Genomic DNA, 56,796 nt, shown 5'->3' on the forward strand with positions numbered 1-56,796 from the left:
AATGGTGGCCGGCTTCAAATCGGAATGCCTGGCCGGATAACCTCGGAATCTGCAGTCTCGACCAGCCCTGCTGCCTTCACGGCGGCCACCAGCGTGGTGTGATCGGCCGAGTTCATCGCGTTCTGGACGATGTTCTTGTCGGCAAACATGGCGGCGCCGCCGACCATGGGATTGTTCGCCGCCAGCGCGGCCCCGGCAGTTGCCAGCGCGAAACAGCCTGCGACGAGCACTTTGGTAAAGGTCTTCATCTGACTTCCTCCCAGAAATGTCAGCCCGGTGATCGGGGGACGGAAGAAGTCACGAAGGCGGGCATGGGAAAGTTTCAGCCACCCGTGATTTTTTGGTGCGCGGCCGGAATTTCTGCAGGGTTCAGATGTCGAGCAGATCGCCTACGGCAACAACCGGCCCCGTCGGCTGACCGGTGGGCGAACCACCCGGCGGCTCCAGGCTGATCGCCATATGCGCAGCACTGGTCATCAGCGCCCGGTTCCGGCCGGTGACTTCCACCCTCGTGGACACGCCTGCCGGGATCACGCCTAGCGAAACCGGGGCTTCCGCACCGCGCGCGATCCACAACTGGAAGTCGCGCCCCTCGACCGGCTCACCCGCCATATGCGCAAGGCTGACGCTGCCGGTGGCGGAATCGTAAAGCACAAGATACGTAACGCCGCTTCCCTCGGCCGTCAGCGAGGCGGCGAGGCGGTCCGTGGGTGGCGCCGTGCGGATCAGGGGTAGCGCCGAAGCGAGGAGGAAGGCGACCGTCGCTGCCCCGGCCAGACCGCGCCATAAACCAAGACTGCCCCACAAACCCGGTTTAGCCGGGAGGGTGCCGAACAGCCGCACATCCAGCGCGCGTTTGACCGCAGGCGAAAGGTCCACAGGGACAAAGCCCTCGGATATGGGGGACAGTCGCTCCTCCCACTCCGCGACGAGCCGGGCGAAGGCCGCATCGGTTTCAACCCGGCGCGCAAGCATGTCCTGCTCGGCAGCCGGCAGCACCCTCAGCACGAATTCCGCGGCAAGGATATCGTCGCCGCCTTCGGAGAGATCATGATCCGGTCCGGTGTCGCTCATCTTTGCAGACACTCCTTCAGCTGCATCAGGCTGCGCCTGAGCCAGGTCCGCATCGTGTTCAGCGGCACATCGTGGTGGGCCGCCAGCTCGGCGTAGCTGCGCCCCTCCAGATAGGCCGCACACACAGCTTCGGCACGGCCCGCCTCAAGCTCGTCAAGGCAACCATCAAGCTGTCGGCGCTGCCCGGAGGCAACCGCCCGAGCTTCCGGCCCGGGCGCAGGGTCGCTGATTTCGAGTGCGCCGTCTTCAAGATCGGAGGCCGCCTCGCGCCGCTTCCGTAGCCGATCAATGGCCTGGTTCCGGGCGACGGCGATCAGCCATGTCATCGGGCTTTGCCCGGTTACGGCAAACCTGTCCGCCTTCAGCCATATCTTGATGAACACCTCCTGCAAGACTTCTTCGGCCTCTGCCCTGTCCTTCAACACACGCAGGCAGGTGCCGAAAAGTTTCGCAGACGTGGCGCCATAGAGGCCATCGAACGCCAGCCGGTCTCGGAGCGCTACCCTGAGGATCAGTTCCCCGATCTCACTGCGGGTGCTGTCAGAAGTCATCCGTGCTCCAACCTATGCGCTGACCCAGAATGCGATGCAGCCGTGGCCCACGCAAGGGACTGGAACACGCGGAACCGAAATCCCGACCCGAGCGGTGCCGAAGCTCGGTTCCCGCACCGGCTACGGAAATGTATCTTCCTGCCGTTCGGATGATCCGTGGCTGAATTTCCCATGGAGCGCTTTGGTGAACTCGCCTCCATCGACGGTGCGGTGCAGCTTCTCGCGATGAAAGCATACCGCTTGGCGACCGAAATAACAGATGATCGGACAAGCGTTTCCGCCGAACTGGAACGCTGCCCTTTCGGGGTGCCGATGCCGCTTGGACCATGCTCATGGCCGGAACTGCGGGAGGACGGGCGCGGAGAATCACCGCTGATTATCAGGGCCGCATCTGGTCACGCGGCAATCCTGCCTTTTCCTGCGTCATGACCCGCGATGCGTATCTGCGGGGAGCGGCCCGAGCTGTTTTGACCTGCTCTGAACGCTCGTCCCGCAGATTGCTCCACCGTCGTCCTCCACCCTCGCGGATCAGGCCGTCCTGACCGGCTCGGCGAAGACATCCATAGCCTGACCCGTCTCCAGGAAGGACTTCAAGCTCGACAGGACGATGGGCCAGCCCTTGCTGATGCCGTTCAGCATGCCGCTGCCGGGGATCAGACCATCATGCGTGACGGTCAGCCGCACCATGTCGTCATATGGCTGCAGCTCGAAGGTCACGCGGCTGTAGGCGGCCGGATCCTCTGCCTGCGAGGCATTCGCCCAGGTGATCACCAGGCGCCTGGGAGGCGCGTGCTCCACCACCTCGCCCACCAGGTCAACCGTTCGTCCGGCATCCGTACGGACATGTTGCCAGCGGGCGCCGGGCGTCCAGTCGGAGATGTTCTCATGCCCCCAGTAGACCCGCGCCATCTCGGGCCGGGTGATCGCCTCGAACACCGTCTCGGGTGTCGCGCGGATGTAGGTGACATATTGGAATGTCGCGTTTTGGCCGGTCATGTCAGTCTCCTTCGAGTTCATGTTTCAGGTCATGAAGCAGCCGCAGCCGCTCATGTTCGAACTTGCGGACCCAGCGTTCGTAGATGTCGTGCAGAGGCACGGGGTTGAGGAAATGCAGCTTCTCCCGCCCCCGCCGAACCGTGCCGATTAGGTTGGCGGCCTCGAGGATTTCCAGATGCTGCGTTGCCGATTGGCGGGTCATGTCCAGCCCCTCGCAGAGCTGGCCAAGGCTTTGGCCGTTCTTCTCATACAGTAGATCGAGCAGCTTCCTGCGGCTCGGATCGGCCAGCGCCTTGAAGACCCTGTCGGCATCCATCCGGTTCCCTCGCTCAGTTCGCTCTTTGGCGGGCTGCTGAAAAGTTCTGAAGTCTCATGCCTATGCTCTGGAAATCGAGACCTGCCCCGGAATGTTTCGAATGTGCAGCTTCCGGCTGAGATTCCGTCAGATCGCGAACGATTTCCGCTCCCGTGCAGACTCGAAAGCCCTTTTGGCAGTCTGTTGGTCGAGCTCTCGCCCGCACTCTTGTTCCGGGGTCGCGCTTTTCCCGCGACGGCTAACTTCATCATGAAGCCTGCCGCCCCTCGTCACCCGCCCTGATGCTCCCTGCAGGAGCAACCTCGGCAACTGTCAGCAATCGTGACCGCGCTGGGTCGCACCTTGTCGCATGGTCAGCACATGGGAGACAGCGTCAGCCGTGGGTGGCATCAGTCCGGTCGGATGATCGCTTTCCCCGACCATGCAGGAACATATATGCAGGTATTTACCTGCATGTCAACTGAAAATGGAAGGAAGTGCAGCCGGAAACCGTTCTACTGGAGGAAGCGCTGCCGCGGCACGATACGGCAATTCCACAAGCATTGCCGCAGACACCGCACGCCTCGCCTGTCCGGCGCAATGGATGTTCGTTCCCCGCGCGGCCATCGCCGGATTCTTTCCCCCCGCAAAGCCATACCGTGGCAAGCCCCACCCTGACCCCGCAGGGGCGCGCCATGGCAGGCCGACCAAATTGCGATGACACGCACCACGAACCCATGATCTTGGCGCTGTCGCGGGCCGGAGCACCTGCGGGCTGGTGGAGGCGCGGCGCGGGCGGAGTTTCACCCATATCGCATGCGCCATAACCTGGCGCCTGTCGCGGCTCCATCCCGGACTGGAGTGTTGAGCCGGGATTTCATGTGGCACGGCACGGTCAGCATGGCATTGGACCAGGCCCGTCCATCCGGCGGCTGAACGACGGGCTGTGGTCGCTGTCCGGTGATCGCGACCATAGCCGCACTCTCCGTCGCCTTCGCGCGCAAGATGGAGTCGCCGTCGCAGGGCATGTGCTACTAGCCGCAGGGCAACCCGTCCACGGTCATCGCCCGGAAGGAACCCCGGGGCGATGGTCAGACATTCCATGGCCCCGTCAACAGGATGCATGATCGCTTTGAGCGCCTGTGACCCGCTTTCGGGGCGCGTCGCGACGCTCAGGACCGGCGACCCGCTTTCCGGTGACGGCCGACCTGGGCAGAAGGCCAGTCAAACCGAGCATCACGTGCTTTGCCGCCGGCTAAGCCACTTGGCAGGCTGCTGAAAAAGTCGGGCATCACCGCGCATGCGTCGCCGGTAAATCGGTCCGCTCCTGAGCCGGAACTTGCGCGTCCGGGCCCAGCAATGCGGGGAAAACCTCTGCCTCAGCGCGACCCCCGGACTGCCCCGTTCAGCAACCCGCTAGGGAAACGCAAGGCCCGCGAGCCAGCCTTGCGCATGTAGAAGCCCGATGATCTCCGCCAGCGGGATGAACCCGAGGAAGACCAGCGCATCGGCGAAGTTGACCCGTAGTTGCGCGGGGCGGAAGGTCACCTCGGGCGGGGTGCGAAAGAGGCGCGGATCGGGAAGCAGGCGTGGCGTGACGCGGGAATAGTCGTCATAGGCTGTGCCGAAGATGCCGCGGAGATTGCACTCCTCCTGCCGTGCCGTGGCGAGCAGCACGGCGAAGGTGACGCCCCCGATCAGGATCGCCAGCGTGACGCTCTGCAACAGCAGGCCCAGGCCGGTCGCCCCGATGGTGGAGGCGAGGTAGAGCGGGTGGCGGCAGATCGAATAGGGCCCGTCCTGCATGACGCCGAGGTTCTTTCGCCCGCCGATGTAGAGGATGGCCCAGAACCGGCCCAAAACGGCGGCGAAGACGAGAAACACCCCCGCGATCCGCAGCAGCGACGCCATCGCGGGCATATCCGTCCAAGCGGAGCGGATGAACAGGATCGGCACCAGCAGGAGCACGAACAGCGCCCGCAACAGGGGGATGCGCAGCCGCTGGAGGAGGGAACCGGCATGACGGTCGGACAGGGTGGTCATCGGGTCAGCTCGCATAGCCCAGCCATCCTTCAAGCGTCTCCCAGCTGCGGTCCATCGCCCAGGCCGCGGTGAAGGGCAGCGAGACATGGCCGTAGCGGAACGAGATCTGGCGCTCCGCCTGCTTCTCCCCCTGCCCCCGCATGGCGAGGTAGAGCGCGGCGGCCAGCCCGGTGCGGTCGGCGCCGGACCGGCAGTGGATCAGCACCGGCTTCGGCATCCGGTCCAGCAGGGCGACCAGTGCCTCGGCCTTGGTCTGCGACAGGTCCTGCGACGCAGACATGGCGAAATCCGCATGGGAAAGGCCGAGAGTCCGCGCGGCGGCGATCTCCTCGCGATACCAGTCCGCATCGGGATTGGCGCCGCGCAGGTTGACCACGCTGCGGATGCCCTCCTCAGCCTTCCAGCGGGCAAGGTCATCGGCATCCGGCTGAGCGGAGCGATAGGCCTCACCGGCAATGATCGGGTGGAAATTATGCTGATGCTGCAGGGCAGCGGCATAGCCGCCCGGCAGGACCAGCGTGAGAAACAGCGCCGCGAGGGCATGGCGTGGTCGGGGGAACATCGCTTCTCCGAATGGATGGTCCCCGCCATGAGCATCAGAAAACTTACGGCAACCTGACGATGCCGGGCCGCTCCACCTGACGCTTCCGTGATCGACCGCGGCGGAGCAGGCGCCATTGCTGGCAGGCTGCCGAAAAGGCTTTTGGGCTGCGTCGGAGCAGTATCCTTCGCTCTCTGATGAAATCCGGCCGGAATCTGTGTATTCGGGGCGCTCCCGGGTCGATTTCCCGATTTCCGGAGGATAGGCGTCAGGGCTTTTCGGCAGCCTGACAGGGGTTCGCCCGTGTCATGATGGTCGTGCTGGGAAGCGGGGAGCCTGCCGAGGGGGCTGGCGAAAACGATGTTCCCCTTTCCCCGCAGACGGAAACCCGCGGGATCCCGGCGCGGTTGATCGACCCGCCCTCCCCTTCCTGCTCAGCGCGGCAGAATGGCGCGTGCCTCGAAACCCTCCATTCGCCCCGGCACGGGAGAGGCAAGCTCCAGCCGCCCGCCCGCCTGCCGCAGGATCTGGTCCGCGATATGCAAGCCAAGGCCGAAGCCCGCCCCACCACCGCGCCGGAACCGGGTGGTGAGCGTCATGAGCGCCTCTGCCGGAATCACCGCGCAGGCATTGCGGATGCGCAGCTGGCCATCCTCCGACAGATTGGCCTCCACCCCGCCGCCACTGCCGTGCTGGAGCGCATTGTCAATGAGGTTGCCCGCCACGATGGCCAGCGCATCGGCATCCATTCGCACCGGCACCGGCCCACCCGGCAGGGTCAGGCGAACCTCCTCCGGCGCAATGAGAGAGAGGATGCGCGCGGCATCCACAGGCTCCGCCGCCGCTCCGATCCCGGCATCGGCGCGTGCCAGCTGGAGAAGCCGCGTCACCAGTCGCGACATCCGCTTCAATGCCGTTTCCACCGCCGCGATTCGGGCGGCGGCGGCAGGATCGGCATTCTCCTGGCGTAAACGCTGGACCTGGGCCAGCGCCACCGCGACCGGGTTGCGCAACTCATGCGCGGCATTGGTGGCAAAGGCGCGCTCCCCTTCCAGCGCCTGATCGAGCCGGGCGATGAACCCGTTCAACGTGGCGACGATGGCCGTCAGTTCCGCCGGGGCGCCCGCTGGGTCGATCGGGTCGAGGCTGCGGCTGTCGCGCGCCGCGATGGCATGGCGCAGCGTCTCCAGCGGGCGGAGGCCCACCCGCGCCGCCCAGCCCGCGAGCAGAAATCCCGCCGGCAGCACCGCCAGCATCGGCAGCAGGAAGCTTGTGAGGCTCTCGCGATAGGCTTCCCGTCTTTCGGCCAGCGGGTCGGCGAACTGCATGGCGAAACCGCGAGGGCTGACGGGCGTGGTATAGACCACATGAGTGGCTGTCCGCTCGATCCGGCCCGGCGCCATCGGGGGCAAGGCCTCCGCGCCGGGGGAGGCGATGAGCACCCCGCCCTGCGCATCGAGCAGCCGGTAGAGCAGCGCCTCCTCCGGTCCGGGTCCGGGGGGGGCGACACCATAGCCGGGCGCCTCCGTCATCCCCGCCTCCCACGCCCTGCTCAGCACCGGAAGAAAGGCGGTGGCGGAGACCTGAAGCTGCTGGTCGTAAAGCTCGTCGCGCTCGCCGTGAAGGATCGCGGCCATGGCCAATACCGCCAGCAGCCAGACCCCCGCCAGCGCGAGACTGACCAGCACCGCCAGCCGGCGTGCGAGGCTCATCCCCGCCCCATCCGGTAGCCGAAGCCGCGCACGGTTTCGATAGCCCCGCGGCCGAGCTTGGCGCGCAGGCGGCTCACATGCGCCTCGATGGCGTTGCTCTCCACCTCCTCGCCGAAGGCGTAGAGCGCGTCCTCAAGCTGCGCCCGGCTGACCACCGTGTCCGGCCTGCGGCTCAACCGTTCGAGGACCGCCCATTCACGCGCCGTCAGATGCACCGGCTGGCCGTCGAGCCGCACCGCCCGCCGTTCCGGCAGCAGGCAGAGCGCGCCGAAGCGCCGCTCCGGCTCCGCCCGGCCCTCGGCCCTGCGACGGATCGCGGCGACCCGGGCCAGCATTTCATCGAGATCATAGGGCTTCACCAGATAGTCGTCGGCACCCGCCTCCAGCCCCGCGATGCGCTCCACGATCCGGTCCCGCGCAGTGCCGACCAGCACCGGCGTGCGATGCCCCGCGCGGCGATGCCGCCGGAGCAGATCGAGCCCGTCGCCATCAGGCAGGTGCAGATCGAGGATGACAAGATCGTAATCCGTCACGCCGAGCGCGGTTTCCGCCGCGCCGAGGTCATCGGCCCAGTCCACCGCATGGCCCTGCGCGCGCAGGTGGTCCACGACCGCCCCCGCCAGATCCCGCTCATCCTCAACCACCAAAAGCCGCATGGTGCGAAGTGTAGCCGGTTCGACGGGACGCGGCAAACGGCTCTCCGCTTCGGAAGAGAGAGGGAATGGCGCCCGAAGGGATCGCCGCCCCAACCTTGCTGCGGGCCAGCCATGTCCGGGGCGCCGCTGGTCTGTCTTTCTACCGGACGGGATAGGGCGAACCGGTATCACTCGGCGACAGTGCGAAGCCGCGCCGGACTAGCGAACGTTCCGTCAGGCTTTCGCGAAGAAGGTGCGGAGATCGCCGGTTCCTTCAAGCAATGCGGACAAACAATGCGGATCAGCCCATGCGGAAGCGGACAACAAGATCACGAACTCGCACACGACGAACCTGCGTCCGGTTGTCAGTCCGGCGCTGACAGCCTGCTGTCCGGCGATCAGTGCCCCCGCTCCCGCCAGCGCAGGAGGCGGGCCTCGGCAAGGCTAACGAGGGTAGAGGATACGTAGCCGATGGCCCCGAGAATGATCACCCCCGCAAAGAGATCCGGGGAGCGGTAGAGCCGGGCCGAGACCATGATGTAATGCCCCAGCCCCTCCAGCCCGCCGATCATCTCGCAAACCACGGAGAGGATCAGCGCCCCGGTCACGCTGATCCGCATCCCCGCCAGGATGTCGGGCAGCGCCGAGGGCAGCACGATCTTGCGGATCGTCTCCATGCGGGAGAGGTTCAGCACGCGCGCCACCTCGTAGAGCCGTGGCTCCACCGTCGCGAAGCCGTGGATCGTGGACAGCAGCATCGGCCAGATCGTCCCGAAGGCGATCACGAAGGTCGCCATGGAATTCGACAGACCCAGGAAGGCGATGGCAAGCGGGATGACAGCGGAGGCGGGGAGCGGACGCAGGAATTCCAGCGTCGGCATGGTGGCGGCGCGTGCCGCGCGCGACATGCCGATGGCGGAGCCGAGCACCACGCCAAGGATCGACGCCACCAGCCAGCCGAAAAACATGTGCTGGAGCGTACCCATCGTCTGCCGCACCAGCGTACCGTTCTGGAACCCCTTGACCAGCGAGGCCCAGGCCCGCTCCGGCCCCGGCAGGAACAGCGGCGAGATGATGCCGGAGGCCGAGACGAGATACCAGATCCAGACCACGCCCGCGGCCACCGCAAAGCTCAGGATCCGGTCGCCGAACCGATGCGGCAGCGTCATCATCCCCTCGCCTCCACCAGCGCGGCGCGGCCGAACAGGTTCCGCTGCGCGAGGAGCAGCAGCCCGTTGAGAGCAAGCCCCACGAAGCCGATCCACAGGAAATAGGCCAGCATCAGTTCCGGCCGCAGCGCCTGCCGCGCGGTCATGATCCCGTAGCCCAGCCCCTGCGGATTGACCGCGATCTCGATAGTGATAGAGATGACGAGCGCAAGGCTCGCCGCCAGCCGGAAGGCCACGAAAAGCCGCGGCAGGATGGCGGGGAGGATGATCTTGCCGATGGTCGCGCTGCGCGAGAGGCGGAGCGCGCGCGCCACCTCCCGCAGGCGCGGCTCCACCCCGCGCACCGCCGCCCGCGTCAGGATCAGCATCAGGAAGAAGCAGGACTTCCCGACGATGGCGAATTCCATCCCGTAGCCAAAGCCGAAGATCATGAGCGCGATCGGCAGGAGGGCCACCGACGGGATCGGACGGATCGCCTCGATCGTCACCTCCATCGCCCGGTCGAGCCGGGGCACGACGGCGAAGAGGATCCCCGCCAGCAGGCCCAGCGTGCCACCCACGAACAGCCCACCAAAGGCGCCCGCCAGGGTCTCTCCGGTCGCCCGCAGGATGGAGCCGTCGCCGAGCGCGCCCAGCAGGGCCGCGGCCACCGCGCTCGGCGGGGCTAATGTGTCGCTGACGATGCCGCCGCTGCGGAGCCAGAACTCCAGCCCCGCCAGCGCGGCGACGGGCAGGATCGCGCCGGTCCAGCCCGCTCTCATGCCTCCGACTCGCGGATGAAATCGAACAGTTCCCGCCGCAGCCTCAGGAACTCCGGCTCCTCCCGCGTCTCCAACTGGCTGCGCGGACGCGCCAGCCGCACCGGCACGTCGATGCCCACCCGCCCCGGATGCGGCAGGAGGCCGATGACCCGGTCGCCCAGATAGATCGCCTCCTCCAGATCATGCGTCACGAAGACCACGGTGGTGCCGGTGCGGGAGACGAGGTCCAGCACCTCGTCCTGCAAGCCCTGCCGTGTCATCGCATCCAGCGCACCGAAGGGTTCGTCCATCAGCAGCACGGAGGGATTCTGTGCCAGACAGCGGGCAATCTGCAAGCGCTGCTGCATCCCTCCCGACATTTCGGAGGGAAATTTCTTCTCCTGCCCCGCAAGGCCGACGAGAACCAGCAATTCCTCGATCCGCGCCGCCCGGCCCGCCCGCGGCGTACCCGCGGCCTCCAGCGCCAGCGATACGTTGCCCGCCGCCGTCCGCCACGGCAGCAGCGCCCGCCCGTAATCCTGAAAGACGATGGCGACATCGGCGCGCGGGCCGCGCATCGGCGCGCCATCCAGCTGGACCTCTCCCCTTGTCGGGGTATAGAGCCCGCCCGCCAGCCGCAGGGCGGTGGTCTTGCCGCAACCGGATGCGCCGATGATGCACAGGAACTGTCCCGCCGGGACGGTGAAGGAGATATTCCGCAGGATTTCCTTTGCGCCAAAGGCGAGGGAGGCCCTGTCGAAGGCGAGTTTGACCTCTGCGCTCACTTTGCACCCATTGTTGTCAACCGCCCTCGTCGGGGTAGACGTAGCACAGCGTGGTTTCGAGATGGCGCACCAGAAGCGGCGCGGCGAAGGCATGATCGCGGGCGATCGCCGCCTGCGCCAGGGTGTCATGCACCGAGACGAAATGATCGGGATCGGTGAGCCGGCGCAGCATCAGTCGACGGTAGCGGTAAGCCTGATCGTAGAGCGCCGAGGCGCTCTCCATCAGCCGGGGCGACCCGCAGGCGGATAGCAGCGCCATATGGAACGCCTTGTGCAGCACGTCATAGTCCGGCGTGCCTTCCAGCGCCTCCATGCCCGCCCGGCGCACCAGCGCCTTCAACCGGTGCAGCGCGGAGAGGATCCCTGCCTCCCACGCGTCGTCCCCGCGCTCCATCGCAAGGCGCAGCCCCTCCACCTCCACGAGCGCGCGCAGGCGGGTGAGATCGGCCAGATCCGCGCGGCTGATCTCGCTGACGCGAAAGCCGCGCCGGCCAATGGCCACCACCAGCCCCTGCGAGACCAGCCGCGACAGGCCCTCCCTCACCGGGGTGGTGCCGACGCCGAACTGCCGGGCGATCTCCACCACGCCCAGCCTTTCGCCCGGCTGCAGGCTGCCCGACAGGATACCCGCCCGCAGGCGGAGAGCTGCGCGCTCCGCCAGGGTCTGTTCAGGGGCCGGGTCGATGTCCTGCAAGGCTTCAACTCAGGGCGCGATGGCCGTTGCGGGGTCAACATTGCCCTGCAGCAACCCCTGCGCTTTCATCAGGTCGAGCCACCAACCCAAATCCTCCGCCGTGAGAGTGGCGTCGTATTTGGATGGCGCGGTGGCCCGGACCAGATCGGGCGCCTGCTCGGTGAATTTGGCCACCGAAGCCACCACCGCATCGCTGTCCGTCGCGGCGAGGGCCGCAGCTTCCTCGATGGCGGCGCGGAATTTTTTCACAGCCTCCGGGTTCTTCTCCGCCCAGTCGCGGGTGGAGGCATAGAAGATGATCGGCGCCGAGCCGCCCAGTTCGGCGATGAAGCGCGGCCCCTCATGCCCGTAGCCCGCCGACAGGATGCGCTGCACCGTTGGCCCTCCGGTGAGCACCGCATCCACCGCCCCGTTGCGCAGAACATCCGGCATCGAAGGAAAGGTGGTTTCCACCATGTTCACATCGGCCGGATCCACGCCGTTTTTCATCAGGTAACGGTTGAACAGGATGTGGATATAGGCGCCGAAGCCCGGCACGCCAACCTTCTTGCCGACGAAATCCTGCGCCTTTTCGATCACCACGCCTTCCCGCACGATGGCGAGGGTTCCGTTGTTCGTGGCCTCGTGCATCCGGCTGGCCCCGGCGATGGCGACGAGATCAAGTCCCCCATCCACCGCCTGCAGGAAGACCGATGACGTCGGCCCGCCAATCTCCAGCGATCCCGAAAGCAGCGCCGGCGGAATGTTGGAGTTGAGCCCGATCCGCGTCATCTCCACGTCGAGCCCGTGTTTTTCGAAAATGCCCTTGTCCACGGCGATCATTGCGGTGCCGCAATCGGCTGAGGCGGTGCAGCCCACATGGATCTTCTCTGCCAGAGCGCCCGTTGCCAGCACCGCGGCCAGACCTGTCGCAAGGACAAGCGAGTAACGCTGTTTCATATCCCCTCCCCCAAGGACATGCGGAGGCAACCCTCCCGTTGACTCCACCGCATTTTATCGACAATCCTGATAATTGTGCATCATGTCAAGGCGGATGCAGCAAGGGGGGATCGTAATGAAGCTTGCCACTTACCGGGCGGAGGACCGCGCGCGGATCGGTGTCGTCGATACGCAGGCGGGGACCATCCTCGACCTTGCCGCGGCGGCGGAAGGGGAGAGGGAGCAGGCGATGTTCGCATCCATGCTCACCCTTATCGACGCGGGCGATGCGGGGCTGGACGCGGCGCGGGAGCGCGTGGCGGCACGGGGAACCGACCCGTCGGTGATACTGCCGCTGGAGGGGGCCGCGCTGCTGGCACCGCTCCCGGAGCCGCGGCAGATGCGCGACGGCATGTCCTTTCCCGTTCACATCGCGCAATCCGGGTCCGGCAAGGGTCGGGCACTGGCCGAGGCCCGCAGGGCGGGCGACGAAGCGGAGGTCGCGCGGATCATGGACCGCGTGCTGCCGGAGCTGCCCGAGATCTACAGCCGGATGCCGATCTTCTATTTTACCAACCGCCTTGCCGTGACAGGGCCTGAGACAACCGTTGTCTGGCCGCGCTACAGCCGGGTGATGGATTACGAGCTGGAATTCGGCATCGTGACGGGGCGCAAGGGGCGGAACATCCGGGCACAGGACGCGCGCGAGCATATCTTCGGCTACACGATCTTCAACGATTTCTCCGCCCGCGATCAGCAGATGCAGGAGATGCAGGGCCGTCTTGGCCCGTCGAAGGGCAAGAGCTTCGAGAATTCCAACGCGCTCGGCCCTTGGATCGTGACGCGCGACGAGATCGCCGACCCCTATGCGCTGCGCATGACCGCCCGGATCAACGGGCGCACCGTCTGCGACAGCGTGAGCAAGGGGATGCTGTTCAGCTTCGAGGAAATCCTCGCCCATGTGAGCCAGGACGAATGGGTGCATCCCGGCGAATTCCTCGGCTCCGGCACGGTGGGTAACGGCTGCGGTCTGGAAAACGGCTGGTTCCTCTCCGACGGCGACGTGATCGAACTGGAGGTGGAGGGGATCGGCGTGCTGCGCAACCGCATCGCTGTGCAACAGGAGGAACGCGCATGAGCACGATCATCGACCTTTCGGTGCCGATCGCCAATGACATCCCCGCCGATCCGCCCGGCAACGACCCGCGCGTGGAGTATATCGACCACCGGGCGAGCCTGCCCTCCATCCTCGGCCATTTCCCCGGCCTGACGGCGGACCAGCTGCCCGATGGCGAGGGCTGGGCCGTGGAACGTGTCACGCTTTCCACCCACAACGGCACGCATCTCGACGCGCCCTGGCACTACCACCCCACCCAGGACCGTGGAAAGCCGTCGCTGCGCATCGACGACATCCCGCTCGACTGGTGTTTCCGGCCGGGGGTGAAGCTCGACTTCCGCCATCTGCCCGACGGCCATGTCGTCACCGCCGCGGAGGTGGAGGCGGAGCTGGCCCGCATCGGCCATGACGTGCAGCCTTTCGACATCGTGGTGATCAACACCGCGGCGGGGGCGAAATTCGGCGCGCCGGACTATGTCAGCAGCGGATGCGGCATGGGGTATGAGGCGACGATGTATCTGCTCGACCGCGGCGTCCGGGTCACGGGGACGGACGGATGGAGCTGGGACGCGCCCTTCGTCCACACCGCCCGGAAATTCGCCCGGACGGGGGATGCCTCGCTCATCTGGGAAGGGCACAAGGCGGGGCGGCACACCGGATATTGCCACATCGAAAAGCTCCACAACCTCGAAGCCCTGCCGCCGACCGGTTTCACCATAAGCTGCTTTCCGGTGAAGATCGAGAAAGCCTCTGCCGGGTGGTGCCGCGCGGTGGCGATCATGGACCGCTGATCGCAGGCGCGCCCGCCGCGCCGGAAGTCAATTCCCCGCGCGCGGCGGGCGCCATCACCGGTTTTGGGGCCATGAAGCCGCGCAACGCAGGGGGTCGGCAGGATCCCCGGGTCGTGACTGATCGCCCTAGCACCGTTCCCGAGGCGGGAAGTTGGCACGATCTTCTCAGCCCTTCAGAGGCTGCCGTTCCACTCAGCAGCATCTTGGCCGCCGGTATTCAACGCCTGCGAGGTTGGCATCGGGTTTCGGAAAGGCACCTCCGGTGCGCTATTCGCCTCTCCGGCGGGAATGGAAACCCGGCCGAAGGAAGGCGTCCGCTCCTGCCGCGCAACGCACCGATGTCCTGCAACGAAACGCTTGAGGTCTGCCACTCACTGCTGATCGGTTCGCGCAGGGCCGGGACGCCGCTCCCCCGGAATTCGCTCCAACACCCCCGTCGCTCATAGGCTTGCGCCATGCCCGTTCCCTCTCGCACGGCCCTTATCCTCCGGCGGCATACCCCAAGCGGCGCGAGATCTCCGGCAATGAGGGCGCCGGTTATCCCGACAGGCGCCTTCCCCCGATGCCCTGTAGTCTTCCACCCAAGTCGCCTCACACCGCCCAAGTGCGCATTCGCTGCGATAGCCAGAGGACGGACAAACGCAGAATATCGAGCACGGCCACCCTGCTTTCTATGTCCAAGATTACCTGCCGATGACCACCAGCGGCGCGGCACCTAACAGGCTGCTGAAAAAGTCCTGAAGTGTCATGCCTATGTGCCGGAAATCGGAAAATCGGCCCGGAAACGCCCGTATAGATTCCCGACTGGAATTGGTCAGATGGCGAACGATTTCCACTCCGACACAGGCCAAAGAGCCTTTCAGCGGCCTGCTAATCGAGCGCTTGGTGCGGTGATGGCAGCCGATTGAGCTGCCGGAGGGCTGTCAGGGGAAGCAAGGATCCTTTGTGTCGCGCTTGCCGATACTCCTTCAAGCTGCTCGCGCCCGAGACAAACTGGCGCGGTGACCGTCACGCCTCCAGCGTTCGGCCCTCACTGCGCGCGCGATACGCGGGATGGCCATCCATCACGGGCGACGCCCCGGACGGGGATTTACACCCGCCGAGCGGCCAGAATGACCGTGTTTCCGCTCACGACGAATGAAAGCGGAAGCACTCTCCGCCAAACGCGAGCGGGTGGCAGATGCGATCGACTGTCGCCGGACCATCCACCGCTTGCAAAGAGGGCGGAAAGGGATGAAGAATGACCCTGTCGGCGGCACCGGGAGGCCCATGGGGAGGCCCAGGCGCTTCACTGGTCCTGCGGCGGGAGTGTGTGGAGATTTGGTTTGGAAAGACCCCCTCTGCCGACATGGACCGTCCGCGCGCCGCGATGGAGCGGAAGCCCTCCGGGACCATGGCCGAGGGACCTCGTGCGGTGGTGATCCTGCTGGCGGAGACACCATGACCGATACCCGGTCCCATCCGCCCGAAGGCGACCTGCTACAATCCGGCCTATCGGATAAGCGCATCCCCGTGATCCTGCTGACCGGGTTTCTGGGCGCGGGCAAGACGACATTTCTCAACCGCATTCTGTCGGCCCGGACGGGGCGGCGTTTCGCGGTGATCGTCAATGAAATCGGAGAGATCGGCATCGACGGGGATTTGATCGTTCACGGCGATGAAGAACTGCGGCAGCTGGCCAATGGCTGCATCTGCTGCACCGTGCGGGGCGATCTGCGCGATACGGGGGGCGAGCTGGCCGCGCTGCAGCCGCCTCCCGACGCGATCCTGGTTGAGAGCACCGGGCTGGCCGATCCGGGGCCGGTGGCGCAGAGCTTCATGATCGACCCGGCGCTCGTGCGGCTGGCGCGGCTCGACAGGATCGTGACCCTTGCCGATGCGGTCCACCTGACGCGCCAGATCGTCCGCAGCCCGGAGGCGTCGCGTCAGATCGCCTTTGCCGATGCGATCCTGCTGACCCGCGCCGACCAGTGCGGCAGCGGGACGCGGGCCGATGCCATCGCAGCCATCGCGGCGATCAACCTGGAAGCGCCCTTGCGCGTGGCGCAAGGAAATGCGGAGGATCTGGATATCGTGCTGGCGCCGCTGCATCGGCTGAGCGCGCACCGGGCCCCGCAGACGCCGCATGTTCACGGCCCGGAGTGCGGGCATGATTGCGGCGGGGATCATCACCATCACCGGTCGGATGTCTCGACGCTGGCCCTGCGCGGCGGGGAGCTCGACCACCGCAGGTTCCTGACGTGGATTCAGGCGATGACTGCGACCGACAGCGAACGGCTCTGGCGCATCAAGGGCATCCTGGCCTTTGCCGGCGACCCGCACCGCTATCAGCTTCAAGGGGTGCATATGCTGCTCGACGGCGCTTCGGGCACGGCATGGGACCACGATGCGCCGCGCGAAAGTCGGCTGGTCGTGATAGGCAGAGACCTTGACGCGGGCCGTTTGCGGCTTGGCTGGGAAAGCTGTGCCGCAGAGTTCCAGTTGCTGGACACCACAAGAATTCCGCTCAGCGAAGAGGAGAGCATTCGCCATGGCACATGATCTGGGGCGAAAATACCGCGCGCAGAAATTCACCAATGGTTGCGTCTGCCCGGAGGATGATGCCAGCGGTCTGGCCCTGTCACGGCGCGAGGTGCTGATGGCCGGAACGGCGGCGGCGGCCGCACCGATGGTGCTGGCATCGCTGACAGGAGAGGCGGCGGCGCAACAGGCCCCCGTCCCGGCCACAAAAGTGACGCCGGAACTGGCGGACAGGATCAAGACGGCGATCGACGGCGACGGACCACGTCTTGTCGGCATCTTCAAGGACATCCACCAGAACCCGGAACTGGGCTTCATGGAGATGCGCACCGCGAAGATCGTCGCGGATGAGCTTGGCACGCTCGGCTATGAGGTCACGACCGGGATCGGCGTCACCGGCGTCACCGGGATCCTGCGGAACGGCGATGGTCCGGTAGTGATGTACCGCGCCGACATGGACGCCAATGCGGTCGAGGAAAACTCCGGTTTCGATTATGCCTCGAAGGTGCGGGTGAAGCGCGAGGACGGGGTCGAGGTGCCGGTGGCCCACATGTGCGGCCATGATGCGCATGTGACCTGGATGCTGGGCGCGGCAAAGGCGATGGTGGAGGCGAAAGACACCTGGCGCGGCACGCTGATCTTCGTCGGCCAGCCCGCCGAGGAGCCGATCATGGGGGTGCAGGCGATGGTCGATGACGGGCTTTATTCCAGGCACAACATGCCCAAACCCGACTATCTGCTGGCGCTCCATACCGCGCCGGTGCCGACGGGTGTCGCGGGCGCGCGGGGCGGGCCGGTCATGGCGGGCACCGATCAGATCGACGTGACATTCTTCGGCATCGGCGGCCATGGCTCGACCCCGCAACTGGCCAAGGATCCGGTGGTCATGGCGGCGATGGCGGTCGCCGAATACCAGATCATCATCTCGCGCGTGGTGCCGCCGCTGGAAACCGCCGTGCTGACGGTAGGCTCGATCCAGGCGGGGACGGACAACAACGTCATCCCGGAATCGGCGCTGCTGAAGCTGAACCTGCGTTTCTTTTCCGAGGATACGCGCAACCTGATGATCCGCGGGATCAAGTCGATCAACGAAGGGTTGGCGCGCACCTATGGCATGTCGGACGACAAGATGCCGACCATGGTGATGAAGGGCTATTCGCCGCAGCTGGTGAACGACGATGCACTGGCAGACCGGATGCTGCCGACGCTTAAGGCACTTCTGGGGGACAAGGCCGTGGTGTCGGAATTCCCGCCCGCGACGGGGTCCGAGGATGCCCATCTGCTGCGCGGCCCCCATACCGAAGTGCCGGTGTCCTTCACGGCGGTGGGCGTCGCCGATCCGGCGCTCTTTGCAGAAGCCATCGCGCAGGGAAAGCAGGTGCCCTTCGCGGCCCATAACCCGGAATTCAAGGTCGATCTGAACGCGATCCCGCTGGGGGCAAAGATCGGCGCACTGAAGATCCTGACCCTGATGGCGGTTTGAAAGCGGAGGTATTCCACTCCGGGGCTGCGTAGCAGGCTGCTGAAAAAGGCTTTTTGGCCTGTGTTGGAGCGGAAATCGTTCCTCATCTGACGAAATACAGCCGGAAATCCATATACTTCCGGGCGTTTCCGGGCTGATTTTCCGATTTCCGACAGATAGGCATGACACTTCAGGGCTTTTTCAGCAGCCTGCCAGGGGAGCGGCATGGCACCTCACCCGGTTTCGGCAGGGCGCTGGTCGGGGAGAGCATTCCGCCAGCCCGGCCCTTTGTCCCGACCGGAAGGAGCCTGCTGATCGGCGCATCGGCAACGGGTGCGGCGGCAATTGCGCCATCGCTCCGCCGCCCGGTGAGGTAAGCCGCGGCGCTGCCCGGACCGATGTCGATGGCGCGGAGCCGGGGGGAGAGTGCGGCTGACTGGCGAGAGAAGGTCCTCCCGAAGATTGCACACCAGGCCGTCGGCCAGCAGCACCCGCATCGGCGGGCCTGTTCCCATCAGGGACAGTGCGACAAGGAGGATCGGCGCGATCAATGGAGGCGGCGAGATACCCGCACTTCACCACGCCAATAAGGAGCGGCACCCGTAAAGCAGCGTCATCAGATCCAAGGGCTGAAAGTCTGGCACATGGCCGGACAGGCCCTCCACCATGGGCATAGCATACCCGTCCCAGTGCGCTTGCGACGGGTTCCCGAAGTAACGGTTTCGCCACGCGGGCAGTCACATGCGGTTCGGGCAGCGGCCGACCCTACTTGCGAACCCTTGCTCCCACTCGGTCACCAAGGCACCGGGGTTCGGCATGGCGGCCCGTTGTGTCGGCATGGCAACGGGCCAGTTGCAGCCGGACTGGCACTACGGGCCTTGCGCCCGAGGCAAGACCTGTGGTGCCATGCGGATACGTTCCGGGGGCAAAGTCCTGCGGCGCTGAACCGAACCGCCAATTCCGCCGTTCCTAGAAAGAGGCGTCACGGGGGCGCCGATCCGTCATGAAGGGAACCGACATGTCGAAACTCGCATTGTTTTCGGTCGCGGCTGTGATCGGCTGCCTTGGGGCCGCAAATGCTCAGGTTGTGGTGTCATCCAAGATCGACACCGAAGGAGGTGTGCTGGGGCAGATCATTCTACAGGTGCTGGATCATGCCGGCATCCCTACGCAAGACCGCATCCAGCTCGGCGCGACGCCCATTGTGCGTGAGGCGATCATCGCCGGAGAGATCGATATCTATCCCGAATATACCGGGAACGGCGCGTTCTTCTTCAACCTCGCCGACAAACCGATCTGGCAGGATGCCGCCGCTGCCTATGAAACGGTGCGGAAGCTGGACCTGGAAGCCAATGACATCGTCTGGTTGACGCCCGCACCCGCCAACAACACCTGGGGCGTTGCGCTGCGCACCGATGTGACAGAGCCAGCAGGCATCGCCACCCTGTCAGACTTCGGTGCATGGGTATCGGGGGGCGGTGCGGTCAAGCTTGCCGCTTCGGCTGAATTCGTCAACTCGGCCCCGGCACTGCCCGCATTTCAGACCAGCTATGGCTTCAGGCTTGGGCAGGATCAGCTCATCGTTCTCTCGGGCGGCGATACGGCGGCCACCATTCAGGCGGCAGCCAACCAGACCAGCGGTGCCAATGCCGCGATGGTCTATGGCACCGATGGCGCCATCGCCTTTTCGGGCCTTACGGTGCTTGAGGATGACAAGAATGTTCAGCCGGTCTATCAGCCGTCACCCAATATACGGGCCAGCGTCCTTGCCGAATATCCGCAGATCGCCGACCTCCTGAAACCGGCGTTTGCCGGGCTGGATCTGAAGACGCTGCAGCACCTGAACGGGCAGGTGCAGGTCGAGGGCATCCCGGCCGCCGATGTCGCGCGCACCTATCTGACGGATGCCGGACTACTCGACTGATGTCGCGGATGGACCGGCTGACTGTCGTGCTGGCCGTGCCGCTGCTGGCGGCGCTGGTTCTGCCCGCGCTCAGCTTCCGCGCCAATCGGATCGCCGCGCAGGAAGGGCAAACTCTGGTTGAGCTGTTCGGGCCGCTATGGGCCGCTGGGATCGCGGCGATGACGCTGCTGCTGGCGGTCATATTGCTGCTGGAGCGGCGGCCCTGGCTTCGGGGACTGCTGCTGGCTCTTGCGCTGGCCGGGCTCTTCGTTCTGCTGGGCCATGCCGCCTCTGGTCTGTTGAGCCAGGCGCCACCTTCCGCGCGCGCCTCACCCGGGCTGGGCTTCTGGCTGGCGTTCGGCGCACTGGTCCTGCTGATGGTCGATACCGTCTCGCGCGCGCGTATAACCAATGGGACAAAGGCGCTGCTGCTGATCGGCACCGTTGCCGCGATTGCAGTTCTGCTGCACTCGGGAGTGCTTGCCGATCTGTCGATTGCAGCGGAGTATCGTGGCAGGGCGGGCGCGTTCCACAGGGCACTCATCGATCACCTGACGCTGGCGTTCGGGTCTTTCCTTGCCGCGCTTGTCGCGGGTGTGCCGACGGGCATGCTCATCCAGCGGCGGCCCGCCCTTCGGGACGCCGTGATGAACCTCTTGACGATGATCCAGACCATCCCCTCCATCGCGCTCTTTGGAATGCTCATCCTGCCTTTGGCCTGGATCGCGGCAAACCTGCCCGGTGCTGCCGGATTGGGGATCCGGGGGATCGGGATGGCACCCGCGCTGATCGCGCTGTTTCTGTATGCGCTGCTGCCCATCGTCGCCAACACCGTCGCTGGTCTGGACGGGGTTCCCCGCGCTGTCACGGAAGCCGCGACGGGCATGGGCATGACCCGGGCCGAACGCCGCCGCCTTGTGGACATACCCCTGGCATTGCCAGTGATCCTGGCCGGGGCGCGGATCGTGCTGGTTCAGAACATCGGCCTCGCAACGGTCGGCGCGCTGATCGGTTCGGGAGGTTTCGGGACTTTCATATTTCAGGGCATCGGCCAGACGGCGACGGACCTGATCCTTTTGGGCGTGCTGCCCACGGTGGCGCTGGCCTTTCTGACATCCGCAATCATGGATCTGATGATCGCCTTTTTCCGGGTGCAGTCCCGATGATCGTGATCGACGCCCTCACCAAGGCCTATGACGGCCACAACGTGGTGACCGAGGTAACCGCCAGCTTTGCCTCCGACACGATCACGGCGATTGTCGGAACCTCCGGCTCGGGCAAGACGACGCTGTTGCGGATGATCAACCGGCTGATCGAACCTACGTCGGGCACCGTTCGGATCAACGGCACGGATGTGCAGGATCTGCCGGCCGTGGAGCTGCGGCGGAGCATCGGCTACGTCATTCAGGGCAACGGCCTGTTCCCGCATTGGACCGCGGCCCGCAATATCGCTACTGTCCCCGCGCTGCTCGGCTGGCCGGAGGCCAGGATCACCGCGCGGGTCGCGGAGCTGCTGGAGCTGCTGCAACTCGACCCACGGGAGATCGGCCCCCGCTATCCGCACCAGCTTTCGGGCGGGCAGGCTCAGCGGATCGGCGTGGCGCGGGCGCTTGCCGCGCGCCCGCATGTGCTGCTCATGGATGAGCCTTTCGGCGCGCTCGATCCGGTGATCCGCCGTCAGGCACAGCGCGACCTCGCGGAGATTCAGCGCAGGCTGGGCACCACGATCGTCCTCGTCACGCATGACATGAACGAGGCTCTTCGTCTGGGAGACTCCATCGCGGTGATGCACAATGGCCGTTTCGAGCAATGCGCCCCGCCGGGAGAAATCGTCCGCAATCCCGCCACGCCCTTCGTGGCCGAGCTTGTCGGCGACGAGGGCCGCGCCCTGCAAATGCTGGCGCTCAGCCCCGTCGGGCCGCATGTCCAGCCCGCCGGGGAAGCGGTGGAGGGAAATCCGGTCCTCGATACCGCCTCGCTTTCCGATGCGCTCTCGGAAATGATCTGGACCGGACGCGACCGTCTCATGGTGGTGAGCGCGGAGGGTCGGCGCCTTGGCATCATCGAGCGGGCCGATATTCTGGCGGCCGGCAGACAGGCCCCGGGATGACAGCGCTGCGCTGGCTTCTGCCGCTCGGGATCGTTGCCGTTCTCCTCCTGGCCCCAACCCTGTTGGAGCCGGTGTTGCGCCCGCTCGTCCCGCCCGGCGCGCCGGTCATTTACGACCGTGCGACCTTGTCCAGCCTGACGGGATGGCACCTGCTCATGGTGGGCATGGCGATTGTCCCCTCCGCCATTATCGGTGTGGTGCTGGCGGTTCTGGTCTCGCGGCCTTCGGGGGCGGAATTCCTGCCGCTGTCGCGCACCCTCGCAAATCTTGGTCAGACCTTTCCGCCGGTCGCGGTTTTGGCGCTGTCGGTGCCGCTCCTCGGGTTCGGCAGCTGGCCCACGGTCCTTGCGCTGTTTCTCTACGGGTTGCTCCCGATCTTCGAGAACGCCCTGGCCGGGCTGCGCGGTATTCCCGAAGACGTGGAACTCTCTGCCAAAGCGGTCGGCATGACTGCGGCACAGACAATTCGCCGGGTGGAACTCCCGCTTGCCCTGCCGCTGATCTTGGAGGGCATCCGCATCTCCACCGTCATCGCTCTTTCGACCGCCACCATCGGATCGACCGTCGCAGCGCGCAGTCTGGGGGAAGTGATCATCGCGGGGCTGACCTCGAACAACCTTGCCTTCGTGGTGCAGGGCGGAGTGCTGACAAGCTGCCTTGCCATCCTGATCTACGACGTCTTCGGGCTGCTGATCGCGGCATCAAGGCGTCAGCGAGGGAGCTGAAGCGGAGGCTGCTCATCGGGGACGAGTTCGAAATCCGCCCCCTGCACCGCTCCCAGGCCGCAGCCTGCCATCACCCGAAAATGTCGCTTCCGCGCCAAGTGCCCGCGGGGCAGAGCATCTGACGAATGTCCCTGCTCTGCCCCGTTCCTCTCACGCGAGGAGATTGCGGGCGATGATGTTCCGCTGGATTTCCGAGGAGCCCTCATAGATCCGCATGATGCGCGCGTCGCGGGCATAACGCTCCAGCGGCATGTGCCGCGAATAGCCGTATCCACCATGGATCTGCAGCGCCTTGTCGGTCACGCGACCAGCCATTTCGGATGCATGCAGCTTGGCGCGCGCCGCCTCGGCCGAGAAGCGCTGGCCTTGCGCCCGCAGCTGTGCGGCCCGCAGGCCGAGAAGGCGCGATGCGTCCAGGTCAACCGCCATGTCGGCCAGCATCCATTGCAGGCCCTGGAAGCGGGCGATCGGCGCACCGTCGATCTCCCGCTGCTTGGCCCAGGAAACGGCTGCCTCCACGGCCGCGCGGGCGATACCGGTGCAGGTGGCGGTGACCTCGATACGCCCGTTGTCCAGCACCTTCATGGCCGTGCGGAAACCGCTGCCTTCCTCGCCCAGCCGGTTCTCCTCCGGCACGAGACAGCCATCGAACGAGACCTCGAAGACATGGCCGCCGCGCAGCCCCATGGTCGGCTCTGCCGGGCCGACCGACAGCCCGGGTATGCTGCGCTCGACGACAAAGGCGGAGATGCCGCGTGCGCCCGCAGCCTGATCGGTGATCGCATAGACCACGATGAAATCGGCATGCCCGGCATTCGAGATGAAATGCTTCGTGCCGTTGAGGCGATAGGCGCTCCCCTCCCGGGTGGCCCGGGTCGTCATGTCGGTGGGGTTCGAGCCGGCTTTCGGCTCGGTCAGGCCGAAGGCACCCAGCTTCGTACCGGCCGCCGCATCCACAAGGAAACGTGCCCGCTGCTCCTCACTGCCTCCGATCAGGATAGAATCGGTCGCGAGATAGTGAGCGGTCAGCATCGAGGTCGTCGAGGCGCAGGCCGAGGCCAGAGCCTCCACCGCCAGATAAAGCGCCACCGGGGAGGCCCCGGCACCGCCGTGCCGCTCGGGCAGGTTCAACCCGGTCAGCCCGATTTCCGCAAGGGCGGGAAGATGCTCGCCCGCAAAGCGCTGCTGCTCGTCGATCCCTTGCGCGGCCGGCGCGAGCCGCTCGCGTGCGAAGCGCTCGACCATCGCGCCGAGAGCCATGTCGTCATCGGTACAAAAGGCGTCCATTTCGTCCTCAAAGCCTCTACGAGTGCCGAGATTGACTCATTAAGGTAATTAATAAAAATACTGGTTTCTCATTGCCTGTATAGGACTGGATTATGCGCTTCACCTTCAGCCAGCTCGCCTACTTCGTCGCGACGGCAGAGACGGGCAGCACCTCGCGTGCGTCCGAGAAGCTGCGCATCTCTCAGCCGGCGATCTCGGTCGCGATCAAGCAGCTTGAGGAGACCTTCGGCCAGAAGCTCTTTGTCCGGCGTCATGCGCGCGGCGTGGACCTGACCCCGTTCGGCCAGCGGAAACTGGCCGAGGTCCGGCAGTTGCTCGCCCATGCCCATGCCGTCGAGGATGCTGGCGGCGACACGCTCTCCGGCGATCTGGAGATCGGCGTGTTCTCGACGATGGCGCCGGTCTATGCGCCGGGGATCCTGCGAGCCTTTGCCGAAGCGCATCCCAACGTGCATGTTCGGATGCGGGAATTGCATCTCGACCGGCTCAACCGCGATCTGGAGGATGGCCTCATCGAACTCGCCCTTCTCTACGACCTCGATATCGCAGGCGAGCTGACACGTGTGCCGCTGGTCTCGCTGCGTCCCTATGCGCTCCTTCCGGTTGGCCACAAGCTGGCGCAGGCGGAAACGGTATCGCTGAAGGATCTCGCTCGTGAGCCCTTCGTGCTGATCGACCTGCCGCACAGCCGCGATTATTTCCTGTCGCTCTTCCGCGTCGCCGACACGATGCCCGAGAACCTGCTGCGCTGCGTGTCTTTCGAGACCCTGCGCGGCATGGTGGCAAACGGGCTCGGCGTCAGCATTCTCGTCACGCGCCCCTATGGCGACCACTCCTACGATGGCCAGCCGCTGGTCTGCAGGCCGATTGAGGAGAAGCTGCCTCCGCAGCGCCTGATCATAGGAACCTCACCCCGCATGCCGGCGACGCCAGCGGCAAAGGCCTTCCACGCTGTCGCGCAACGCTATTTCGAAATGTTCGTCTCCGAGGACGGTACCATCGTTTCGGTATAGTCCACCCTTATGCAGCCTATGAAAATTCAATAGTTTCGCGGGGCATGCACTCCTCTTATCCCTGTCGGTCGATACTCACCGGTTCCGTCCGCCGTGGAAGGAGCTGAATCGTGAACGCGTGTCAGCGGCGGACCTGTTTCCGACCCTGATCAGGATCGAGCCAATGAATAAGTTACCGCTGCCCCTGTCCGGCGTCCGCATCCTCGATTTCTCGCGCATGCTGGCCGGTCCTTTCTGCACGGCGATCCTTGCCGATGCCGGAGCCGACGTGATCAAGGTCGAAGGACCGGAGGGGGATGATGCCCGCCACTTCGCCCCGAAAGTCGGCGGGGAGAGCGCCTATTTCATGCTCATCAACCGCAACAAGCGGTCCCTGACCCTCGACCTCAAGAGCGAGGATGATCGACGCGTCGCCCATGAACTTGCGCGGAACAGCGACATCGTGGTCGAAAACTTCCGCCCCGGCGTAACCCGGCGGCTGGGGATCGACTACGAGACGCTGAGCGGCCTCAATCCGCGTCTGGTCTATGCGAGCATTTCCGGTTTCGGCCAGGAAGGCCCGCTGGCGCACCGTGCCGCCTACGACATTATCGCCCAGGCCATGAGCGGCATGATGAGCGTCAATGGCTCCGCAGGAGCCGAGCCAACGCGTGTCGGCGAGTCGCTTGGGGATCTGGTCGCGGGCTTGCAGGCCGTGTGGTCCATCCTTGCAGCCCTGCACGGACGCGACCGCGATAGCCGTGGACAGCACCTCGACATCGCGATGATGGATTCCATGTTCTCGCTGATGATCACTGCCCTGTCGCAATATCTCTTTGCCGGGACGGTGCCGGGCCGGATCGGCAATGCCCATCCGATCAGCGCTCCGCTCGACACCTTCGCCGCGGAGGATGGACACCTTATCATCGCAGTCGCCAACGACAATCTCTTCGGCCGGCTTGCTGCGACGATCGGGCAGCCGGGTCTTGCTCAAGACAGCCGTTTCGCGACAGACGGCGCAAGAAAGGCGAACGAGGCAGAACTCAAGGCCATCATCGAAAGCTGGACCCGTGAACGGTCCGTCGAAAGCGCCGTCGCGATTCTGGAGGCGGCAACCGTTCCGGCATCCCCGATACTGTCGATCGATCAAGTCGTTGCGAGTGACCATGCGAAAGCGCGGGGGCTGGTGACCACCGCTGAGCATGTCACGGTGGGAAGCATCCCCGTTGTCACCCAGCCGGTCCGGTTCCTCGGCTCCGTCGCGCCCGTGGTCAGAGCGGCTCCGGCTCTCGGCCAGCACAACGCCGAGATCCTCAAGGAATTGGGACGGTCGATCATCGCCGACAGGGTTGAAACTCTGGCAATCGCGAAGCGGTGAAGACCCGGCCAGTTTCCGGTTGACCGCTCCCGCCTTCAGGCGGCTTCCAGGAACTTTGATCCAGCCCCGGCAGGACCATGCCGGCAGCCCATGAAAGACGATATCGGGGGCCGCACGGCGGATTGGAATCGCTGGTCAGAGCGTGCCAACCCCGGTGGGAAACGGCCGTCACGGCACATGCGGCAGCGCCACGGCTGTCGCCGATACTGAGCCGGTTGCGCCAAGACCGCCAGACGGCATCACGGCTGCGAACATCTTGTCAGCTGCGCCCGCGGCACGCCTGGGTCGCTGCAACACCTACGGCACGGTCGCAGGTGGGCAGGACCGGCTCCCCTTCGTGGCCCGGGAATAATCGCGCGGAGAACTTCGGTTTCATTCGGTAACGCCGGGCGGCAGCGTTCACCGTTGCCCCCGGGCGTCTTCGCCAGAGCCTGCCTTCACAGCCCACCCTGCCGATGCTCGCCTGCGAACATCTCTACCCGAGCCTCCGTGGCGAGACATCCCCATCTTGAAACGGGTATCCGCGCCGACCCACCGGGCGAGCAACGTGTGGCCGCCGCATCATATGACGCCGGGAGACCGGACCTCTCGTCAGATCGGCCGTGCTGGACGGTGGGATGGGGAGCGCGCATATCTCTGATGGCGTGGATGGCACAGGAGCTTCTTGCTCCGCCGTTGACCACGCCGCCCATGGCGGCAGGCTCCGCCCTCTCCTGCCGGAACAGGTTTGGAAACCGATCGACGGCCCCGGAGCGGCCCCGGCTAAACCGGAAATCCGCCCGAGGTTCGGGAGAGCAGGCCGAAACCCCGGGCAGAAGCCCCGACATGCAGTCTGCGGGAAACCGCCGTCCGTCAGGCGAGGATCATCGCGTCACGGTCGAGATAGGTATCAAGAAAACGCGTCATCCGCTCCTGACGGGGCTTGGCGAAGACCTCCTGCGGCGATCCGTCCAGGATCACACGCCCGCGATCCAGAAAGATCACCTTGCTGGCGACCGACGCCACGAAGCCGATCTCATGCGAGACGACGATCATGGACATGCCGTCCTGCGCAAGCTTCCGCATCACGTTCAGCACCTCCCCAGTCAGTTCGGGATCGAGGGACGAGGTCGGCTCATCGAACAGCAACAGCTTCGGTTCGAGCGCGAGCGCCCGCGCGATGGCGACGCGTTGCTGTTGCCCGCCCGAAAGTTGCGCCGGATAATAGGAGGCGCGATCGCAAAGGCCCACCGCGTCGAGCTTGGCCCGCGCGATATCCTCGGCGAGGGGCCGTGAAACTCCGCGCACGGTCTTGAGCGCCTCGGAGACATTTCCGAGCGCCGTCATATGCGGCCAGAGGTTGAACTGCTGAAACACGATGCCGACGTGGCTGCGGAGCGCGCGAAGCTGCGCCGCGGGCAAGGGCAGAGATTTGCCGTTCCGGCCCTGCTGCCGCGTCGGGTGACCGACGATCGTGATCTCACCCTCGCTGGGTTCCTCCAGCGTCGCGATGCAACGGAGCAGCGTGCTCTTGCCGGACCCGGAGGGACCGATCAGGCATGTCACCTCGCCCGAGGGAGCGTTGAAACTGATCTGGTCGAGAACGGGCGTGTCGGCAAACCGCTTCGACAGGCCCCTCACTGTCACTGCCGGAGCCGTCATGCCGCGAACCGGAAGTTCGAGAGACGAGCCTCGGCCAGACGGCCCAGACGGCCGCATATCTCCACGAGCAGCCAGTAGCAGATCGACAGGAGGAACAGAGATTCGACGAAGGCATAGGTTTCCGCCCCGATCTCTCCGGCGATCGCCGCGAGTTCAGGTACCCCGATGATTGAGAGCACTGCTGTCTCCTTGATGAGGCCGATTGCAATGTTGACGCCTGCGGGCAGGACCAGAACGAGCATCTCGGGAACGATGATGCGGCGCAGAACCTGCAACCGCGTGAAACCTGCGGATTCGGCTGCCTCGATATGCCCGCGCGGAACGGCCCGGAAGCCCGTGCGGAACACTTCGCTCATGTAGCATCCACCGAAAATCGTGAGCGCGATGAAGCCCGCCGGAAGAGGATCCAGGGTGATCCCCAGCGAGGGGCCGCCGAAGTAAAGCAGGAAGAGCTGGATCAGGAAGGGCGTTCCCCGGATCATCTCGACAAAAAGCCGCAGGACGGTGTTGACGACCGGCCCGCCGAGAAGCCGGCCCGTCGCTATCGCCAGCCCCACCACGAGCGAGGCGGCGAGCGCCGCGATCCACAGGCCGAGCGTGACCAGAGCCGCCGACCCCAGAGCGGGCAGCTTGTCGGCCATGAGAGCGATGTCAAAACTCATGTGCCCGGCAACCTGAAGAGACGCTCCGCCCTTGCACCGGCGGTGGTCAGTACGATGTTCATCGCGATGTATATCGCGCCTGCCATCAGGAAGAGCGGCAACGGCTCCAGCGTGGATGCAGAAAGGTCGCGGGTCATCTTGGTAAGCTCCATCACTCCGACCACGGAAACCAGCGCAGAAGCGTGCAGGATGGCGACAGCCTCGTTCACGATGGCCGGTATCGTCAGGCGGAGCGCCACGGGTGCCACAATCCGGCGGAACCGCTGAAAGGACGTCATCCCGACCATCTGGGCCGCTTCGACCAGCCCATTCGGCACCGACAGGAAGCCGCCCTTCAGGTTCTCCGCCTGATAGGCCGCGCTGCAGAGCGTCAACGCCATGATCGCTGCGACATTGCTCGACACGTTGAGGCCGAGGACCGGCAACAGGTGATAGACGAGCAGCAACTGGACAAGTAGCGGGACACCGCGAAAGAAGCTGACATAGAGGCGGGCGGCCCCGGCAACCCACGTCCGCCGGCTGAACCCTGCCGTGCAGATGACAAGGCCGAGCGCCAATCCGGCGCTGATCGAAATCGCGCTGATCCAGGCGGTCGTGACCGCCGCCTCAAGAAGAAGCGAAAAGAGTTTCCAGCTCATCGGGAGGCGGCCCGCCAAGCGGTGCGTCCTGCGACCTGGCCTTTCACTTTCGCGGCTGGCTGGGCCGGCCCGGTCATAGCGCCGGGTCCGTCACACGATCGGGCGTCTCGAAGACGACGCCGAACCATTTCGTCTGCATGGCGGCCAGCCGACCATCGGCCTTCATCCTGTCGATCACTTCGTTGACCGCATCGAGAAGGCTGGCGGAGTCAGCGTCCTTCCTGAACATATAGCCGAAATAGGCCTTCTCGCCGAAGGGAGGCATCACGACCGCAAAGGTGTCCGGGCGCCGTTTCGCAGCAAACGTGCCGCTTGGCAGAGATTGCGCGATTGCAGCGATGCGGCCGGCCGCGAGGTCGCTCGACGCTTCGTTCACCCCGACATATTCGCGTACGGTCGGCTGCGGGTTAAGGGTTTCGGCGAAGGCCTTCATCTGGGCGAGCTGCGACGAAGACCTGGCGCCCCCTATGGCTTTTCCGGCGATATCCTCGGGCTTCTGGATCGAGTCGTCGTTTGCCCGCTTGACCAGCGTCACCGTGCCATCGGCAATGGGCGCAGAGTAGGCGTAACGCTCCATCCGGGCCTTGGTGATGACCGCAGGGCCCGCCACCATATCGAACTTCTTCGTCTCGAGACCCGGCAGGACACCGGCCCACGGCAGGGCGATCCAGCCGATCTTGACCCCGAGCTCCTTGCCGACCTCGTTGAACAGATCGACGTTGAAGCCGACGTGATCGCCCGCGTCAACATAGTCGAACGGGGCGAATTCCGTCTCCGTCCCGATCTTGAGTTCGCCCGCCTTCTTCACGTCGGCAAGGACATCCGCGCCAACGGGCTGGGTAGCCGCAAGCAATCCGGCCAGGGTAAAAACAAATGACAGTCTGCTTTTCATCGCGTCCTCGCTTTGGGGGTGATCAGGGGCACTTGGCAGTCGGAATTGCAGGGGCTGGGGCGGCCGCGACATGGCGGCTGTCGGGAACGGTGAGACCGAGGTGATCGCGCAGGGTGCGCCCCTCGTATTCGTGCCGGAACAGGCCCCGGCGCTGCAACTCCGGCACGACCAGTTCGGTGAAATCCTGCAACGACGCGGGCAAGGTCGGCAGCATCAGCATGAAGCCGTCGGCCGCGCCGCCAATGAACCACTCCTCCATGAAGTCGGCGATCTGCCGGGGCGTACCCTTGATGCCGTTTCCGGTCTGCTTTTCGGCATAGAGCCGGATCAGCTCCCCGAGCGTGTGACCCTCCGAGACGAAGTCGATCAGACTGTCGAACAGCGCTTTTGAACCCTTCGGCGCCATGGGAAGCTTTTCGCGAGGCAGCGGCTGGTCCAGCGGAAGATCGGACAGGTCGGCTTCCAGGAACTCGCCCAGAGCCTGCAGGCCGACCTTCGGGTTCATGCGGTCGAGAATGTAGTCGATCTTGGCCTGAGCCTCGGCTTCCGTACGGCCCACATTGACCATGAGACCCGGCATCACCTTGAGTGAATCGCGCGGACGCCCGTATTTTTCCATCCGGCCCTTGAGGTTCTCATAGAAAGAGCGGCCTTTCTCGAAGGTCGCGCTGAGCGTGAACACCACCTCCGCAGTCTGCGCCGCAAGCTCAAGCCCGGCCTCCGAGCCGCCGGCCTGGGCGATGACGGGGCGGCCCTGCGGCGACCGCGCGATATTCAGCGGGCCCCGGACCTGGAAATGCTTGCCCTCATGATCGAGCGGATGGACCTTGGCGGGGTCCAGATAGATGCCGGCTTCGCGATCAAGCACAAGCGCGTCCGGCTCCCATCCATCCCAGAGGCCGAAGGCGACATCGACATATTCGCGGGCGCGTTCGTAGCGGAGCGCATGCAGATCGAGGCCATTGCGATTGAAGTTGTAGGCGGTCTCCTCATGGTCCGAGGTGACAACGTTCCAGCAGGCCCGGCCCCCCGACAGGTGATCGAGGGAGGCGAACATCCGCGCCACGTTGAACGGCTCGGTGTAGCTCGTGGAGACCGTCGCGGCGAGACCGATCCGGTCGGTCGTCACGGCCAGCGCCGACAACAGCGTCAGGGGTTCGAGCCGGTTCATCTTGTTCGGCAGGCGCTTCAGCGCTTCCGGGTGGCCGACTGCTGCTGCCGCCGAATCGGCCAGGAAGATGAAATCGAACTTCGCCTTCTCGGAAATGCTGGCTATCTTGTGCATATGGGCGAAACTGTTGGCGCCGTTGATATCTGAGCCCGGGTGCAGCCAGCTGGATTGGTTGTGGCCGAAGGTGTAGATAAACGTGCCGAGCTTCATCTGGTCGCGGCGTTTCATGCTTGCCTCGTCAGGTTGATATTGGCTGCCGGTTTCGAATTCGGCGTGATTGCGGACGTTGACCTGTGCCCTTGCCATTCCGGGGCTTCGCCACAGGGATCAGTCATGAGCATCCGAAACGGGGCTGCCGCGTGCCAGCTTCCGCGAGAGATTGCTGCCCCGCGCGGGAAATGGGCAATGCGACAGTTGGAAATCGGGATGTTCACGGTTCAGCTCCTTCCAGCGCGGATGAACCGCGGAGTATCAATTGGAAGTGTTAGGAGTAGCGTGGCATCAGCGAAACTAATGAATTTTTCATAAGCTGCATAATGGGGCGCTATACCGAAACGATAATGCTCCGCTTGGAACGAAGTATTTAGAAAATAATCCCCACACCAGAGTATCTTAACAAAAAGAGGGTGTCGCGCTGCCTGGGCGGCCCCATCCAGCTCGAATCCTGTTGCGTCGGCATTGGTTCGGCACCGACGCCAATTTCGGATGATTGACACTTCCGCGCGGTTCGGCATCCCAATCATGTAACCCACTGATGGTGATTGATTTATTGCCGCCGCCGCGCGTCCGGTATCTTTCGTCCGAATGCTCATGGCCTTTTTCACAATGATCCCCGCACCTGTGATGAATTGAGCAGCAGAACACACATTCGGCCCGTCCTCGCCGGAATCCGCCAGTTGAGTGTCGTGAATGTGCGGCCCCCGGCTGACCCGGCGTCGATGGTGTTGGCTTCGAGTGTCCCCGCGTCGAGTGTCTGGCACGCCGCCTCCAGCGTCGCCCTCGCTTCGGGGAGAATTTATCCCTTCTGCCGTGATTGACCGCAGCAGAGAGTTTCTGTTCCCGACGGATCTTTGGAATGGCGAGAAGAGCGGGATCATTTAGTATAGTTTGACGATGGACTAATAGAACGGAACAACCATGCTGATCTCGGCCTTTCCAACCCCGGTTTCGCCCGGCGCGCCCGGAGACCACGCGGACCGCGCCGCCGCGCTTGGCAAAGCCTTCGCCCCATGGGCCGCGGAGGATGATCTTGAGGGCGCCTTCCCCACCCGTCAGTTCCGGCGCCTCGCGGAGGAGCGGCTGCTCGGCCTGACCGCGCCCACCGCCTTCGGAGGCACCGGGGCGGGACTTGCACAGGCCGTAACGGTCATCCGCGAGATCGGCCGAGGCGATCCCTCCGCCGCCCTGATCCTCGCCATGCATTTCATCAACCTCGCCACGTTGCCGAAGGGCCGGTGGGCGCCCGCGCTCCTGAATACGGTGCTGCGGGCGGGGGCGCGGGGCGCGCTCATCAACGCGCTCCGGGTGGAGCCGGATCTCGGCACCCCGCTCCGCGGCGGCCTGCCCGCCACCATCGCGCGGCGGACGCCGACCGGCTGGTCGCTGTCGGGGCGCAAGATCTACTCCACCGGCTGCGAGGGGCTGACATGGGGCCTCGTCTGGGCGCGCACGGACGAGGCGGAGCCGCGCGTGGGGCAGTTCCTGCTGCCGCTTGCCACGCGCGGGGTGCGGATCGAACGGACATGGGACACGCTGGGCCTGCGCGCCTCGGGCAGCCATGACGTGGTGATGGAGGAGGTGCAGCTCCCCCGCGAACATGCCGCCGACATCCGCCCGCCCGCCGAGTGGGGGGCGCGGTCCGATGAGGCGGCGATCTGGGGCGGGCTGCTGATCGGCGCGATCTATACCGGCGTGGCAGAGGCCGCGCGCGACTGGATCGCAGGTTTCCTCAAGGACCGGGCACCGGCAAACCTCGGTCATCCGCTGGCGGATCTGCCGCGGGTGCAGGAGCAGACGGGCGCCATCGCGGAGCTGATCGCCACGTCCCGCCGCCTCATCGACAGTGCCGCGCGGGAGACCGATGGCGGCGCCCCGCCCACCGCGGCGGAGGCGGGCCTCATCAAGCACCGGGCGACCGAGAACGCCATCGCGGCGGTGGAACGCGCGCTGAAGCTCGGGGGCAACCACGCCATCGCGCGGCGGAACCCGCTCGAACGGCATCTGCGCGACGTGCTCTGTGGACGCATCCACAGCCCGCAGGAAGACACCATCCTCACCAACGCCGGGCGCATCGCGCTCGACCGCTGACATGACCTGAAAGGACCTCCCATGACCGTCGAGTTCATCGGCTTCATCGGAAACCACAACGCTTCCGAAACCATCCCCCGCACCGGTCCGGTCCTCGACCGCGACTTCATCCGGGCATCCGCGGCCATCCACGAACAGGCGGGATTTGACCGCGTGCTGCTCGCCTTCCACTCCTCCACGCCGGAAAGCCTGCATGTCGGCCAGTATGTTGCCCATCACACCCGGCGGCTGAAGCTCATGCTCGCCCACCGGCCGGGTTTCGTGGCACCGACGCTCGCCGCCCGGCAGCTCGCCACGCTCGACCATCTGACCGACGGGCGGGTGGCCGTCCATATCATCACCGGCGGCAGCGATGCGGAGCTGGCGCAGGATGGCGACTGGCTGACCAAGGACGAGCGCTATGCCCGCACCTCGGAATATCTGGACATCGTCCGGCAGGAATGGACGGCGACCGCGCCCTTCGACTACCGGGGGGAGTTCTACCGCATCGCGGGCGGAATCTCTGACGTGAAGCCGGAGGGGCCGGAGGGCGTACCCGTGTATTTCGGCGGCTCCTCCCCCGCGGCGATCGAGGTCGCGGGGAAACATGCGGATGTCTATGCCCTTTGGGGCGAGACTTATGCGCAGGTGGCCGAGACCATCGCCGCCGTGCGGGCTGCGGCGTCGCCCCATGGCCGGAGCCCGCGTTTCTCCCTGTCCCTCCGCCCCATTCTGGGCCGGACGGAGGAGGAGGCCTGGGCCAAGGCGGGGCGGATCCTCGCCCGCGCCCGCGAACTCCGCGCTGCGGGGACCGGGCAACGGCTGGTCAACGTCGGGGCGGGCACACCGCCGAACGAGGGATCCCGCCGCCTGCTGGCCGCAGCGGCGGCGGGGCCGCGGCTCGACAAGCGCCTGTGGACGGAACTCGCGCAGCTTACCGGGGCGAACGGCAATTCCACCTCGCTGGTCGGCACCCCCGATCAGGTGGCCGATGCGATGGTCGATTACCACCGGCTGGGGATCGACACCTTCCTGATCCGCGGCTTCGACCCGCTGGCCGACGCGCTCGAATACGGGCGCGACCTGATCCCGCGGGTGCGGGCGCTGACTTCCGCCGGGGCGCAGAGCCATGCCGCAGAATGACACCCTTTACCGGAGATCACCGATGACGACATCCCGCAGAACCCTGCTCAGAACCGCCGCCGGTGTGGGGCTGGCCGCGCCCTTCCTCGGGCTGGGGGTGGGGTCCCTCGCCCGCGCGCAAGGGGCGGCAGGGCTGAAGCCGATCAGGTTCGCCTCCAACGCCTCCGCCATCTGCCTTGCGCCGGTGTTCGTCGCCCGCGATCAGGGCATCTTCGAGAAAAACGGCCTCGACGTGGAGATCGTGAACTTCGGCGCCTCCACCGAGGCACTGCTGGAGGCCATCGCCACCGGCAAGGCCGACGGCGGCATCGGCATGGCGCTGCGCTGGCTGAAGGCGCTGGAGCAGGGCTTCGACGTAAAGATCACGGCCGGCACCCATGGCGGCTGCTCGCGTCTCGTCGCGCTGCAATCGACCGGGATCACCGAACTGTCGCAACTGAAGGGCAAGACCATCGGCGTGACGGACCTTGCAGCGCCGGGGAAGAACTTCTTCTCCATCCTGCTGCACCAGTCGGGCATCGACCCGGAGACGGATGTGAAATGGCGCGCCTTCTCCAGCGACGTGCTGGAGATCGCGGCCGAGCGGGGGGAGATCGACGCCATCGCGGATGGCGATCCGCGCGCCTATTTCTGGCTGAAGGACACGCCCGGCAAATATGTGCAGGTCGCCTCCAATCTGGATCACGGGTTCCAGAACCGCGTCTGCTGCATCGCGGGCCTGTCCGGCAGCCTCGTGCGTGACGACCCCGCAACGGCGAAGGCGCTGACCCGCGCGCTGCTGGAGGCGCAGGACTGGACGGTGGCGCGGCCCGAGGATGCCGCCAAGGCCTTCCTGCCCCAGGCCCCGCGCGGCCGCACGGTGGAGGATCTGGTGGCCGTGCTGAAGGACCAGACGCACGACCACTCCCCCACCGGGGCCGACCTGAGGACCGAGATCGCGCAATACGCAGCCGAACTGAAGCAGATCAACATCTTCCGCCGCTCCACCGACCCCGAGCAATTCGCCGAACGGGTCTATGCCGATGTTCTGACGGCCTGAGAGGGAAACATGTCATCCATTGATTTTCCCGGCGGATCGGGCGCAGCGCGCGCCAGACCCCTGCCCACCGGGCCCAGACCCGCCGTGGCCGAACCTATAGTGGCATGGGCGGACATCCCCGGCGTGCATACGCCGGTCTCGGGCACCGCAGTCTCGGGCACCGCAGTGTCGGGCGACACTGTCTTGGGCACCGCAGTCCTGGAAGACGCGGTCTTGATCAACCCAGTCCCGAGCGCTCTAGCCTCCGAAAGTCCCGCCTCGGACAGTCTCACAGCGGCGGTGCCGCGAAGGACGGGCTCTGACAGGACGGCTTCGGCCACAGCGCGCGCTCCTCAAAGCGCCGCGACCGGCGCGAGCGCCACCGGGGTGCAGCCCCGCGTCCGAACCGGCACCGCCACGCCGCGCCTCTCCCCCGCCCGCGGTGCCGTTTTCCCTCGAACCGTGCAACCAGCCGTGGTGCTGTCCGGGCTTCTGTGGTTCGCCGCCGCGGCCCTGCTCGCCTTGTGGCCCGACCTGACGTTCCAGCCGCTGGGGCGGGAGCTGACGGCCCTGTGGCTTGGAACGGGGGCACTCCTGCTGCTGCTCGGCCTTGCAGGCGACCGGCTCGGGCGGGTCGGACGGTGGACGCGGGCGCGCGGGCCGTGGTTCGCCGCCATAGCCCTTTTCGCTGCGATCTGGACGGTGGTGACCGCCAAGACGGGCTGGCTTCCCCAGCCCTTCTTCCCCACGCCGCAGGCCATGCTGGAAGTGTTCCTCTACGACTGGCCGAAGATCCTGCACAGCGCCTCCTTCTCCGTCTGGCTGCTGGCCAAGGGGTTCTTCTTCGGAGCCATCGCGGGCTTTGCCATCGGCATCGCCATGGGATGGTCGCGGAAGGTCAGCTACTGGGCCACGCCGCTTCTGCGCTACATAGGGCCGCTTCCGGCAACGGCCTGGCTGCCGCTTGCGTTCTTCATCTTCCCGACGTCCGGCTCTGCCTCGGTCTTTCTCATCGCCTTCTCCACCGCCTTTCCGGTGGTGGTGCTCACCTGGTCGGGTGTGGCGGCGGTGAACCGCGACTATTACGAGATCGCCCGCACGCTTGGCGCCTCCCCCCGGTTCCTGATCCTCAAGGTCGCGATACCGGCGGCGCTGCCGCATGTCTTCGTGGGCCTGTTCATGGGGTTGTCCACCTCCTTCGCCGTGCTGGTCGTGGCGGAAATGCTGGGGGTGGAGGCCGGTCTGGGCTGGTATCTGCAATGGGCGCAGGGCTGGGCCGCCTATGCCAACATGTATGGCGCGCTTTTCGTGATGGCGGCGATGTGCTCGGGCCTCATCACGCTCCTGTTCCGCATCCGCGACAGGGTTCTCGTCTGGCAGAAAGGAGTTGTCCGGTGGTAGTCCATCAGAAGATCGGCCCCGGGGCATCCGCGGAGACCGCGCCCGCGGGCCGCCGGATCGAGGTATCGGGCGTCTCCCACCAATTCGATCTGGAGGGCGCGCCGCTTGCCGTGCTGGACGATGTGTCCTTCTCCGTCGATCCGGGCGCCTTCGTGGCGCTGCTCGGTCCCTCCGGCTGCGGCAAGTCCACGCTCCTGCGGCTGATCTCCGGGCTGGACCATCCCGCGGCGGGCCATATCCGCGTGGATGAGGCGGAGGTGGGCGATCCCGACCCCTCGCGCATCCTCGTCTTTCAGGATCCGACGCTTTTCCCCTGGCGAACGGTCCGGGCGAACGTGGCGCTCGGGCTGGAGGCGCAGGGCATCCTGAAATCCGAAGGCCACCGCGTCGATGCCGCGATCCGGCTCGTCGGGCTTTCGGGGTTCGAGGCCGCCTATCCGCATCAGCTTTCCGGCGGCATGGCGCAGCGCGTGGCGCTGGCCCGCGCGCTGGTCAACCGGCCGAACCTGCTGCTGCTCGACGAACCGCTGGGCAAGCTCGACAGCCTCACCCGCCTCGCCATGCAGGCGGAACTGGTGCGGCTGTGGGAGCAGACGGGCCTGACCGCCGTCCTCGTGACGCATGACGTGGAGGAGGCGGTATTCCTCGCCCAGCGTGTGCTCGTCTTCGGCCCCCGTCCCGCGCGCATCGTGGCCGATCTGGCGGTGGACCTGCCCTACCCCCGCCGCCGTGGCGACCCCCGGCTCGCGGAGTTGCGCCACGAAGCGCTCGGCCATCTCGGGCTGGAGGCAAGCTGGTGACCTCCCCGTTTCTTTCCCTCGTTTCAGGACATGCCATGACCCTCCGTTTCGCAGCCGCCCCGGTGCTGCTGCCCGCGCTGCTGCTCGCGGCCCTGCCCGCCGCCGCCCATATCCATGCCTCCCCCGCACAGGCCGGCGCAGGCCAGACGGTGGAGATCGCGCTCGAGGTCGGCCACGGCTGCTCGGGCGCCGCGACGACCGCGCTTCGCGTGGCCTTGCCGGAGGGCCTCTCGAACATCCTGATCGCACCCCGGGCGGGGTGGCAGGTCGAGACTCTGGAAGAGGGCCGCGTGACCGAGATCCGCTGGAGCGGCGGCCCCCTCCCCGACGGCACGAAGCAGAAATTCGCCTTTGTCGCGACCCTGCAAGGCGCAGGTGAAGGACAGGGCGCGAGGGGAGGCGATCTGGTCCTACCGGTGGTGCAGGTCTGCGGCGAGACGGTCGTCCGCTGGATCGACGGGCCGGACAGCGATCACCCGGCCCCGCGTCTGCGCATCGCCCCCGGATCGTGATCCCCTCTCCCGCATTACCCTGCCGGGGGCCAAGCTCCACCGCCGCGCCGCGCCCCCTCACCCTCGCCGGGGAAGGCCAGGGCAACCCGGACAGGGTTGGCGGTTGTCCCGTCCTTTGCATCATCCTCGCCGCACCGAGCCCCACTGTCGTCGCGATGCGTTTCGTTCTCCTGCATTCTCTGGGAAAGCGGGTGCGGCCTCGCGCGGGGTTTTACGGTCGCTCTATCTCCTGCGCCCCTCCCCGCGACCGAATGCCTACGCGTCGCCGTGCCTCCATTTCTCCCACCTTATTTCGAAAGCGGGGGGCGGTCTCGCGCAGGCTTTTGCGGTTGTCCATTCTGCCGCATTACCTCCCCCGGAGCACCGCCGCGCCGCGTCGCCGCCTCTCCTGCACTCTGTGGGAGAGGTCCGGTTCCCTGTGGCGCTTTTGCTGTCGCGCCATTTCCCGCCGCCTCCCTCGGGACCAAATCCTCCGCCGTCACGCCGCGCCGCCGTCTCTCCCACCCTCACCCGGAAAAGCCGGGTCCGGCTCCCTATGGGGTTTTTCCAGTCGCTCCCTTCCGTTGCCCTTCCGTGATCCACCTCATGCTCGCTAATCCCCCTCCCCGGCCTGTGTCCCGCCGCCTGCACCTTGCCGCCCTGCTCCTGCTTGGCCTGCTGTTGCCTGTCCTTCTTCCGGGGCGGGCCGAGGCCCATGCAGGGTTGATCTCCGTCACGCCTCCCGACGGCATGGTGCTGGAGGCCGCGCCCTCCGAAGTCACGCTCACCTTCGATGAGCCGGTGCGCCCGCTGGTGGCGCGGCTGACCGCGCCGGACGGGAGGACGGTGCTGCTGGAAAACGCCCATGTGGCCGGCGACCGGGTGACCTGGCCCCTCCCCGCGCTGCCGGGCAAGGGCAGTCATGTCCTCTCCTGGCGCGCGACGGCCGCGGACGGTCACGCCCTGTCCGGTGGAACGGTGTTTTCCATTGGCGAGGCAAGCGGCGGGCCGCCTGTGGAAACCGGCACGCCGCTGGCCACCCGCCTCGGCCTCTGGATCGCGCGAGCGGGGTTGCTGGCCGCAACGCTGCTCGCCGTGGGGGGGCGCGTTTTTGCGGCCTTCTCCGGCGGGGGGCGCTGGGGGACGGGCAAGAGCGTGGCGTTGCTCGGCCTCGGGCTTCTGCCGCTGGTCGCCGGGCTTCAGGGACTGGACCTGCTGGGCCTGCCCCTCGCCGCCCTGCTGACCGCCCCGCCCTGGGCCGAGGCGATGACCGGCCCGGCAAGGCTCGCCTCCGGCCTGACAGCGCTGGCGCTGCTGGTCTCGCTTGCGGGCGGGATTCGCGGTGGCGCCGCCGCCCGCCGGAGTCGCGCGCACCATGTCCCCCCCGCCGGACCACAGGAGGGAGCTTGGCGCGCGGAAGCCCCGCCTCCCCGGAGGGCGTTCGCCCGGCTGACGTCTCCGTCCGGTCCTGACACGTCCACCCCTGACGCGTCAGGTCATGATGGGTCCAACCCTTCTGGCTCCCGCCGTGACAGACAAGCCGCCCCCCCTGCGGACCGCAGGGCAGCGGAAACGGCCTGCAGCCCCATCCGTCGCGCGGAGCGCGCGTCCGCACTCCTTGCTCTCGCGCTGACCATGGCGGCGGCTGCGGTCACCGGACATGCCGCCACGGCCCCGCCACAGCTGCTCATGCGCCCCGCCGTGGCGCTGCATGTGCTGGGGGCGGTGCTGTGGCTCGGCATGCTGCTCCCCCTCGCCGCAAGCCTCCGGGCGGGGGAGGCCGTTCCCCTTCGCCGCTTTTCCGTTGCAGCGCCGGTTGTCGTGGCGCTCCTGGTAGCCAGCGGCGCAGCCATTGCAACGGTGCAACTCGGCCGGGCGGAGGCGCTGTTCACCACCTCCTACGGCAAAGTGCTGCTGGTGAAACTGGGACTCGTCCTCGCCATGCTGGGGCTGGCGGCGCTGAACCGGTTCCGCTTTTCCGCATCCCCCGAACACCTTCGCCGCAGCATCGCCGCAGAGGCGGTTCTGGGCCTTCTGGTGATCGCCACCCTGTCGCTCTGGCGCTTCACCCCGCCACCCCGGTCCCTGCCGCCGCCCGTGATGCCTGCGCTTCAGCAGATCGCCTTTCCGGGTAGCGACGGCCTCTCCGCCCGGCTGACCGTCGCGCCGGGCGTGGCCGGACCGGTCACGGTCGTGGTGGACGATGTGCGACGCGCGGGCCAGCGCTTCGCCCCGCAAGGGCTCCACATCGAATTCTCCAAGCCCGCCTATGGCCTCGGTCCGTTCGGACAGGATCTGCACCTTGGCCAGCCGACCCGTTTCGTCCTGCCGCTCGACGGGTTCTGGGTCGTCCGCCTGACGCTGCGCCTGTCGGACTTCGAAAACCGCGAAGCGAAGGAGATCGTCACCCTGACCCCGGGTTGACCCCCATTCCCGCGGAAGCCGCTCCCCGCTTCCTCCAATCCCGGCGCTCTGGCCGCGCATGGGGAGGGATCCGCGGGAAGTCATGACACCCTCGCGATACCCGGAGGTCTGTCCGCACGCAGGGGCAGGGAATTGTCGCTCGCTCTCCACTCGCAGGGCGGGCCAGTCTATCCGCACGCATGGCATGCAGGAAAGAGGAAGCACGGATACCCCGAAGCGTAGCGTCATCTAGGTAGGCCGGGGATAAGGCCATGGCCCCATGCGCCCGGGATGGTCGCGGATCGCTCGGCACGCAGAGGGACAGACCCTACCCACTCCCCGTTGCGGCCCGGACCCTGGTGATCTTGCCCCGTGCGTAAGGACGAGCCTTTCTGCCACCCGCCGGTCGTGGGAGGGATCGGAGCAGTCCGTAGAGGTGACAAAGGTTCGCTTGCGCGGGAGCACCAGCCGAACCCCTGAGTTCCGGCCTGGGCGGCTCGCATTTCGCAAGGACGAGGAACACGGGGAAAGCAGCTTCAGGCGGAACTCCCCCCGGTGCATTCGACGAATACGCCACCCGCCTGTTGGCCGATGCCCACCGATTCCCGGAAGGCGCGTATGACCCGCAACCGCACATACCGCTAGTTCAGCGGGATGGCATTCCCTGTCTTGCCGGACTGATAGAGCGCCGACAGCCGGTCATATTCCTCCGCGATCGCCCGCGCCCGCGCCCGCGACTGCAAGGTCGCGCGCTCGTCCTGCGGTGCCTCGGCGATCAGCCGGGAGATGGCGCGCGACTGCCAGAAGGCGTTCTCCCGCGCGTATTCCCCGGGGCCAAGGGTGAAGACCTCCTTCAGGATGCGCAGATCATGCGGGATGGCAAAGGCATCGCGACTGTCCTCATGGCTGAAGAAATAGAAGAAATTGTCGAACCCCGTCCATGTGATCGCCGAGAGGCACATGGAACACGGCTCATGCGTGGACAGAAAGATCAGGTCGCGGGTGTCGGGACGGTCCTCCTCCGGCAATTCGTAAAACAGCTTCAGCGTATGGACCTCGCCATGCCAGAGCGGGTTGGCCGTCTCGTTGTTCGTGCCCGCGATGACGAGCCGCCCCGTCGCCTTGTCGATCAGCGCGGCGCCGAACACCTTGTTGCCCGCCGCCACTCCGGCACGGGTGAGCGGCAGGATATCCCGCTCCATCACCGTCATCAGCAGATCGGCCAGATCGGGCCGGTTCATGTCGGACATTCGCTTCTCCTCCACCTTGGGCGGCAGGAAAGCATGAATCCCCGGGAAGACGCCACCCCTGCGGAGAAGGGTTTCGGCTACGCCTCCCTCGCCCTCCCGACGGCATGGTCGCATCCCAGCCCCACCAGCCGACCGTCGTCGGTGGATCGCCGGTGCCGTTGCTCTGTCGGGATATCTCCACCGGTGGTCGCTGTGGAAGTGCCGGGGCCGTTTGCCCCTGAGCCGGTCTTCGCCGGGATTTGAGTTCCCGTGTATCGCCTTGATCGCGAGGCTCCGGCTTCGGCGCAGTCGGGGGGCCGGTCTGGGGTCGGGGAGCCTCGCTCCCAACGGCATTCTTCTCGCCGGTTAACCTCGCTGGCCGAGGCTTCCCCGATAGAGGATGTCGCCAACGGCGCCGGTTCGCTCCCGGACTTTCATGACGCTGGAACTGCTTATATCGGGGCTGCCGGCTCCTGCCGAGGCCCCAGGCAAGCATGGCAACAGAAGGCAGTATACCATCGGAGGCCAGATATCACGTCGCACGCGCCGGAAGGTACGTCCGCGAACACCCACGCGATCCGCCGCGTGAGGCCAAATTGCTGCCTGCCACGCGCTGTCATCCACGCCCGGTACGCTTGGCCTCGGCGCTGATACGGGCAGCATTCCGGCCGTCAGGGCGATGACGGCCGGAATGGCGACCTCGCGGATCCCCACGTGGCGCTGCGCCCGGCACTGCCTCGGAGCATGAACCCGTACGCACCATGGCGCATCGGACGCCATGGGATCGGAGCGGGCATCAGACCGCCGCGCGGGCATCCTTCCGGGCAAGGCGGGCGAGCAGATAGTCGATCTCCGACCGTCCCTGCGAGGTGAGCGATGATCCCGGCTTGCGCTGGATATCGTTCGCGATTGCCCCCCGCCGCATGAGCAGGTATTTCCGCACGGCAAGCCCGACCCCCGCCTGCTGCTCCATGCGGATCATCGGCAGATGCGCGTCGAACAGGTCATGGGCCGCGTCCCGCTCCCCGCTGCGATGAAGCCGGTCCAGCTCCACCAGCATGTCGGGGAAGGCATAGCCGGTCATCGCCCCATCCGAGCCGCGCCCCGGTTCCAGATCGAGAAACAGCCCGCCGTTCGCCGTCAGGATCGAAAACGGCTTGAGCGCGCCTTCCGCCTGCAGGCGGCGGATCGCAGACAGCTTCTCAAGCTGGGGCCAGTCCTCCGCCTTCAGCATGATGCAGGAGGCGTGCTCGGCCATGAGCCGCTGGATCATCGGCACAGAGAGCACGACCGAAAGGGTGAGCGGATAGTCCTGCAAGGCCCATGGCGTCTCCGGCCCTATCGCCTCGACGGCGTTGCGGAAATGGGCAGCGATCTGCTCGTCCGAGCGCAGCCCGGCATGACCGGCGACCATGACACCCGCAGCACCCAGATCCATCGCCTCCTTCGCCAGCGCTCCCATCGCTGCGAAGGACGGGTTGGACACGCCGACCACGACCGGCACGCGGGAGCGGGTGATGACCCGCCGCGCGATCTCCCGGCTTTCCTCCGGGGTGAGCTTCTGCGCCTCCCCCATGATGCCAAGGATGGTGATCCCCGTCGCGCCCGAGTCCTGATAGAAGTCCGTCAGCCGGTCGAGGCTGTCCCAATCCACGGAAAGGTCGGCCCGGAAGGGGGTCGCGGCGATCGGGTAGATGCCCTTGGTCTCGGCGTTGAAACCGAGGGCGGGCGCGGTCCGATCTTGTGCGTTCATGCCTTTGCTCCCCGGAAGGCCGCATATCGCGCCTGCGTTTCCTCGTTCATCGGGTAAAGGCCCGGCAGCGGCACGCCCCGATCGATCTCGGTCATGATCCAGGCTTCCTGCGCCTCCTGCTCGGGCGCCGCGGCCAACACATCGTCCAGAAGGGCTGCGGGGATGACGACAGCGCCGTCGTCGTCCACCACGATGATGTCGTCGGGAAACACTGCCACACCCCCGCAGGCGACCGGCTCCTGCCAGCCCACGAAGGTCAGACCGGCGACGGAGGGCGGCGCCGCGATCCCGCTGCACCAGACGGGCAGGTCCGTGCCCAGAACGCCCGCCGCATCGCGCAGCACCCCGTCAGTGATCAGCGCGGCAACCCCGCGCTTCCGCATCCGGGCACAGAGAATATCGCCGAAGATCCCCGCGTCCGCCACGCCCATGGCATCGGCAACCGCGATGCAGCCCTCCGGCATCGCCTCTATCGCCGCGCGGGTGGAGACCGGTGAAGCCCAGGAGGCGGGCGTGGCCAAATCCTCCCGCGCAGGCACGAAGCGAAGGGTGAAGGCGCGCCCGACGGTCCGGGGCTGGCCCGCGCGGATCGGCCGGGTGCCCCGCAGCCAGACATTGCGCAGCCCCTTCTTCAGCAGGACGGTGGTCAGCGTCGCGGTGGATACGCCTTTCAGCGCGTCCACCACGGAAGGATCAAGCGGAGCAGTATCGGCGGCCATGTGAACTCCTTGTCATCTGGCGGACCCATCGATTGCCGGCGCGGGCAGGAACCCCGCGCGGCGGCAGGCGCCCCAGCATGCACCTCTTTCTATCAGGCAGCGGGCAGGGCAAAGAAAACATGCCTTCTTCTTCGGTCAGAAATATAGATTGTGTGGCCGGAAGACATGCCCGCACCAGATCGTGGCGACCCGCCCTTCCCTCTCCGCCGGTTCGGCAGATGCCGTCATGAAGACATTCCCAGGTTTGGCGAGGCCTTCGGGGCATTCTCGTCACATCCGGTCACGCCGCCCGGGCGTCGCGGTGAGCAGGGTCGCGCCTTGACCAGTTGTCCGCGTCTCGATCATCCATCAGGCATATTGAGCGCCGCGACACCCGCTGTCCATTGACCGCCCGATACTGCTTTGTCACGCGCCCAGCATGCAGCCGAACGGCTGCTCTCCATCATCACCGGCTCCCGAGAGGCAAAGTCTGTCACCGACAGCAGGGCGCATCGTTAGGCCATCCAAAACCAGAACGGGATGCTCAAGACAATGCGGACACCCAGCGCCACCGATACTTTCGTGATGCGAATGGTTCTCGTGTCGGACCCGCCCCCCGCCGAACGTCAGCGGCCCAGAGGGTATCTCGATCGGGGAGTATCGGCGCTTCAACCGGATGGTGCTGTGCGTCGAAAAGGGCGGTTTCTTTGCGTTCATGACAGCATGCATCCGGCCCCGGCGCATTCGGTGCCCACCGAAGCGCTCGGGATCACCTTGCCGACCCCGCTACCATACCCTGGCGTTGTGGCTCCGCCTGCGGGGAGTAGGGGTCTGCGGTTACTGACGAACGCTCTCGACAAACGGCGCGGTGGAGCAGGGTCTTGGGAAGGCCGTTGTCCAGCCTGCACTTCGCTTCCTTCCAGCTTTTCCCGCCAAACTTCCATGATTGGGATGGTGGATAGCCAAAATCGAGAGTTTCGCAGCAGTCTTTTATGCGGCAATGACTCCCGCCGCTGCTCCGCTCCCTGACCACTGAACCGTTTCGAAAGTGACGTCTCTCGCGGTAACAGTGGCGCGCCCGTTGGATGGCGGTCTCCCACGCGGCTGCGATCCTGTTACCAAGATTGCCACATCGGACCAGATCGGGACCGCACCACTTTTCTGGCAACCGGAGACTGCCGGGCCCATCACTCCGCCTGCCGATTACAACCCCCCTGCCAAAACGCCCCGTAACCTACTTTCCGCGGGAAGCAGTAAGCCCGCATTGTTCCATATCGAACAGGGCATTCGGATGACCAGCTTATACATTCCTTTTTCCGATGCGATATGACGATATTAAGTCATTTTTATTATGTTCTAAAATGCGGCACCTTCCGGCCATAAAAAAGCCAACGGGAGATGATGGCATGACGCCAAGCGCTTCTGCGGGGGATCGCCTTGACCGGCTGCCGATCCTGCCGTTTCACAAGAAAATTCTGCTGCTGGTCGGCGCTGGCCTGTTCTTTGACGCCTTTGATATCTACCTCGCGAACTCTGTGCTCGGCGCGATCGTGCAAGACGGCTGGAGCACGCCCGAGAAGAACGCGGCCTTTCTGTCCGCCACGGCCTTTGGCATGTTGATCGGCGCGATAATGGCCGGTTTCCTTGGGGATCGCTACGGGCGCAAGTTCACCTATCAGTTCAACCTGCTGATATTCGGCCTTTCTTCGCTTGCCTGCGCCATGATGCCGACGATGGAATGGCTGATAGCCGCGCGCTTCGTCACCGGGATCGGGCTCGGGGCGGAGCTGGTGATCGGCTACGGCCTGCTGAGCGAATTCGTGCCGCCGAGCCACCGGGGCCGTTGGGCGGCGCTCCTTTCCTGCATTGCGCAGTTCGGCCTGTTTGCGGCGACGCTGATGAGCTGGCTGGTCATTCCCGTGCTCGGCTGGCGGGCGATGTTCGTCATCGCGGGGATCGGCGGGCTGCTCGTCTTCATCGCGCGCAAGAATATCCCGGAATCACCCCGCTGGCTGGAGCGGAACGGCCAGAAGGAACGTGCCGACCTCATCGTCTCCTCCATCGAGGCGGAAGCCGCTCCGGGCACGTTGCCCACGATCAGGACAAGTGCGCCTGTCAAGACACAGGACGTAAATCCGCTCGACCCGCGTTTCCGCCGCTCGCTGGGCGTCGGCGCAGTGACCCAGATCGTGCAGAGCGCTGCGATCTACGGTTTCATTGCACTGTTGCCGACGTTCATGGCGAAGCAGGGTATTCCGATCAACCAGTCCCTGGGTCAGGCGGTGCTGATGACCCTCGGCGGGCCCGCCGGTGCGATCCTCGCGTTCCTGCTCAGCGACCGTATCGGACGCAAGCCCGCGATCATCGCCGGCTCGCTTCTGGCGGCGGTCATCGGTCCGTGCTTTGCCTTGGTCGAATCCCAGGCCGTGGCGACCGGGTTGGGTTTCGTGATGTTCAGCCTTGTCTATTTTCTCGTCTCCGTCGTGCAGGCCGGCTACTTGCCGGAGCTGTTCCCGACCGAGGTGCGGATGAGACTCACAAGCTGGGCCGTGACCGCCGGACGCCTTGCCTCCATCGCCATCCCGTTCGTCTCCGTCTATCTGGTGCAATGGGGCATGATTGCGGTCGTTGGTGCGGTTTCGGTGCTGCTCCTGATTCAGGCGGTCGTCATTGCGCTGCTGGCAGTGGAAACCCGCAACCGCAGCCTGGAAGACATCCCGGTCTGACCTTGTCCCTGCGCGATCCGAACGTCTGCTTCGGGTCGCGCCAAAGAAAATGAGGACGACGTGGATATCGATCACATCAAGAGCCTGATCCAGGCCGCCCACGACGCGGGCTTGAGCGAACTGACCGTCCGCGAAGCCGGTCTCACAATCCACATTCAACGCGGCACGGCATCGCCTGGGGCATCGGTCGAGGCGGCTCCTGTCGAGACCGGCACGCCCCCCGCGCCGTCGAATGGCATTCCCGGACACACCGTCGAGGCACCAATGCCCGGTGCTTTCTTCCGTGCGGGCACGCCCGGAGACCCGCCGTTTGTGGAGATCGGCGCGACGGTGGAGGCGGGGCAGACGCTGGCCGTGATCGAAGCGATGAAGACGCTGACCCCCGTGAAGGCCGCGGCGCGCGGTACCGTCACCACCATCCACGCCGGAAACGGAGACACGGTGGAGATCGGGCAACCGCTCTTCACGCTTGAGGATATTGGCTGATGAAACGGGTTCTTATCGCCAATCGGGGTGAGATCGCCCTGCGCATTCAGCGCGCCTGCCGTTACCTGGGCCTTGAGACGGTGCAGATTTTCTCCGAAGCGGATCGCGCGGCAGGATATGTCGCCAGCGCCGATCAGTCGCTGTGCATCGGCCTCGCCGCCCCGTCTGAAAGCTATCTGAACATCCCCCGGCTCATCGCGGCGGCACGACTGACGGGGGCTGATGCCATCCATCCGGGTTACGGCTTTCTGTCGGAGAACGCGGCCTTTTCCCGGGCGGTGACGGAGGCCGGATTGATCTTCGTCGGACCCACTCCCGAAGCAATCGAGGCGATGGGGGACAAGATCTCGGCCAAGCGGCTCATGCGGCAATCGGATGTCCCCTGCGTTCCCGGTGTGGATGGCGCCCTTCCTGACGATCTGGAAAAATGCCGAAGCATCGCCGAGCAGATCGGCTACCCCGTCATCATCAAGGCGGCAGGCGGCGGCGGCGGGCGCGGCATGCGGATTCTGCACGACGCCTCGGAACTGGCGGAAGGCGTCGCCATGACGCGGGACGAGGCGCGCCGCGCCTTCGCCAATCCCGACGTCTATATGGAAAAATTCCTTTCCGCCCCGCGACATGTTGAAATTCAGGTGCTGGCAGACAAGCACGGCCACGCCGTCTGGCTGGGGGAGCGGGATTGCTCCATGCAGCGGCGTCATCAGAAAGTGGTGGAGGAGGCCCCCGCCCCCGGCATACCGCGCGATCTCGTGGCTTCTGTCGGGGAGCGTTGTGCTGCGGCCTGCCGGGCCATCGGCTACCAGGGGGCCGGGACCTTCGAGTTTCTTTACGAGAACGATGCCTTCTACTTCATCGAAATGAACACCCGGGTTCAGGTCGAACACCCGGTGACGGAGATGGTCAGCGGGATCGACATCGTGGCGTGGCAGTTGCGCATCGCCGCGGGGGAGCCGCTGACGCTGACACAAGATGGCATCGCCACCCGCGGGCATGCGATGGAATGCCGGATCAATGCGGAAGACCCCCGTACGTTCCGGCCGAGCCCCGGGCGGATCACCCGCTGGCAGCCGCCGGGCGGCCCGGATGTTCGCGTCGAGACCCATATCGAGAGCGGTTATGTCGTCCCCCCCAACTATGACTCGATGATCGCGAAGATCATCGTGCGCGGGGCCGATCGGGCTGATGCAATCCGCCGCATGCGGGCAGCTCTGCGGGAAACCGTCATCGAAGGCATTGCGACCAACATTCCGCTGCACCTCGAGATACTGGACGATCCGGCCTTTGTTGCGGGCGGCGCGGGTATTCATCATCTGGAAACCCTGTTGTCGGATCGCGCGGATGGATGATCTCCTGCTCCACACAAGCTGGTTGGGTGAAAGCGCGATCCTGTGCCAGACAGACGCCAAGGTGCTGGAGACAAGCATACAGCACCGCATCTGGGCGCTTCGGGACCTTCTGGCGGCATGCGATTTCGTTACCGAAACCGTGCCGGGGATGAACAACATCCTCGTGCTGATCGACTCCGAGGCGGTGGATGGAAGCGGCGCGGTCACGCAAATCCAGGCGCTCTGGCACCGCACGTCCGCTGCCGACATCCCCTCCCGCGTGGTGGAGATCCCGGTGAGCTACGGCGGTGAGGCGGGGGTGGATCTGCCGGAGGTCGCCCGTGCCTGCAACCTGACGCCGGAGGCGTATATCGGCCTGCACAGCGCGGGGACCTATACGGTCTTCGCGCTCGGCAGCCAGCCGGGGTTCGGCTATCTGGCAGGGCTCGATCCGCGCCTCGCCGTCCCCCGCCGCGCCGTTCCGCGGCCGCGGCTGGAAGCGGGCGCGGTCGTGATCGGGGGGGCGCAGGCGGGGGTGATCTCACGAAGCTCGCCCTCCGGCTGGCACGTGATCGGGCAGACCGACATCGCCTTCTTCGACCCTGACCGGAATCCGCCGGCTCTTCTCTCCCCCGGCGATACGGTGCGTTTCGTTCCGAAAAAGGCGCTGTAATGATCGAACTCATCCAGACAGGCCCGCAGGCCTCCATTCAGGATCTGGGGCGCTGTGGTTATCTGGCGCAAGGCGTCGGCTCGGCAGGTGCGATGGACAAGGTCGCGCTGGAACTGGCCAACCGGATGCTTGGCAACATTCCAAAGGCCGCTGCCGTCGAATTCACCTATGGCGGCTTTGATCTTCTGTGCCACGGCGACGTCACCATCGCCCTGACCGGGGCCGATTGTGGCGTCCGGTTGAACGGACGCCCCGTTTCAGGCTGGACCCGCCTCTCCCTACTCGCAGGTGACAGGCTCTCGGCTGGAATGGCACGGCGGGGGATGCGGGCCTATCTTGCCGTATCGGGCGGGATCCGTGTTCCAGCGGTGCTGGGCTCTGCGAGCACCGACATGAAGGGCGGGTTCGGCGGCCTGCACGGGCGCGCTCTGGAGGCTGGCGACCGTCTGGAGGCTGGCGACCGTCTGGAGGCAGACCGTGAGGGGCCGGGCAAGGAGGGGAGCGGGGAGTTCGCGCTGGACCCGGCGCTGCTCTCGGGCTTTTACGATGCCAGCTATCCCCCGGAGACGCCGATCCGCTTTCTGCCCGCGACGGAGTATGATCTGTTCACCGATGAGGCGCATATCGCCTTCCAGACGGACACATGGGAGATACAGCCTGACAGCAACCGCATCGGCTACCGTCTGTCCGGGCCGGTGCTGAAGACGCGGGAGCGGCTGGAACTGTTCTCGCACGGGATCCTGCCCGGGACCATTCAGGTGCCGCCCTCCGGCCAGCCGGTGATCCAGCTCGCGGATGCGAATACCTGCGGCGGCTATCCCAAGTTCGGCGCGGTCATCGGCGCGGACCTGTGGCGGATCGGTCAGTCCCGCCTGGGGGAGCGGCTGCGCTTCACAGCCGTAACGCGGGAGGAAGCGCTGGCGGCGCGACGGGAAGCAGCCGAAGCTACCACCGCGTTCCATGCCCGGCTGGCAGATGATATCCGCATATTGGGCGTGTAGGGGAAGGAGAGGATCATGATCGAACCAGCGCAGATCCGGGAGCTTGCACGCTTCGCGGCGGCCCGTCAGGTCACGCAACTGGAAATCAGCATGGGCGAGGAAAGCGTCATCCTCCGCCTGCCCGCGCGGAGTCCCTCTGCCGAACCGCCCGTCACCCCCGCTGCCCCTGCACCGGTCGCTGTCAAATCCCCGGCTTTCGGGCGCTTCCAGAACGCGCATGCCGGCGGCAGGGTGATGGAAGGGGCAATTCTCGGGCATGTCCGGCTTGATACGCTGCTGGTTCCGGTCCGCGCCCCACTGGCGGGCTGCGTCGCGGCCCTGCCGGAGGACGGCGCCATCATCGGCTTCGGCGATGTCGTCACTACCATCCAGCCGGAGGCCACGTGATGAAAATCGACATCAACTCCGATCTGGGCGAAGGCTTTGGCATCTATCAGGCGGCGGACGATGACGCGGTCCTCTCGCTGGTATCCTCTGCGAATATCGCCTGCGGGTTTCACGCCGGCGATCCTGTCATCATGGATCGCACCGTGCGGCGCGCGCTGCAGCTTGGCGTGGATGTCGGTGCTCACGTGGGCTATGCCGACCGGCAGGGCTTCGGTCGCCGCGCGATGGCGATGGACAGGCGCGAACTGGAACTGATGACGCTCTATCAGCTCGGAGCGCTCCGGGCGATCGCAGAGGCAGCGGGCCATCGGATGACCCATGCCAACTTCCATGGCGCGCTCGGCAACCTTTCCTTCGTGGATGCGGAGGTGGCCGATGCGCTTCTGGGCGCGATGCGGGCTTTCGACCGTGACCTTGCTTTCGTGGCGCTTCCCAATACGGAAGCAGAGCGGGCGGCGCAGCGGCACGGGTTGCGCGTGGTGCGCTCCTTTCTCGCAGACCGCGCCTATGACCGTCGCGGGCTGTTGGTATCCCGAGCGACGCCGGGGTCCATGGTGAAGGATCCGCAGGCCATCCGGGATCGAGTCATACGGATGATACAGGCCGGCGAGATCGAAACGATCGAGGGCGATGTCATCCCCATGACGGCCGAGTCCATCCTCGTCCACAGCGACACCCCCGGAGCAGTCAGGCTGGGAGAGACCATTCAAGCCGCAGTGCTTGAGGCGGGGGCGCAGATCGTGCCGCTTTCCAGCCTCTGACAGGCTCGGACCGGGCGATCAGACGGTGAAAAAGGACTGGAAATTGCACGACTCACGGGCAAGTTCCGAGACGCGCTTGCGAAAGTGCGAATCCCGGTCGCTGCGGTAATAGGCTGCATAGCGAACCTGCGGAAGCTGGGCCTTGACCGGAAGCCGCCGCAGCCGCCCGGCCTGCAACAGCGGCGCCATCGCCGGCACGGGAAGATAGCTCACCCCGAGGCCGGACACCGTGAAGCCCACCTGCGCGACAAGGCTTTCGCAGGGAATACTCCGTGCGACCCCCACCCCATGTTCGACCAGCCACCGCCCATAGACCAGCCCGGTGCCGGAGCGCGTGCCCTGCATCAGCATGGTGAACCGGGCGAGATCCTCGTATCCCAGCGGTTCGTCGCCCGTATAGACCTCCGGCGCCGCCATCCATGCATTTTCCACCGTCGCGAGCGGGACGGAAACACAACGGCTGTCGCTGAACACATCGGGAATGACGATAAGATCGATGGTTTCGTTCATCAGCCGCTCAAAAAGACTCGCACTGAGATCGACTTCCGGTTCGATGTTGACGCGGGGGAATTCGCTGCGGACACGCTGCACGAGGCGGGGAAGCCAGCTCATCGCCGTCAGCTCCGTCACACCCAGCGAGAAATGCCGGATGAGCACCTCGCTGGAACTGGCGCGTTCGATGAACTGATCGCGCTGCTCCAGCAGGCTGGTGGCATAGCGGAGGATCTCCGTGCCCTTCTCCGTCAGTCGGGCCGTGCGCTTGCTGCGGTCGAACACCTCCACCCTGAATTGCGTCTCAAGCTCCTGCACACGTTTGGATATGGCGGATTGCGTGGTGTAGAGCTTTTCGGCCGCCGCCGCGAAACTGCCCAGGCGGGCGATCCAGTAGAGCGCCTCAAGCTGCTTGAAGGTGATCATGAACCGTCCCGCGCGAGATAATACATTCCGAAATACCATGTGTTATGATCTAATAATATCGCTTTTTTCGTATTTTCGTCCGCTCTACCCTGCCATGGTCAGAGAACGGAGACATCCATGACTGTGCAGCTTGCCCAAAGGGTTATCGCACTGAAACCGTCCGCCAGCATCGCCGCCAAGCAAAAGGTCAGCGAGATGCAGGCGGCAGGGCAGAAGATCATCGACCTGACGATCGGAGAGCCGGATCTCGACACACCCGCTCACATCGTTGATGCGGCCATTCGCGCGATGACCTCGGGCGACACGCATTACACGCTGACGCCCGGGACAGCCGCGCTGCGCAACGCGGTGGTGGCAAAGCTGAAACGCGACAACGGATTGGACTACACCGTCGCGGAAGTCGTGGTCGGCTCCGGCGCCAAGCAGCTCATTGTCGAAGCCTTCGCCGCGACGCTCGATGAAGGGGATGAGGTGATCGTGCCCGCCCCCTACTGGGTGAGCTATCCCGATATCGCGGCCATCCACGGGGGCAGGCCCGTAATCGTGAACTGCACCGAAAGCGATGGTTTCAAGCTCACGGCTGCCGCGCTGGAGGCGGCGATCACGCCCCGCACGAAATGGCTGGTCCTGAATTCGCCCAACAACCCCACCGGCGCGATTTACAGCCGTGAGGAGCTGGCAGCGCTGGCCGAGGTGCTTCGCCGCCATCCGCGCGTCTGGGTCATGACCGACGAGATTTACGAACATCTGATCTATGACGGCAACGAGGCCGTGACCCCCGTCCAGGTCGCCCCCGATCTGAAGAACCGCGCGCTCATCATCAACGGCGTATCGAAAGCCTATGCGATGACCGGCTTCCGCGTGGGCTATGCTGCGGGCCCCGCCCCGCTGATTGCCGCCATCGCGAAGCTCATCAGCCAGAGCACCACTTGCGCCAGTTCCGTAAGTCAGGCCGCCGCGGCGGCGGCCCTTTCCGGGGACCAGTCCTGCGTGCGGGAGATCGCCGACATCTTCCGTCAGCGCCGGGACCGTATGGTGGAACTTCTCGCAGCGGCGCCGGACCTTTCCGTCCGCAAACCGGGGGGTGCGTTCTACCTCTACCCCTCCGTCGCCGGGCTGATCGGCAAGACGACGCCCGCGGGGCAGGTGCTGAACAGCGATGTGGACGTCTCGCTCTATTTGCTGGAGGCGGCGAAGGTAGCGGTTCTGGACGGGAGCGCCTACGGGATGTCCCCCTATCTCCGTCTCTCCTTCGGTGGCCCGATGGAGGATATCGAGGCCGGCTGCACCGCCATCAGGCGTGCCTGCGAGGCTCTGGTCTGAATTCATACCTGCGGGATGGCTCGCCCATCCCGCCTCCATTCGAAAACAGGAGGTCTCATGACGGCCATGGAAAGAAGCGACGCCCTGACAAGCCTTGTCGCCGAATATCGCAGCACCACCACGGCGGTCATCAGCGACAACCTGGACCGGCTGCCGGGGGCAGTTGGACTGCGCCCCTACCACCTTGTCAGCGGCACGATGGCGGGCCGCGCGCTGACCGTCCGGGTTGCCGCAGGGGACAACTACCATATCCACAAGGCGCTTGATCTCGTCCAGCCGGGCGATGTCGTGGTGGTGGATGGCGACGGCTCCACAGAGCGCGCCCTGATCGGCGGCATCATGTCCGCTATCGCCAAAAGTCGCGGGGCGGCCGGTATGGTGCTGAACGGCGCGATCCGTGACACCGCGGAAATCGGGGCCGACGACTTCCCGATTTTCGCCTGCGGCGTCATCCATCGGGGGCCTTACAAGAATGGCCCGGGCGCCATCAACGTGCCCGTTGTCATCGGCGGCATGATCGTCAATCCCGGCGATATCGTGGTGGGTGACCATGACGGCGTGGTCGCCTTTCCGCCACAGAACGCCGACAAGCTTCTGGAGGCGGTGCGCGCGCAGGAGCGCAAAGAGGCCGATATCTTCCGCCAAATCGCGGCGGGCACCTATGTGGGTGCCTACGCCAAGTGATGCGCGAAGATTGATGCCCTGCGGGCTTGCGTTCCGCAGAGGCCCGATCTGCCCTATGGGGAGGCGCATCCGATGCGCCTCCCACCCGAAGCGCCGGAATTCCCCCGGCCCCAGACGGTCGAACGGGTTCCGTGAACCGCGCGGCGCGGCAACAAGCCGATCCGCCGCTGTCGGCCCTGCCCGCAACCGGGGCTTCCGACATCGCATCCCGGTCTGCCCGGACCGATCCTGCGGCAGGCCTTCCTGCCTCCCCACACCGATGAAAAACGCGTGATCTCCGGGCCTTCGTATCCGCGACGTCGGATGATCTGCTGATGGCTCTGGTCAGGCGTCGTGCAGGTCACTTCCCGAAAAGGGCGATCAACCCGTCGGCCAGCGCCCCCCGCCAGACGAGGTAGTCATGCCCCCCGGCATAGGCGCGCCAGCCGACATCGTAGCCCTTCAGCCGCAAGATGTCGCGCAGCTCACGCGAGGTCTCGAAGATCCCGGCGGACTCGGGGCGCGCTGTCTCGAATGTTCCCGCGCTCAGGAAAAAGCGGAGCGGCAGCCTGTCCCGGTCGGCGAACTCGGCGGCCATCCACGGGGTCCCGTCGGTCTGGGCGTGATCCGGCGCCCACCAGAAGGAGCCGGACATGCTCAGCACGTTCCCGAATACCTCCGGGCGGCGCAGGGCGACGGTCGCCGCCGCCAACCCGCCATAGCTTGCACCGGCCAGCACGGTGCGCGCCGGATCGGGCAGAATGCCCATCCGCGCCGCCACCTGCGGCAGCAGCTCATCCGCCAGCGCATCGGCAAACCCGTCGTTTCCGGGAAGCTCCCGCGCGCGCGTCCGACCGTCGATGGAGGGGATCAGCACCGCCAATACGGGGGGCAACCGGCCCTCCCCTGCCAGCCGATCCAGCATGTCCGGCACCTGCATCTGCTCCAGCGCGGCTTCCCCGTCAAAGATGAATGCAACGGCCAGACGCGGATCGCGCGGGTCCATGCCGCGAGGGTGGGAGAGCGTGATCTCCCGGCTGTTGCCAAGCCGGTCGCTGTGAAAGGTCATGCGCGCCATCACCGGATCGGCCGCTGTCCCCGTCGGCGTGCCGGGTTGAGGGGGGGCGTTCTTCAGGGTGACGGTGGAGGATTGGTTGAACCGGTCGATGGCCGTCGCGGGCCAGGGCGTGCGGTTCAGCGGATCCGCCTGCGCGGTGGCCAGCAGCGCAGCCCGCCGCACGCGGGAACTGCCCGGCACGTCGGGCACATCGGGGGCGAGCTTATAGGACAGGCGCGCACTGTCCGGCACGCGGAAGCTCTTGAACCAGATGTCGCTGCCGTCGAGCCGCTCCAGCCATTCGTGATCGTTGGACGGCCCGCCGAACAGACGCACATTGCGGCTGGCTGCGCGCCACAGGAAGGTCAGGATGGCCTCTCCCTCCGCCGCATCCTCAACCAGCGGGGTGCCAGACGCGCCGACTTCCCGCCAGAAGGCCTCGGTGTCCTCACCACGCGACAGGCTTTCGGCCATCGCAGCGATCCGGGGGCTGAGGAAGGCGCGCTCCGGCGGGATCTGCTCCCCCGGCGGCACCACCCGGTCGAGCCGCACCGCCACCGGGGTCGCGGAGGTGATGCGGAGAAACGCGTCACCCTCCGTCATCGCCTGAAAATCGACATCTCCCCGGCAATCCTCGGCCAGACGGCGGAAATGGCTGCCGTCTTCGCGCAGCAGATCCGCGGTAACGGTTTGCTCCGCCCCGCTGATCCGCCCCGCGATGTAGCTTCCCGGCGGGGCAGCGATACGGAGACTGACCGGCCCGCCGCCCGCATCGACCGACAGGGTCGCGCCCGGGTGAAGCAGCTCCT

Annotated in this window: 52 protein-coding genes and 1 pseudogene (1 of these 53 only partly in view); 27 read left to right on the forward strand and 26 right to left on the reverse strand. The window is 65.9% G+C overall.

The window, feature by feature from the left end:
- Window positions 1-41 precede the first annotated feature (41 nt).
- The 3 genes and pseudogenes from RT513_RS13885 to RT513_RS13895 form a co-directional block, all read right to left on the reverse strand.
- A pseudogene (locus RT513_RS13885) lies at window positions 42-248 on the reverse strand (fasciclin domain-containing protein); the annotation flags it as partial.
- Window positions 249-369: 121 nt separating this feature from the next.
- Window positions 370-1,074: an anti-sigma factor domain-containing protein gene (locus tag RT513_RS13890; RefSeq protein ID WP_290684552.1), complete on the reverse strand. Its 705-nt coding sequence runs from the start codon at window positions 1,072-1,074 to the stop codon at window positions 370-372.
- The gene (locus RT513_RS13895) at window positions 1,071-1,625 is read right to left on the reverse strand and encodes a sigma-70 family RNA polymerase sigma factor (RefSeq protein WP_290684554.1); all 555 of its coding nucleotides are present in this window, start codon (window positions 1,623-1,625) and stop codon (window positions 1,071-1,073) included. Before RT513_RS13895 ends, RT513_RS13890 begins: the two co-directional genes overlap by 4 nt.
- A gap of 156 nt (window positions 1,626-1,781) precedes the next feature.
- Between RT513_RS13895 and RT513_RS13900 the strand changes: the two genes are divergently transcribed.
- Complete coding sequence (locus RT513_RS13900; RefSeq protein WP_290684556.1) at window positions 1,782-2,054, forward strand: hypothetical protein; 273 nt, start codon at window positions 1,782-1,784, stop codon at window positions 2,052-2,054.
- A gap of 99 nt (window positions 2,055-2,153) precedes the next feature.
- On the opposite strand, the gene RT513_RS13905 is transcribed toward RT513_RS13900, so the two are convergent.
- From RT513_RS13905 to RT513_RS13955, 11 genes are all read right to left on the reverse strand, one after another.
- Window positions 2,154-2,621 carry an SRPBCC family protein gene (locus RT513_RS13905; RefSeq protein ID WP_290684558.1) on the reverse strand — a complete coding sequence of 156 codons (468 nt, stop codon included), beginning with the start codon at window positions 2,619-2,621 and terminating at the stop codon, window positions 2,154-2,156.
- 1 nt (window position 2,622) lies between these two features.
- On the reverse strand, window positions 2,623-2,937 hold the full coding sequence (locus RT513_RS13910) for a helix-turn-helix transcriptional regulator (protein ID WP_290684560.1): 315 nt from the start codon (window positions 2,935-2,937) through the stop codon (window positions 2,623-2,625).
- Window positions 2,938-4,332: 1,395 nt separating this feature from the next.
- On the reverse strand, window positions 4,333-4,974 hold the full coding sequence (locus RT513_RS13915) for a methyltransferase family protein (RefSeq protein WP_290684562.1): 642 nt from the start codon (window positions 4,972-4,974) through the stop codon (window positions 4,333-4,335).
- Entirely contained in the window at window positions 4,964-5,521 is a 558-nt protein-coding gene (locus tag RT513_RS13920) for a tyrosine-protein phosphatase (RefSeq protein ID WP_290684563.1), read from the reverse strand. Before RT513_RS13920 ends, RT513_RS13915 begins: the two co-directional genes overlap by 11 nt.
- 413 nt (window positions 5,522-5,934) lie before the next feature.
- The gene (locus RT513_RS13925) at window positions 5,935-7,212 is read right to left on the reverse strand and encodes an ATP-binding protein (RefSeq protein WP_290684565.1); all 1,278 of its coding nucleotides are present in this window, start codon (window positions 7,210-7,212) and stop codon (window positions 5,935-5,937) included.
- The gene (locus RT513_RS13930; RefSeq protein WP_088214711.1) at window positions 7,209-7,868 is read right to left on the reverse strand and encodes a response regulator transcription factor; all 660 of its coding nucleotides are present in this window, start codon (window positions 7,866-7,868) and stop codon (window positions 7,209-7,211) included. The genes RT513_RS13925 and RT513_RS13930 overlap by 4 nt, the downstream gene beginning before the upstream one ends.
- 377 nt (window positions 7,869-8,245) lie before the next feature.
- Entirely contained in the window at window positions 8,246-9,019 is a 774-nt protein-coding gene (locus RT513_RS13935) for an ABC transporter permease (RefSeq protein WP_290684567.1), read from the reverse strand.
- Window positions 9,016-9,777, reverse strand: a complete 762-nt coding sequence (locus tag RT513_RS13940; protein ID WP_088214555.1) for an ABC transporter permease — start codon at window positions 9,775-9,777, stop codon at window positions 9,016-9,018. The genes RT513_RS13935 and RT513_RS13940 overlap by 4 nt, the downstream gene beginning before the upstream one ends.
- Window positions 9,774-10,541, reverse strand: coding sequence for an ABC transporter ATP-binding protein (locus RT513_RS13945; protein WP_290684572.1), 768 nt, complete (start codon window positions 10,539-10,541; stop codon window positions 9,774-9,776). The genes RT513_RS13940 and RT513_RS13945 overlap by 4 nt, the downstream gene beginning before the upstream one ends.
- A 16-nt stretch (window positions 10,542-10,557) precedes the next feature.
- On the reverse strand, window positions 10,558-11,235 hold the full coding sequence (locus tag RT513_RS13950; protein WP_290684574.1) for a GntR family transcriptional regulator: 678 nt from the start codon (window positions 11,233-11,235) through the stop codon (window positions 10,558-10,560).
- Between the two features lie 9 nt (window positions 11,236-11,244).
- The gene (locus tag RT513_RS13955; protein ID WP_290684576.1) at window positions 11,245-12,174 is read right to left on the reverse strand and encodes an ABC transporter substrate-binding protein; all 930 of its coding nucleotides are present in this window, start codon (window positions 12,172-12,174) and stop codon (window positions 11,245-11,247) included.
- Window positions 12,175-12,289: 115 nt separating this feature from the next.
- On the opposite strand from RT513_RS13955, the gene RT513_RS13960 reads away from it, so the two are divergent.
- The 8 genes from RT513_RS13960 (at window position 12,290) to RT513_RS13995 (ending at window position 22,781) form a co-directional block, all read left to right on the forward strand.
- The gene (locus RT513_RS13960) at window positions 12,290-13,291 is read left to right on the forward strand and encodes a fumarylacetoacetate hydrolase family protein (protein WP_290684578.1); all 1,002 of its coding nucleotides are present in this window, start codon (window positions 12,290-12,292) and stop codon (window positions 13,289-13,291) included.
- Complete coding sequence (locus RT513_RS13965; protein ID WP_088214550.1) at window positions 13,288-14,061, forward strand: cyclase family protein; 774 nt, start codon at window positions 13,288-13,290, stop codon at window positions 14,059-14,061. Before RT513_RS13960 ends, RT513_RS13965 begins: the two co-directional genes overlap by 4 nt.
- A gap of 1,440 nt (window positions 14,062-15,501) precedes the next feature.
- Window positions 15,502-16,602 carry a GTP-binding protein gene (locus RT513_RS13970; protein WP_290684583.1) on the forward strand — a complete coding sequence of 367 codons (1,101 nt, stop codon included), beginning with the start codon at window positions 15,502-15,504 and terminating at the stop codon, window positions 16,600-16,602.
- Window positions 16,592-18,064: an amidohydrolase gene (locus tag RT513_RS13975; RefSeq protein WP_290684585.1), complete on the forward strand. Its 1,473-nt coding sequence runs from the start codon at window positions 16,592-16,594 to the stop codon at window positions 18,062-18,064. Before RT513_RS13970 ends, RT513_RS13975 begins: the two co-directional genes overlap by 11 nt.
- A gap of 997 nt (window positions 18,065-19,061) precedes the next feature.
- Window positions 19,062-19,967, forward strand: a complete 906-nt coding sequence (locus RT513_RS13980) for an ABC transporter substrate-binding protein (RefSeq protein WP_290684587.1) — start codon at window positions 19,062-19,064, stop codon at window positions 19,965-19,967.
- 8 nt (window positions 19,968-19,975) lie between these two features.
- Window positions 19,976-21,112: an ABC transporter permease gene (locus RT513_RS13985; protein ID WP_290684589.1), complete on the forward strand. Its 1,137-nt coding sequence runs from the start codon at window positions 19,976-19,978 to the stop codon at window positions 21,110-21,112.
- Window positions 21,109-22,056, forward strand: a complete 948-nt coding sequence (locus RT513_RS13990) for an ABC transporter ATP-binding protein (protein ID WP_290684591.1) — start codon at window positions 21,109-21,111, stop codon at window positions 22,054-22,056. The genes RT513_RS13985 and RT513_RS13990 overlap by 4 nt, the downstream gene beginning before the upstream one ends.
- The gene (locus tag RT513_RS13995; protein ID WP_290684593.1) at window positions 22,053-22,781 is read left to right on the forward strand and encodes an ABC transporter permease; all 729 of its coding nucleotides are present in this window, start codon (window positions 22,053-22,055) and stop codon (window positions 22,779-22,781) included. Before RT513_RS13990 ends, RT513_RS13995 begins: the two co-directional genes overlap by 4 nt.
- Window positions 22,782-22,931: 150 nt before the next feature.
- Here the strand turns inward: RT513_RS13995 and RT513_RS14000 are convergent, their stop codons facing one another.
- Window positions 22,932-24,068 (reverse strand): acyl-CoA dehydrogenase family protein, encoded by a 1,137-nt coding sequence (locus RT513_RS14000; protein ID WP_290684595.1) that lies wholly within the window; start codon window positions 24,066-24,068, stop codon window positions 22,932-22,934.
- A 92-nt stretch (window positions 24,069-24,160) separates the two neighbouring features.
- On the opposite strand from RT513_RS14000, the gene RT513_RS14005 reads away from it, so the two are divergent.
- Window positions 24,161-25,081: a LysR family transcriptional regulator gene (locus RT513_RS14005; RefSeq protein WP_290684597.1), complete on the forward strand. Its 921-nt coding sequence runs from the start codon at window positions 24,161-24,163 to the stop codon at window positions 25,079-25,081.
- 163 nt (window positions 25,082-25,244) lie between these two features.
- Window positions 25,245-26,438: a CaiB/BaiF CoA transferase family protein gene (locus RT513_RS14010; RefSeq protein ID WP_290684599.1), complete on the forward strand. Its 1,194-nt coding sequence runs from the start codon at window positions 25,245-25,247 to the stop codon at window positions 26,436-26,438.
- Window positions 26,439-27,290: 852 nt separating this feature from the next.
- On the opposite strand, the gene RT513_RS14015 is transcribed toward RT513_RS14010, so the two are convergent.
- The 6 genes from RT513_RS14015 to RT513_RS14040 form a co-directional block, all read right to left on the reverse strand.
- Window positions 27,291-28,079 (reverse strand): amino acid ABC transporter ATP-binding protein, encoded by a 789-nt coding sequence (locus tag RT513_RS14015; protein ID WP_290684601.1) that lies wholly within the window; start codon window positions 28,077-28,079, stop codon window positions 27,291-27,293.
- On the reverse strand, window positions 28,076-28,741 hold the full coding sequence (locus RT513_RS14020; protein ID WP_088214475.1) for an amino acid ABC transporter permease: 666 nt from the start codon (window positions 28,739-28,741) through the stop codon (window positions 28,076-28,078). The genes RT513_RS14015 and RT513_RS14020 overlap by 4 nt, the downstream gene beginning before the upstream one ends.
- Window positions 28,738-29,379, reverse strand: coding sequence for an amino acid ABC transporter permease (locus RT513_RS14025; protein WP_313534117.1), 642 nt, complete (start codon window positions 29,377-29,379; stop codon window positions 28,738-28,740). The genes RT513_RS14020 and RT513_RS14025 overlap by 4 nt, the downstream gene beginning before the upstream one ends.
- A 73-nt stretch (window positions 29,380-29,452) precedes the next feature.
- Window positions 29,453-30,343, reverse strand: coding sequence for a transporter substrate-binding domain-containing protein (locus RT513_RS14030; protein WP_290684607.1), 891 nt, complete (start codon window positions 30,341-30,343; stop codon window positions 29,453-29,455).
- On the reverse strand, window positions 30,294-31,670 hold the full coding sequence (locus RT513_RS14035; protein WP_088214538.1) for an LLM class flavin-dependent oxidoreductase: 1,377 nt from the start codon (window positions 31,668-31,670) through the stop codon (window positions 30,294-30,296). The genes RT513_RS14030 and RT513_RS14035 overlap by 50 nt, the downstream gene beginning before the upstream one ends.
- Window positions 31,671-31,879: 209 nt before the next feature.
- Window positions 31,880-32,254 carry a hypothetical protein gene (locus tag RT513_RS14040; RefSeq protein WP_313534118.1) on the reverse strand — a complete coding sequence of 125 codons (375 nt, stop codon included), beginning with the start codon at window positions 32,252-32,254 and terminating at the stop codon, window positions 31,880-31,882.
- 325 nt (window positions 32,255-32,579) lie between these two features.
- Here RT513_RS14040 and RT513_RS14045 point away from each other — a divergent pair, with 325 nt between their 5' ends.
- The 7 genes from RT513_RS14045 to RT513_RS14075 all read left to right on the forward strand — a co-directional run bounded on the left by RT513_RS14045 (window position 32,580) and on the right by RT513_RS14075 (window position 41,005).
- The gene (locus RT513_RS14045) at window positions 32,580-33,749 is read left to right on the forward strand and encodes an acyl-CoA dehydrogenase family protein (protein WP_290684611.1); all 1,170 of its coding nucleotides are present in this window, start codon (window positions 32,580-32,582) and stop codon (window positions 33,747-33,749) included.
- 21 nt (window positions 33,750-33,770) lie between these two features.
- Window positions 33,771-34,871: an LLM class flavin-dependent oxidoreductase gene (locus RT513_RS14050; RefSeq protein WP_290684613.1), complete on the forward strand. Its 1,101-nt coding sequence runs from the start codon at window positions 33,771-33,773 to the stop codon at window positions 34,869-34,871.
- Window positions 34,872-34,893: 22 nt separating this feature from the next.
- Window positions 34,894-35,910, forward strand: a complete 1,017-nt coding sequence (locus RT513_RS14055; RefSeq protein ID WP_088214480.1) for an ABC transporter substrate-binding protein — start codon at window positions 34,894-34,896, stop codon at window positions 35,908-35,910.
- A gap of 441 nt (window positions 35,911-36,351) precedes the next feature.
- The gene (locus RT513_RS14060; RefSeq protein ID WP_313534119.1) at window positions 36,352-37,290 is read left to right on the forward strand and encodes an ABC transporter permease; all 939 of its coding nucleotides are present in this window, start codon (window positions 36,352-36,354) and stop codon (window positions 37,288-37,290) included.
- Window positions 37,284-38,090 (forward strand): ABC transporter ATP-binding protein, encoded by an 807-nt coding sequence (locus RT513_RS14065; protein ID WP_290684618.1) that lies wholly within the window; start codon window positions 37,284-37,286, stop codon window positions 38,088-38,090. Before RT513_RS14060 ends, RT513_RS14065 begins: the two co-directional genes overlap by 7 nt.
- A gap of 35 nt (window positions 38,091-38,125) precedes the next feature.
- Complete coding sequence (locus RT513_RS14070) at window positions 38,126-38,602, forward strand: YcnI family protein (RefSeq protein ID WP_290684621.1); 477 nt, start codon at window positions 38,126-38,128, stop codon at window positions 38,600-38,602.
- 612 nt (window positions 38,603-39,214) lie between these two features.
- Window positions 39,215-41,005, forward strand: a complete 1,791-nt coding sequence (locus RT513_RS14075; RefSeq protein WP_313534120.1) for a copper resistance protein CopC — start codon at window positions 39,215-39,217, stop codon at window positions 41,003-41,005.
- A 620-nt stretch (window positions 41,006-41,625) separates the two neighbouring features.
- Here RT513_RS14075 and RT513_RS14080 read toward each other — a convergent pair.
- The 3 genes from RT513_RS14080 to RT513_RS14090 all read right to left on the reverse strand — a co-directional run bounded on the left by RT513_RS14080 (window position 41,626) and on the right by RT513_RS14090 (window position 44,685).
- Entirely contained in the window at window positions 41,626-42,234 is a 609-nt protein-coding gene (locus RT513_RS14080) for a nucleoside deaminase (protein ID WP_290684625.1), read from the reverse strand.
- Between the two features lie 775 nt (window positions 42,235-43,009).
- Window positions 43,010-43,966: a dihydrodipicolinate synthase family protein gene (locus tag RT513_RS14085; RefSeq protein WP_290684627.1), complete on the reverse strand. Its 957-nt coding sequence runs from the start codon at window positions 43,964-43,966 to the stop codon at window positions 43,010-43,012.
- The gene (locus RT513_RS14090; protein ID WP_290684629.1) at window positions 43,963-44,685 is read right to left on the reverse strand and encodes a ribonuclease activity regulator RraA; all 723 of its coding nucleotides are present in this window, start codon (window positions 44,683-44,685) and stop codon (window positions 43,963-43,965) included. The genes RT513_RS14085 and RT513_RS14090 overlap by 4 nt, the downstream gene beginning before the upstream one ends.
- Window positions 44,686-46,070: 1,385 nt before the next feature.
- On the opposite strand from RT513_RS14090, the gene RT513_RS14095 reads away from it, so the two are divergent.
- Genes RT513_RS14095 through RT513_RS14125 form a run of 7 tightly spaced genes read left to right on the forward strand, consistent with a single transcriptional unit; the run spans window position 46,071 to window position 52,026 of the window.
- Window positions 46,071-47,390, forward strand: coding sequence for an MFS transporter (locus RT513_RS14095; protein WP_088214486.1), 1,320 nt, complete (start codon window positions 46,071-46,073; stop codon window positions 47,388-47,390).
- Window positions 47,391-47,450: 60 nt separating this feature from the next.
- Window positions 47,451-47,876: a biotin/lipoyl-containing protein gene (locus tag RT513_RS14100; RefSeq protein WP_290684632.1), complete on the forward strand. Its 426-nt coding sequence runs from the start codon at window positions 47,451-47,453 to the stop codon at window positions 47,874-47,876.
- The gene (accC, locus tag RT513_RS14105) at window positions 47,876-49,225 is read left to right on the forward strand and encodes an acetyl-CoA carboxylase biotin carboxylase subunit (RefSeq protein WP_290684634.1); all 1,350 of its coding nucleotides are present in this window, start codon (window positions 47,876-47,878) and stop codon (window positions 49,223-49,225) included. The genes RT513_RS14100 and accC overlap by 1 nt, the downstream gene beginning before the upstream one ends.
- Complete coding sequence (gene pxpB, locus RT513_RS14110) at window positions 49,218-49,877, forward strand: 5-oxoprolinase subunit PxpB (RefSeq protein ID WP_290684636.1); 660 nt, start codon at window positions 49,218-49,220, stop codon at window positions 49,875-49,877. Before accC ends, pxpB begins: the two co-directional genes overlap by 8 nt.
- Window positions 49,877-50,878 carry a biotin-dependent carboxyltransferase family protein gene (locus tag RT513_RS14115; protein WP_290684638.1) on the forward strand — a complete coding sequence of 334 codons (1,002 nt, stop codon included), beginning with the start codon at window positions 49,877-49,879 and terminating at the stop codon, window positions 50,876-50,878. Before pxpB ends, RT513_RS14115 begins: the two co-directional genes overlap by 1 nt.
- A 15-nt stretch (window positions 50,879-50,893) precedes the next feature.
- Complete coding sequence (locus tag RT513_RS14120) at window positions 50,894-51,265, forward strand: hypothetical protein (protein ID WP_290684640.1); 372 nt, start codon at window positions 50,894-50,896, stop codon at window positions 51,263-51,265.
- Window positions 51,265-52,026, forward strand: a complete 762-nt coding sequence (locus tag RT513_RS14125; RefSeq protein ID WP_290684642.1) for a LamB/YcsF family protein — start codon at window positions 51,265-51,267, stop codon at window positions 52,024-52,026. The genes RT513_RS14120 and RT513_RS14125 overlap by 1 nt, the downstream gene beginning before the upstream one ends.
- An 18-nt stretch (window positions 52,027-52,044) precedes the next feature.
- Here RT513_RS14125 and RT513_RS14130 read toward each other — a convergent pair whose 3' ends face one another.
- Entirely contained in the window at window positions 52,045-52,944 is a 900-nt protein-coding gene (locus RT513_RS14130) for a LysR family transcriptional regulator (RefSeq protein ID WP_290684644.1), read from the reverse strand.
- Window positions 52,945-53,061: 117 nt separating this feature from the next.
- Between RT513_RS14130 and RT513_RS14135 the strand changes: the two genes are divergently transcribed.
- On the forward strand, window positions 53,062-54,267 hold the full coding sequence (locus RT513_RS14135; protein ID WP_290684646.1) for a pyridoxal phosphate-dependent aminotransferase: 1,206 nt from the start codon (window positions 53,062-53,064) through the stop codon (window positions 54,265-54,267).
- A 57-nt stretch (window positions 54,268-54,324) separates the two neighbouring features.
- The gene (locus tag RT513_RS14140) at window positions 54,325-54,951 is read left to right on the forward strand and encodes an RraA family protein (RefSeq protein ID WP_290684648.1); all 627 of its coding nucleotides are present in this window, start codon (window positions 54,325-54,327) and stop codon (window positions 54,949-54,951) included.
- Between the two features lie 340 nt (window positions 54,952-55,291).
- Here the strand turns inward: RT513_RS14140 and fes are convergent, their stop codons facing one another.
- Window positions 55,292-56,796: the 3' portion of an enterochelin esterase gene (gene fes, locus RT513_RS14145; protein WP_290684650.1), read on the reverse strand. It continues 70 nt past the right edge of the window; 1,505 of the gene's 1,575 nt are visible here — the last part of the coding sequence; its start codon lies beyond the right edge, outside the window; its stop codon occupies window positions 55,292-55,294.

Origin of the sequence: Haematobacter sp. (assembly GCF_032102465.1) — a bacterium.
GTDB lineage: Bacteria > Pseudomonadota > Alphaproteobacteria > Rhodobacterales > Rhodobacteraceae > Haematobacter.

Excerpts from the sequence above, each read along its gene's own strand:
- RT513_RS14135 (WP_290684646.1), top strand. The coding sequence starts at position 53,062 with ATGACTGTGCAGCTTGCCCAAAGGGTTATCGCACTGAAACCGTCCGCC.
- RT513_RS14050 (WP_290684613.1), top strand. The coding sequence starts at position 33,771 with ATGACCGTCGAGTTCATCGGCTTCATCGGAAACCACAACGCTTCCGAA.
- RT513_RS13890 (WP_290684552.1), bottom strand. The coding sequence starts at position 1,074 with ATGAGCGACACCGGACCGGATCATGATCTCTCCGAAGGCGGCGACGAT.
- RT513_RS13985 (WP_290684589.1), top strand. The coding sequence starts at position 19,976 with ATGGACCGGCTGACTGTCGTGCTGGCCGTGCCGCTGCTGGCGGCGCTG.
- RT513_RS13905 (WP_290684558.1), bottom strand. The coding sequence starts at position 2,621 with ATGACCGGCCAAAACGCGACATTCCAATATGTCACCTACATCCGCGCG.
- RT513_RS14000 (WP_290684595.1), bottom strand. The coding sequence starts at position 24,068 with ATGGACGCCTTTTGTACCGATGACGACATGGCTCTCGGCGCGATGGTC.
- RT513_RS13960 (WP_290684578.1), top strand. The coding sequence starts at position 12,290 with ATGAAGCTTGCCACTTACCGGGCGGAGGACCGCGCGCGGATCGGTGTC.
- RT513_RS13920 (WP_290684563.1), bottom strand. The coding sequence starts at position 5,521 with ATGTTCCCCCGACCACGCCATGCCCTCGCGGCGCTGTTTCTCACGCTG.
- RT513_RS14025 (WP_313534117.1), bottom strand. The coding sequence starts at position 29,379 with ATGAGCTGGAAACTCTTTTCGCTTCTTCTTGAGGCGGCGGTCACGACC.
- RT513_RS14090 (WP_290684629.1), bottom strand. The coding sequence starts at position 44,685 with ATGGCCGCCGATACTGCTCCGCTTGATCCTTCCGTGGTGGACGCGCTG.
- RT513_RS13995 (WP_290684593.1), top strand. The coding sequence starts at position 22,053 with ATGACAGCGCTGCGCTGGCTTCTGCCGCTCGGGATCGTTGCCGTTCTC.
- RT513_RS13925 (WP_290684565.1), bottom strand. The coding sequence starts at position 7,212 with ATGAGCCTCGCACGCCGGCTGGCGGTGCTGGTCAGTCTCGCGCTGGCG.
- RT513_RS13910 (WP_290684560.1), bottom strand. The coding sequence starts at position 2,937 with ATGGATGCCGACAGGGTCTTCAAGGCGCTGGCCGATCCGAGCCGCAGG.
- RT513_RS14030 (WP_290684607.1), bottom strand. The coding sequence starts at position 30,343 with ATGTCGCGGCCGCCCCAGCCCCTGCAATTCCGACTGCCAAGTGCCCCT.
- RT513_RS13930 (WP_088214711.1), bottom strand. The coding sequence starts at position 7,868 with ATGCGGCTTTTGGTGGTTGAGGATGAGCGGGATCTGGCGGGGGCGGTC.
- RT513_RS13980 (WP_290684587.1), top strand. The coding sequence starts at position 19,062 with ATGTCGAAACTCGCATTGTTTTCGGTCGCGGCTGTGATCGGCTGCCTT.
- RT513_RS13940 (WP_088214555.1), bottom strand. The coding sequence starts at position 9,777 with ATGAGAGCGGGCTGGACCGGCGCGATCCTGCCCGTCGCCGCGCTGGCG.
- RT513_RS14095 (WP_088214486.1), top strand. The coding sequence starts at position 46,071 with ATGACGCCAAGCGCTTCTGCGGGGGATCGCCTTGACCGGCTGCCGATC.
- pxpB (WP_290684636.1), top strand. The coding sequence starts at position 49,218 with ATGGATGATCTCCTGCTCCACACAAGCTGGTTGGGTGAAAGCGCGATC.
- RT513_RS14010 (WP_290684599.1), top strand. The coding sequence starts at position 25,245 with ATGAATAAGTTACCGCTGCCCCTGTCCGGCGTCCGCATCCTCGATTTC.
- RT513_RS14070 (WP_290684621.1), top strand. The coding sequence starts at position 38,126 with ATGACCCTCCGTTTCGCAGCCGCCCCGGTGCTGCTGCCCGCGCTGCTG.
- RT513_RS14085 (WP_290684627.1), bottom strand. The coding sequence starts at position 43,966 with ATGAACGCACAAGATCGGACCGCGCCCGCCCTCGGTTTCAACGCCGAG.
- RT513_RS13915 (WP_290684562.1), bottom strand. The coding sequence starts at position 4,974 with ATGCGAGCTGACCCGATGACCACCCTGTCCGACCGTCATGCCGGTTCC.
- RT513_RS13990 (WP_290684591.1), top strand. The coding sequence starts at position 21,109 with ATGATCGTGATCGACGCCCTCACCAAGGCCTATGACGGCCACAACGTG.
- RT513_RS14140 (WP_290684648.1), top strand. The coding sequence starts at position 54,325 with ATGACGGCCATGGAAAGAAGCGACGCCCTGACAAGCCTTGTCGCCGAA.
- RT513_RS14130 (WP_290684644.1), bottom strand. The coding sequence starts at position 52,944 with ATGATCACCTTCAAGCAGCTTGAGGCGCTCTACTGGATCGCCCGCCTG.
- RT513_RS14120 (WP_290684640.1), top strand. The coding sequence starts at position 50,894 with ATGATCGAACCAGCGCAGATCCGGGAGCTTGCACGCTTCGCGGCGGCC.
- RT513_RS13965 (WP_088214550.1), top strand. The coding sequence starts at position 13,288 with ATGAGCACGATCATCGACCTTTCGGTGCCGATCGCCAATGACATCCCC.
- RT513_RS14005 (WP_290684597.1), top strand. The coding sequence starts at position 24,161 with ATGCGCTTCACCTTCAGCCAGCTCGCCTACTTCGTCGCGACGGCAGAG.
- RT513_RS14125 (WP_290684642.1), top strand. The coding sequence starts at position 51,265 with ATGAAAATCGACATCAACTCCGATCTGGGCGAAGGCTTTGGCATCTAT.
- RT513_RS14080 (WP_290684625.1), bottom strand. The coding sequence starts at position 42,234 with ATGTCCGACATGAACCGGCCCGATCTGGCCGATCTGCTGATGACGGTG.
- RT513_RS14045 (WP_290684611.1), top strand. The coding sequence starts at position 32,580 with ATGCTGATCTCGGCCTTTCCAACCCCGGTTTCGCCCGGCGCGCCCGGA.
- RT513_RS14055 (WP_088214480.1), top strand. The coding sequence starts at position 34,894 with ATGACGACATCCCGCAGAACCCTGCTCAGAACCGCCGCCGGTGTGGGG.
- accC (WP_290684634.1), top strand. The coding sequence starts at position 47,876 with ATGAAACGGGTTCTTATCGCCAATCGGGGTGAGATCGCCCTGCGCATT.
- RT513_RS13975 (WP_290684585.1), top strand. The coding sequence starts at position 16,592 with ATGGCACATGATCTGGGGCGAAAATACCGCGCGCAGAAATTCACCAAT.
- RT513_RS13935 (WP_290684567.1), bottom strand. The coding sequence starts at position 9,019 with ATGATGACGCTGCCGCATCGGTTCGGCGACCGGATCCTGAGCTTTGCG.
- RT513_RS14015 (WP_290684601.1), bottom strand. The coding sequence starts at position 28,079 with ATGACGGCTCCGGCAGTGACAGTGAGGGGCCTGTCGAAGCGGTTTGCC.
- RT513_RS13970 (WP_290684583.1), top strand. The coding sequence starts at position 15,502 with ATGACCGATACCCGGTCCCATCCGCCCGAAGGCGACCTGCTACAATCC.
- RT513_RS14020 (WP_088214475.1), bottom strand. The coding sequence starts at position 28,741 with ATGAGTTTTGACATCGCTCTCATGGCCGACAAGCTGCCCGCTCTGGGG.
- RT513_RS14040 (WP_313534118.1), bottom strand. The coding sequence starts at position 32,254 with ATGAGCATTCGGACGAAAGATACCGGACGCGCGGCGGCGGCAATAAAT.
- RT513_RS13955 (WP_290684576.1), bottom strand. The coding sequence starts at position 12,174 with ATGAAACAGCGTTACTCGCTTGTCCTTGCGACAGGTCTGGCCGCGGTG.
- RT513_RS14035 (WP_088214538.1), bottom strand. The coding sequence starts at position 31,670 with ATGAAACGCCGCGACCAGATGAAGCTCGGCACGTTTATCTACACCTTC.
- RT513_RS13895 (WP_290684554.1), bottom strand. The coding sequence starts at position 1,625 with ATGACTTCTGACAGCACCCGCAGTGAGATCGGGGAACTGATCCTCAGG.
- RT513_RS14115 (WP_290684638.1), top strand. The coding sequence starts at position 49,877 with ATGATCGAACTCATCCAGACAGGCCCGCAGGCCTCCATTCAGGATCTG.